The organism is Sphingobium sp. FG125 (genome assembly GCF_057809795.1).
Window position 1 is genome coordinate 111,327 of record NZ_JBMDKQ010000008.1, and the last position, 55,005, is coordinate 166,331.

A 55,005-nucleotide genomic window follows, 5' to 3' on the forward strand; every position below is an offset into this window, starting at 1 on the left:
TGCGCGGTCATCTGGCCGCCAATCTCGATCCGCTTGGCCTGACCCAGCGTGATCTGCCCGCTGACCTTACGCCAGACTATCATGGCCTGACCGACCCGGCGAAAAAGATATTCCTGGGCGGTACGCTGGGACTCCAGTTCGCGACCGTCACTGAGATCGTCGCCATCCTGCGTGCCAATTATTGCGGCAATGTGGGCCTCGAATATATGCACATCGCCGATGTGGAGGAGCGCCGATTCCTCCAGGAGCGGATGGAAGGCAAGGACAAGGAAATCATCTTCACGCCCGAAGGCAAGAAGGCGATCCTGGCCAAGGTCATCCAGGGCGAGCAATATGAGAAATTCCTGGGCCGCAAATATGTCGGCACCAAGCGGTTCGGTCTGGATGGTGGCGAGTCCATGATCCCGGCGCTCGAAGCGGTCATCAAATATGGCGGCCAGTCGGGCATCCGCGAAATCGTCTATGGCATGGCGCATCGCGGTCGCCTGAACGTGCTGGCCAATGTGATGGCCAAGGGCTTTCGCGTCATCTTCCACGAATTTTCCGGCGGCACCGCCAACCCGGAAGATGTCGGTGGATCCGGCGACGTCAAATATCATCTTGGCACATCGACCGACCGCGAATTTGACGGGATCAAGGTCCATATGTCGCTGGTCCCCAACCCGTCGCACCTTGAAACGGTCGATCCGGTGGTGCTGGGCAAGGTCCGCGCGCAGCAGACGTTCCGCGACGATCTGGGCAAGCATGAGCAGGTGCTGCCGGTGCTGATCCACGGCGACGCGGCCTTTGCGGGGCAGGGGATTGTCTGGGAGTGCCTCGGCTTTTCCGGCGTGGCTGGTTACAATACTGGCGGTTGCATCCACTTCATCGTCAACAATCAGGTCGGTTTCACCACCAGCCCGCAATTTTCGCGTGGGTCGCCCTATCCGTCCGACGTGGCGAAGGGCGTGCAGGCGCCGATCCTGCATGTGAATGGCGACGATCCAGAGGCTGTGACCTTTGCCTGCAAGCTGGCGGTCGAATATCGCCAGACATTCCACCGCGACATTGTGATCGATATGTGGTGCTATCGCCGCTTCGGCCATAATGAGGGCGATGAGCCTTCGTTCACCCAGCCGCTGATGTATGCCAAGATCCGCCAGCATCCACCGGTCAGCGACGTCTATGCCACGCGCCTGAAAGCGCAGGGCGTGATCGACGATGATTATGTGACCAAGGCTACGGGCGACTTCGTCAACCATCTGGAAGAAGAGTTTGAGGCGTCCAAAAGCTACAAGGCCAACAAGGCTGACTGGTTTGCGGGGCGCTGGTCGGGGCTGCACAAGCCCGCTGACGCCGAAACAACCCGTCAGAGTGTGGAGTCGGCGATCAGCCCCAAGCTGTTCGACAGCCTGGGCAAGACGCTGACCACGGTGCCGCAGGGGCATGTCGTCCACAAGACGCTCCAGCGGGTACTCGACGCCAAGGCGGAGATGTTCAAGTCTGGCGTGAATTTCGACTGGGCGACGGGTGAGGCTTTGGCCTTCGGATCGCTGCTGTCGGAAGGTTATGGCGTGCGCCTGTCGGGGCAGGATTCCGGGCGTGGCACGTTCAGCCAGCGGCATTCGGTCTGGGTCGACCAGAATAGCGAGAAGAAATATATCCCGCTATCGACCGTGCCGCATGGCCGGTTCGAGGTGCTCGATAGCCCGCTGTCCGAATATGGTGTGCTGGGCTTTGAATATGGCTATGCGTTGGCCGATCCCAAAAGTCTGGTGCTGTGGGAGGCGCAATTTGGCGACTTCGCCAATGGCGCGCAGATCATCTTCGACCAGTATATCGCATCGTCGGAAACCAAGTGGCTGCGCTCCAACGGCCTCGTCTGCCTGTTGCCGCATGGCTATGAAGGACAGGGGCCGGAACATAGTTCGGCGCGTCTGGAACGCTTCCTGCAACTGTGCGCGGAAGGCAATATCCAGGTCGCCAACATCACGACGCCGGCCAATTATTTCCACGTCCTGCGCCGCCAGATGCTGCGTCCCTTCCGCAAGCCATTGATCATCATGACGCCCAAGTCGCTGCTGCGGCACAAGCTGGCGGTGAGCAAGGCCGAGGATTTCCAGGGCGACACCCATTTCATGCGTATCCTGTCGGACAGCAATCCGGCCCCGGACGCGGAAACCAAGCGGCTGGTCCTGTGTTCGGGCAAGGTTGCCTATGACCTCATTGAGGCGCGCGACGCGGCTGGCGACAAGAACACCCAGATCGTTCGTATCGAGCAACTCTATCCCTTCCCGACCGAGGCGCTGACCATCCGTTTGAAGCGGATGCCGAACCTGACGGAAGTGGTCTGGTGCCAGGAGGAGCCGCGCAACAATGGCGCATGGTTCCATGTCGAACCCTATATCGAGGAAGCGTTGGCGGATGCCGACAAGGCGCCGATGCGCGCCCGCTATGCCGGTCGCAAGGCATCGGCGTCGCCCGCTACGGGCCTCGCCAAGCGCCATGTTGCCGAACAGGGCGCGCTCGTCGCCGATGCGCTGGGTCACAGCGTTCGTGAAGAAATCCGTCGCCAGAAGAAAGGCTGACCAAGCTCATGGCCACCGAAGTCAAAGTCCCTACCCTGGGCGAATCCGTTACCGAAGCAACCGTGGGCCAGTGGCTCAAAAAGCCCGGTGAAGCCGTCGCGCTCGACGAGCCGATCGTCAGCCTGGAAACCGACAAGGTCGCGGTTGACGTGCCATCGCCGGTTGCAGGTACGCTGGGCGACATCATCGCCAAGGAAGGCGAGACGGTGAATGTCGGCGCGTTGCTGGCGCTGATCAATGAAGGTGCTGCGGCAAGCGCCGCACCTGCCGCAGCGCCCGCTGCCAAGGCAGAGGCCGCTGCGCCTGCGCCAGCCGCTTCGGCTCCTGCGCCTGTGGCGTCGGACGATGATGATGGTGGTAACCTCACCCTCTCGCCTGCCGTGCGTCGTCTGGTTCTGGAACATGGGCTGGACCCCAGCAAGATCAAGGGCACCGGCAAGGACGGTCGCCTGACCAAGGATGATGTGACGGCTGCCGTGGCGGCTGGCACGGCCAAGGCTGCTGCTGCAACCGCTGTGGCGGCGGCTCCTGCCGCTGCTGCCCCGGCTGCCGGTCCGGGTCGCGCGCAGGAGCGGGTCAAGATGACCCGCCTGCGCCAGACCGTCGCTAAACGCCTCAAGGAAGCGCAGAACAACGCAGCGCTGCTGACCACCTTCAACGATGTCGACATGACCGCGGTCATCGAGGCGCGGGCCAAATATAAGGACCTGTTCGAGAAGAAGCATGGCGTCCGTCTGGGCTTCATGGGCTTCTTCACCAAGGCCGTCTGCATGGCGCTGAAGGACATTCCGGGCGTCAACGGCCAGATCGAGGGCGACGAGATCGTCTATAACGACTTCTGCGATATTTCGGTCGCGGTGTCGGCCCCGACCGGTCTGGTGGTCCCGGTCATCCGCAACGCCGAAAGCATGAGCGTGGCGACGATCGAAAAGACGATTGGCGACTTTGGCCGCAAGGCCAAGGAAGGCAAGCTGACGATGGAAGATATGAAGGGCGGCACCTTCACCATCTCCAACGGCGGCGTGTTCGGCAGCCTGATGTCCACCCCGATCATCAACCCGCCCCAGTCGGCGGTGCTGGGCCTCCACCGCATCGAGGACCGTCCGGTGGTGCGTGACGGGCAGGTCGTGGTGCGTCCGATGATGTATCTGGCGCTGTCCTACGACCATCGCCTGATCGACGGTCGCGAGGCGGTGACCTTCCTGGTCGCGGTGAAGAATGCGATCGAGGATCCGACCCGTCTGCTGATCGACCTGTAACAAATAATATTTATCGTCACCCCGGCGAAAGCCGGGGTCTCGCTTGTTCTTGCAACGAGAAAGAGAGATGCCAGCCTTCGCTGGCATGACGGGAGAAGGGAAGTCCCATGTCCGATTTCGATTATGACGTTCTGGTGATCGGCGCTGGCCCCGGCGGCTATGTCGCCGCGATCCGGGCGGCGCAGCTGGGCCTGAAGGTGGCGTGTGCGGAGAGCCGCGAGACGTTGGGCGGCACTTGCCTCAATGTCGGCTGCATCCCGTCCAAGGCGCTGCTCCATGCGTCCGAACTTTATGACGAGGCGGCCAATGGCACGCTGGCGAAGCTCGGCGTCAAGATCGACAAGATGAGCCTGGACCTGCCCACCATGCAGGGGCAGCGCATCGACGCGGTCAAGGGACTGACCGGCGGCATCGAATTTCTGTTCAAGAAGAATAAGGTGACCTGGCTCAAGGGCTTGGCCAGCTTCACCGGCGCGAACACCGTTGTGGTGGGCGGCGAGACGGTGACGGCGAAGAATATCGTCATCGCCACCGGATCGTCGGTCATGCCGCTGCCGGGTGTTGAGGTCGATAATGCGGGCGGTCAGATCGTCGATTCGACCGGCGCGCTGGAACTGGACAAGGTGCCGGGGCATCTGGTCGTGGTCGGCGGCGGCGTCATCGGTCTGGAACTGGGCAGCGTGTGGCGTCGGCTGGGGGCCAAGGTTACGGTCGTGGAATATCTGGACCAGATCCTGCCCGGCATGGATGGCGAAATCCGCAAGGAAGCCAACAAGATCTTCAAGAAGCAGGGCTTTGAATATAAGCTCGGCACCAAGGTCACCGGCGCGAAGGCGGGCAAGAAGGGCGTGACCCTGACGGTCGAGCCTGCCGCTGGCGGCGCGGCCGAAACCATCGAGGCGGACGTTGTGCTGGTGTCGATTGGCCGCCGTGCCAATACCGAAGGCCTGGGCCTCGATAAGATCGGGCTGGAACTGAACAAGCGCGGCCAGATCGAAACCGATCATGATTTCGCGACCAAGGTACCCGGCGTCTGGGCGATCGGCGATGTCATCCCCGGCCCGATGCTGGCGCACAAGGCCGAGGATGAGGGCATTGCCGTTGCGGAAAATATCGCGGGCCTGACCGGCATCGTGAACCATGACCTGATCCCCGGCGTCGTCTATACCAAGCCCGAAATAGCGGGCGTGGGGCTGACCGAGGAACAGGCCAAGGAAAAGGGACCGATCAAGGTCGGCAAATTCCCGATGATGGCCAACAGCCGCGCCAAGACCAATCATGAACCCGACGGCTTTGTGAAGGTCATCGCCGACGCCGAAACCGACAAGGTGCTGGGCGTGTGGATCATCGCGGTCCCGGCAGGCACGATGATCGCGCAGGTGGTGCAGGCCATGGAATTTGGCGCATCGAGCGAGGACATCGCCTATACCTGCCACGCGCACCCGACGCATAGCGAGGCGATCAAGGAAGCGGCGATGGCCGTGACCGGCAAGCCGATCCATATGTGATCGGGGCTGGCGATCGGTAGATAGGGAAAAGGCCTTCGCATTGCGGAGGCCTTTTTCGTGGCCGGGACGCGATTAGCGTCTGATGAAATCCAAATCTCCGTTCGTTTCGAGCGAAGTCGAGAAACCGGTGCGCTCCGTTTCTCGACTTCGCTCGAAACGAACGGATCAAGGTAAAGTCATGGCGCGCTGAAAGTCAGGCCGCCTCTTTGCCTGAAACGCGGCCACGCCCTCGGCAAAGTCGGGCAGGGTGAAAGCGTCGCGGAACATGGCCAGGGTGGTTTCGTCATCGTCGGCCTGACCGTCCATAATGCGGCGGATCATCGCCTTGGACGCGCAGACGCTATGCTGCGCGTTGGTGGCGATAGTGTGGGCCAGGGCGGTCGCGGCGGCGAGGGGATCGGGGGCGATTTCGTCGATCAGGCCGATGGTGAGGGCATCGTCCGCGCCGTGGAGCGCGCCGGTGAAGAGGATGCGCTTGGCGCGGGCCGGGCCGACCAGATCGACCAGCAATTTGGTGTCGAACAGCGAATAGACGATGCCGAGTTTGGCAGGGGTAATCCCCAGCCGCGCGGCGGGGGCGGCGATGCGCAGGTCACAGGCGATGGCCAGGCCGCAGCCGCCGCCGACGCAATCGCCGTCGATCGCGGCGATGACCGGCTTGGGCGCGTGGGCGAGGGCATATTGGCTGGCGCGGATCGCGGCCTGATTGGCGATGCGCCAACTCTCGTCGCCGCTGTGGCTGGCAAATTCGCCGATGTCGGCCCCAGCGCAGAAGAGGCCGGGTGTGGCGGAGGCGAGGATCAGGACGCGGACCTGATCGTCCGCCATCGCCTGCGCGACCAGAGCTGGCAGGCTTTCCCACATCGCCTGTGTCATCGCGTTGCGGCGCGCCGGGCGGTCGATCAGCAGGCGGGCGATCGCGCCGTCCCGCTCCAGCCGCAGGGTCATTGGGGCCAGCTTTCGAGCAACGGCAGCAGTGCATCGAAATGGTCGATGACTGCGTCGGCGCCGAGATTTTCGACCGGGCCGTCGAGGAAGCCAAAGCTGACCGCGATGCTGGGGATGCCCGCGTTGCGCGCGCCCGCTATGTCGTTGATCGTGTCGCCGATGAAGATCGCCCGGCCACCGCCTGCGCGCGCGATCATGGCGTGGATTGGCGCGGGATCGGGCTTGGCGATGCCGACCGTGTCGCCGCCGACGATGCTGGCGAAACGGGACGTGAGGCCCAGTTGCTCGATCAGCGGGAGGGTGAAACGTTCGGCCTTGTTGGTGCAGATGGCGAGCTTGACGCCTGCCGCCGCTAGCGCGTCCATCGCGGCGATCAGGCCGGGATAGGGGACGGAATGGGCGCTGAGGTTCGCCTGATAATAGTCGAGCAGGATGGGCAGCAATTGCGCCAGTGTCGCATCGTCATAGCCACCCGACGCATCGAGCGCGCGTTCGAGCATGACCTTGGCACCCTTGCCGACGAAAGGCCGGATCGCATCGACCGGGAAGGGCGGACGGTCGATGGTGGCGATGGCGTGATTGACCGCGGCGGCAAGGTCTCCGCTGGTGTCGATCAGCGTGCCATCCAGGTCGAAGCCAACAATATCGAAAGGAATTTTTGCCATGGCCGCGCCATGCCGCGACCGCGGTGGCAAAGGCAAGCCAAACATGGCAGAGCCATGGGCCATAGACCCATTTATGAGGGACATCCTTATCGTGACCGCCAGCCGTCCTCTTGCTGTCATCATCCTTGCCGCCGGGCAGGGTACGCGCATGAAATCGTCGCTGCACAAGGTGCTGCATCCGGTCGCGGGGCGTCCCATGCTGCTGCATCTGCTGGCAAGCGTCGCCGCGCTGGAGCCGGAGCGGCAGGTGGTCGTGGTCGGCGCGGGGCGCGAGCAGGTCGAGGCTGCGGTGGCGGGCACCGGCGTGGGTGTCGCGGTGCAGGACAGGCAGCTTGGCACCGGCCATGCCGTCGCGCAGGCGCATGACGCGCTGGCGGGGTTCGCGGGCGATGTGCTGATCCTCTATGGTGACGTGCCGCTGGTGAGCGGAGCGACGATGCGGGCGATGCTCGACCGGCTGAACCGGGGGGATGATCCCCGCGCGGTCGTGCTGGGCTTCCGGCCCGACGATGCCGCCGCCTATGGCCGGATCATCGCCGACGGGCAGGGCATTATCGAAAAGATGGTGGAATATAAGGACGCCAGCGAGGCAGAGCGGGCGGTGACGCTTTGCAACAGCGGGCTGATGGCGGTGCGATCGACCGATCTGTTCGTGCTGCTCGACCAGATCGGCAACGACAATGCCGCTGGCGAATATTATCTGCCCGACATCATCATGCTGCCGGGTGCGCCGAGTGCGGTCATCGAGACGGAAGCCTGGGAAGTGGCGGGGGTCAACAGCCGGGTCGAACTGGCAGGCGTGGAGGCGATGTGGCAGGCGCGCCGCCGGGTCGAGGCGATGCGCGAGGGGGTGACTTTGGTCGCGCCGGAGACGGTGTTCTTTGCCCATGACACCGTGCTGGGCCGCGACGTGGTGGTGGAGCCGAATGTCGTGTTCGGGCCGGGCGTCCGCGTGGCGGACGATGTGGTCATCCACGCCTTTTCCCATCTGGAAGGGGCCAGTGTGGAAAGCGGTGCGGCGATCGGTCCCTATGCGCGGCTGCGGCCCGGCGCGCAGATCGGGGTGAAGGCCAAGGTCGGCAATTTCGTCGAGATCAAGAAGGCGGTGCTGGGCGAAGGGGCCAAGGTCAATCACCTGTCCTATATCGGCGACGCCAGCGTGGGCGCGGGGGCCAACATCGGCGCGGGGACGATCACCTGCAATTATGACGGCTTCTTGAAATATAAGACCGAGATTGGCGCGGGGGCTTTTGTCGGCTCGAACAGCGCGCTGGTCGCGCCGGTGTCGATCGGCGCGGGCGCAATCGTCGCGGCGGGGAGCGTGGTGACGAAGGCGGTTGAGGCTGATGCGCTGTGTCTGGTGCGACCGGTGCAGGAGAGCAAGCCGGGCTGGGCCAAGCGGTTTCGGGCGCGGATGATGGCGCGGAAGGCTGATGCCAAGGGATGAGACTGGTCCGGCGGCATCCCTGGCTGGCGGGATTGATTGGCGTGATGATCGTGCTGCTTGCCTTTACGGGCTGGCTGGTCATGAACGCCAGCGCCATGCCGGTGGTGCGGCGGGTGGAGATTGCTCTGCCTTTCCCGGCGGATGCGCCGCGTGACCCGATTACCGTCGCGCTGCTGACCGACACGCATTTGTCTGGGCCGGACAATAGCCCGGCGCGGATGGCGCGGATCGTGGCGCAGATCAATGCACTGCGGCCCGACCTGATCCTGCTGGGCGGGGACTATATCGGCGATGCCAAGGGCGGGGCGACCTATGATGCTTTGGCGAGTATCGCGCCGTTCGCCGGGTTGCGCGCGCCGCTGGGCGTGGCGGCGGTGCTGGGCAATCATGACAGCCGCAGCAAGCTGAACCGGGTTGCACTGAGTGGCCGGGACTGGGCAGCGGCTTTTGCGCGACTGGGCATCACTTTGTTGCAGGATGGCGTGGTGCGGCGCGGGCCGCTGGCGATCGGCGGGTTGCAGGATATTTATACGCGCAGGCCCGACCTGCCCGATACGCTGGCGGCGATGGCGCGGGTGGGAGGTGCGCCGCTGATCCTGTCGCATGGGCCGGATGTGTTCCCCGCTCTGCCCGATGTGCCGTCGCTGACGCTGGTAGGGCATACCCATTGCGGGCAGGTGGCGCTGCCCTTTGCGGGGATCGTCTATGTGCCGTCGAAATATGGCACGCGCTATGGCTGTGGGCTGTATCGTGATGGGGACAAGACGATGATCGTGGCAGCAGGCGTCGGCACCAGCGGATTGCCGATTCGGATGCTGGCGCCGCCGGATATCTGGCTGATTACGATAAAGCCGACAGTGAGCCGGACATATGTGAGCGACTCTGCGGCATCTTGACTTGATATCATGATATGATATCATAATATCATCATGCGCTTTCTGGCCGACATACCCGACGATGACGTCAAATGGCTGGACCAGATGGCCCGCGAACAGGGCAAGTCGCGGGCGGCTGTGCTGCGGGAGGCGGTGCGGGATTATCGGGCAGACGCGCAATCGGCGAGTAGCAAGAAGTGGCTCGATATCGGCTTTGGCGCGTGGAAGGGCCAGGTCGATGTTGGCGATTCGGTCGAGTGGCAGAGGCGGGAACGCGCGTCATCGACCCGTCCCTGGGACGATGATTATGAAGCCACCAAGGCCGAGTTCCCCGACCTGTTCGACGCCGAGGATGATCGGCAGCGCCAGATTTATCTCGATATGGTGGCGGGCAAATATCCCGATCCCAAGAAGCCGGCTTCGCGGTGAGCGGCTTCAGCTTCGATTCCAACATCATCATTGATGCGTTGGCGGGTTTTCCTCCGGCGCGCACGGAGATTGACCGCGCGACGGATTTTGGCGCGCGGGCGTGGATCAGCCGGGCAGTCTGGATCGAAGTCATGTCGAAAGGCGCAGGTGACGGGCTGTGGCGCGCGGAGACTTTGCTGTCCGGCTTCGGCGTTGACGAGATTGATGCGGAAATCGGTAGCCGTGCTGCGGCCTTGCGCCGCGAACGCCCCCGGCTCAAAGCCATGGATGCCATCATATTGGCGACAGCCCAGACGCGCGGTCGTGTGCTGGTGACACGTAATACTAAGGATTTTCCGGCACAGATGCCGGGTATCCGCGTTCCCTATCAAATCTGAAAGGTTCCCCCGGCGCATGTGCGGCATCATTGGCATCATCAGCAATAGCGACGTGGCGGAGCGGCTGGTCGATGGGCTAAAGCGGCTGGAATATCGCGGCTATGACAGCGCGGGGGTCGCCACCGTCCATGACGGCGCGATCGAGCGGCGGCGGGCGGAGGGGAAACTCGCCAATCTGGTGACCGAATTGCGCGACGAGCCGCTGCCCGGCACCACCGGCATTGCCCATACACGCTGGGCGACCCATGGCGCGCCGACGACCAGCAATGCGCACCCCCATGCGACGCGCGAAGTGGCGCTGGTCCACAATGGCATTATCGAGAATTTCAAGCCGCTTCGGGCCGAACTGATGGCGCGCGGGCGCATCTTCGACAGCCAGACCGATACCGAAGTGGTCGCCCATCTGGTGAGCGAGTTGGTCGAGCAGGGGGCGTCGCCCAAGGAAGCCGTCGCTAAGGTGTTGCCGCGCCTGCACGGGGCGTTTGCGCTGGCGATAGTGTTCCGCAGCCATCCCGACATGCTGATCGGCGCGCGGCTGGGGTCGCCGCTGGTCGTGGGTTATGGCGATGGCGAGACCTATTTGGGGTCGGATGCTTTGGCTTTGGCGCCGCTGACGCAAAGAATCGCCTATCTGGAAGAGGGCGACTGGGTCGTCATCACCAAGGACGGCGCGGAGATTTTCGACAAGGATAATCAGCCGGTCGAGCGGCCGGTGACGCTGTCGGGCGTGTCGGGGGCGATGATCGACAAGGGCAATCATCGCCACTTCATGCAGAAGGAGATTTACGAGCAGCCGGTCGTCGTCGCCCAGACGCTGCGCGCCTATCTGCGCCGGATGGACAATGAAGTCGCCATGCCGGACATGGATTTCGATCTGGGGGCGGTGAAGCGCATCACCATCGTGGCCTGCGGCACCAGCTTCTATGCCGGGATGGTCGCCAAATATTGGTTCGAGAAATTCGCGCGCGTGCCGGTCGACATCGATGTGGCGAGTGAGTTCCGCTATCGCGACCCGGTGCTGGAGAAGGGCGGCCTCGCCCTGTTCATCAGCCAGTCGGGAGAGACGGCGGACACGCTGGCGGCGCTGCGCCATGCCAAAGCGGCGGATCAGATCATCGCGGTGGTGGTCAATGTGCCGACCAGTTCGATGGCGCGGGAGGCGGACCTGTTGCTGCCGACCCATGCCGGGCCGGAGATCGGCGTGGCGTCGACCAAGGCCTTTACCTGCCAGCTTGCCGTTCTGGCCGCGCTGGCCGCTAATCTGGCGCGGGCCAAGGGGTTGCTGACCCCGGAAGAGGAGGCCGAGATCGTCTGGCACCTGTCCGAAGCCCCCGCCGCGATGAACGAGGCGCTGGGCCATGATGGCGATATCGAAGCGATGGCGCACCTGATCGCGCCGGCGCGCGACGTGCTGTATCTGGGGCGTGGGCCGGATTATCCGATGGCGCTGGAAGGGGCGCTGAAACTCAAGGAAATCAGCTATATCCATGCCGAGGGCTATGCGGCGGGCGAGATGAAGCATGGCCCGATCGCGCTGATCGACGAGGCGGTGCCGGTGATCGTGATCGCGCCGTCCGGCCCGCTGTTCGAGAAAACCGTCAGCAACATGCAGGAAGTGCAGGCGCGCGGCGGCAAGGTGGTGCTAATTTCCGACGCCGAAGGCATTGCACTGGCAGGCGAGGGCTGCATTGCGACGATCGAAATGCCCAAGGTCCACCCGCTGATCGCGCCTCTGGTGTACGCGGTGCCGGTGCAGTTGCTGGCATACCATGTCGCGGTGGCCAAGGGGACGGATGTGGACCAGCCAAGGAATCTGGCGAAGAGTGTTACGGTGGAGTGAGGGGCGTATTGTTCTGCTATATGCCTGCCAACGACCATTTTTTGTCATTCACCTCACTGCATACCACGCCTGAAAGCCGACGTTGTTGCCTTCTGACCATCCGTGTAAGATGGCGATATGAGCGAGGTCATGGTCAACTTTATCGCCTTCAATGAGGCTAGAGATACCTGCGAAATGGTACTGGTCGAAGGACCATGGGATGGCGATGTTGAAGAACATCTATACGCCTTGCAGGATCGAATGTTTGGCTGCCTCAATGCGGCGTTGGATGGCAATTTGGCCGAACAGTTTCCTGAAGCCAAAGGCAAAGCCGTGGTTGTGCGAATCGATTGCTACGACGTACCGCAGAGCGAGGTTGAAGCTTTTGTTGCCCGGTTTGCCGATGGGGTTGCCACCTTACCGGATTATTCGACGGAGGGTTCCCAGTTTGTTACTCTGTTTGGGTTTGAGACTGGTTTCTACACTTTAACGGATGAACAAGGTCCGCAACCGGAGCATGCTCGCCAATAGCAGACAGTCCGCCACCCACCCATCTCCGTCATGCCAGCGTAGGCTGGCATCTCTCTTCTTCTGGCAGCGCGGTTGAGAGAAAAAAGTGAGATCCCAGCATCCGCTGGGATGACCGGACATCAAAATCCGCCACCATCCAAATTGTCCATCACCCACCCCCCGGCGAATTATGCCCGCCTGCTGGCACCGGCCCGCCGCTTTGGGCGTGGGCGTGGTCGGGGTTGTTGTCCCATTCGATATGATAGAGATCGAACCGCCGGTCGCGCAGGTTGCGGACGGTGCCTTCGGCGCGCGCCCAGCTGAGGTCGGCGAGGTTGACGTCGGCCATGGTCAGGGTTTCGACATTTTCGGTTGATTCCGCCGCGATGCCGTCGCGTGCGAAGGGCAGGTCGCAGGGGGTCAGGATGGCGCTCTGGGCATATTGGATGTCCATATTGTCGACATTGGGTAGATTGCCGACATTGCCAGACATCACGACATAGCATTGGTTCTCGATCGCGCGGGCCTGCGCACAATAGCGCACGCGCATATAGCCGGAGCGGGAGTCGGTGCAGAAGGGCACGAAGATGATGCGTGCGCCCTGATCGACCAGGCGGCGGGCGAGTTCGGGAAATTCGCTGTCGTAGCAGATCAATACGCCGATCGGCCCGCAGTCGGTCTGGATCACGTCGAGTGCGTCGCCGCCCTTGATATTCCACCAAAAGGCTTCGTTGGGGGTCGGGTGGATTTTTTCCTGGGTGTGGAGCGATCCGTCGCGGAGCGCCACATAGGCGATATTCTGGATGTCGCCATCGTCGGCGCGGGTGGGGTGGGAGCCGCCGATGATGTTGATATTATATTCCAGCGCCATCCGGGTGAGTTCCTTGGTCAGGCGCGGGGTGTAATTGGTCAGCTTGTCGATCGCCTCCATCGGATTGAGCTTTTTCGTCTCGAACGACAGGAGGGGTAGGGTGAAGAGTTCGGGAAAGACGATGAAGTCCGACCGATAATCTGCCGCCACATCGACGAAATATTCGATGTTGCGGATGAATCCCTCAAAATCCGTCACGGCACGCGCCTGTAACTGGCAGGTGGCGAGGCGGACGCTTTCGACGCCACGCGGCACCCGCATTTCGGGCGCTTCGTCCGGGTCGACATAGGGGTTGCGCCAGACCAGATGGGCGGCATGGCCGTCCGACTGCTTATCCTCCGGCAGGTAGTTTTCGAGGACGCCGAGCGGTTCAAACTGGTTCTTGAGCTGAAAGCTGAGAACCGGGTCGCGCATCTTGCCCTGAACGACCTTGTCCAGATAATCCTTTGGTCCTTCGACCTTGCGTTTCGCGCGCAGATAGCCCGGCATCCGTCCGGCGATGACGATGCCGTGCAGGTCGAGCTGTTCGGCCAGTTCCTTGCGCTCGTCATAGAGGCGCTGGCCGATGCGCAGGCCGCGCAGCTTGGGATCGACCGCCATTTCATAGCCGTAAAGCCATTCGCCCGCGGCGCTATGGCGGGTGCCAAAGCCGTTGGCGGTAATTTCTTCCCAATCGTGCCAGGCAAAGGCCATCGACTTGCTGACCCGCATGGTCGCGCAATAGCCCACCACCTTATTGTCATAGAGCGCGACGAAACAGCCATCGGGGAAATTGTTGATCTGACCCCGGACGGTGGCGGGGGAGTAATTGGGCAGGCCGGGATAGACGCGGGCTATCAGCCGCAGGATGGCGCGCACGTCGGTCGGGACGGCCGTGCGGACTTCCAGGCGTTTGCGGGCTGTCGTTGTCATCTGCGCGTCTCCTGTGAGGGCCGTCCGGAATGGATCATAACCTCCGTTCGTTTCGAGCGAAGTCGAGAAACGCTGCGCATGAGGTTTCTCGACTTCGCTCGAAACGAACGGAGAGAGGTTTCCTTCCGGTCGGTTGGCCAGTCATGAAAAAGGCGGCCCCGTTGCACGGCGCCGCCTCGTTCCGTTTGCGTATTGAAAGCCTCAGGCGGCTATCAGTTCCATTTCGCCATTTCGGCTTCCAGATTGACGCGGATCGTTTCAAAAAACTGTTCCGTGGTCATCCAGGCCTGTTCCGGGCCGATCAGCAGCGCCAGATCCTTGGTCATCGCGCCATCCTCGACGGTCTTGATGCAGATGCGCTCCAGCGTTTCGGCGAATTTGGTGACGTCGGGCGTGCCGTCGAACTTGCCGCGGAAGGCCAAGCCCTGCGTCCAGGCGAAGATCGACGCGATCGGGTTGGTCGAGGTTGCCTTGCCCTGCTGATGCTGGCGATAGTGGCGGGTAACGGTGCCGTGGGCGGCTTCGGCCTCGACCGTCTTGCCATCGGGCGAGAGCAGAACCGAGGTCATGAGGCCGAGCGAGCCGAAGCCCTGCGCGACGGTGTCGGACTGGACGTCGCCGTCATAATTCTTGCAGGCCCAGACGAACTTGCCGCTCCACTTGAGCGCGGAGGCGACCATGTCGTCGATCAGGCGATGTTCGTAGACGATGCCTGCCGCCTTGAACTTGTCGGCAAATTCTTCATCGAACACCTGCTGGAACAGATCCTTGAAGCGGCCGTCATAGGCCTTGAGGATGGTGTTCTTGGTCGACAGGTACAGCGGCCATTTGCGGTCGAGCGCATAGTTCATGCTCGCCTTGGCAAAGTCGATGATCGACTGGTCAAGGTTGTACATGCCCATGGCGACGCCGGCGGCCGGGAAGTTGAACACTTCCTTTTCGATCTTTTCGCCATTATCGCCGTCCCACACCATGGTGAGCTTGCCCGCGCTGGGGACCAGGAAGTCGGTTGCCTTATACTGGTCGCCAAAGGCGTGACGGCCGATGACGATCGGATCGGTCCAGCCGGGGACGAGGCGGGGGACGTTCTTGATGACGATGGGTTCGCGGAACACGACGCCGCCCAGGATGTTGCGGATGGTGCCGTTGGGCGATTTCCACATCGACTTGAGGTTGAATTCCTCGACCCGCTGTTCGTCGGGGGTGATGGTCGCGCATTTCACGCCGACGCCATATTGCTTGATTGCGTTGGCGGAATCGATGGTGATCTGATCGTTGGTCTCGTCGCGCTTTTCGACGCTGAGGTCGTAATATTTGAGGTCGATGTCGAGATAGGGGAGGATCAGGCGCTCACGAATCCACTGCCAGATGATCCGGGTCATTTCATCGCCGTCAATCTCCACGACGGGGTTTTTCACCTTGATCTTCGCCATGCGCCTGTTCGCCTTCTTCATTTTGGGTGGATTTGCGAAACGCCCTAGGCAAAGCGCGGCCAATGTTCAACCGTTCAGGCGGGATTTTGGCGATGCGAGCGGGACGAGGGACACATGGGCGGCATCGGTCGTTGTCAGGGCGAGGGTCTCTCCCTAAAGACGGTGACTATGGAACATGACGAGATCAGCATTGCCACTGGCGGCAATATCAAATGGCGCTTCCCCCCGGTTCACCCGGAAGGCGTGAAATTCGGCCTGATTGCAGCGGCCATTACCGGCATTTTCTTCCTGTTGGGCTGGGAGGTGGTCGGCTGGCTGATGCTGATCGTGACGATGTGGGTTTTGGCATTTTTCCGCGATCCGGTGCGCGCGGTGCCGCAGGATGAGGGCGCAATCATCGCGCCCGCCGATGGTCTGGTCACGCTGATCCAGAAGGTGCCGCCGCCGCGCGAAATGGCGGGAGCAGCGGGACTGGGCGATCAGCCGCTGATCCGCGTGTCGATCTTCATGAGTGTGTTCGACGTCCATATCAATCGCACCCCGATTGGCGGAACGATCAAGTCGGTGGTCTATATTTCGGGCAAATTCCTGAACGCGGACCTGGACAAGGCGAGCGAGGATAATGAGCGCCAGCATATATTGGTCGAGCGGCATGACGGTTTGCGGGTCGGCTTCACCCAGATTGCTGGTCTGGTCGCGCGGCGGATCGTGCCGTTCGTCAAGCCCGGCGATATGGTTGCAGCGGGGCAGCGCATCGGCCTTATCCGCTTTGGCAGCCGGGTGGACGTCTATCTGCCCGCCGGGACTGCGCCGCGCGTGATACTGGGCCAGCGGACGGTGGCGGGCGAGACGATCCTGGGCCAGATTGGCGACCGTCGCGTGATCGCCGGGATTCAGCAGTGAGGCAGCGCCGCGCCGTGCCACGGGGTTTGCGCCGGGGGATCACCCTGCGGATGGTCGCGCCCAATGCGGTGACGGCGATGGCGCTGTGCTTTGGCCTGACCGGCGTGCGTTATGGCATATCGGGCGAATGGGAGCGGGCGGTGCTGTCCATCCTGTTTGCCGGTGTGCTGGATGGCCTGGACGGGCGAATCGCCCGGCTGCTGCGCGGCGAGAGCCGGTTTGGCGCGGAACTGGATTCGCTGTCCGATTCGATTGCGTTCGGGGTAGCCCCGGCGCTGATCCTCTATCTCTGGTCGCTTCATGCGATGCCCAAATTCGGCTGGATCTTCGCTTTGGCCCATGCGCTGTCCTGCGCGCTGCGGCTGGCGCGGTTCAACGCCAATATCGATGTCGATGTGCAGCCGCACAAATCGGCGGGCTTCCTGACCGGCGTGCCTGCGCCTGCGGGCGCTGGCCTTGCCTTCGTGCCGCTCTATTTGTGGCTGGTGACGGGAGAGGAGATTTTCCGCGCCTGGTATGTCGTGGCACCCTGGACCGCGTTCATCGCTTTCCTGATGATCTCCAACATTGCGACCTATACCTGGTCGGCGTTGCGGCTGCGCAAGCGGATCAGGCTGGAGGCGATTGCCCTGGCCGGATTGCTGGCAGCTTTGCTGGTGACCGATCCATGGCTGACGCTGCTGCTGATCTGCGGCATCTATGTTGCGCTGATCCCGTTCGGCATCCTGTCCTACGCCAAAGTCCGGCGTCAGCGCGAGGCTGCACCCGACCCTCTCTAAATCCTGTCAGGCGGCAAGAATGCCGCTGGGCAGTGGCAGGGTAGCGCCACGGGCCGATGGCACAACGCGGGGGCGGCGGATGCGGACATGATAGACCGGCGCGTCCTGCGGGATCGGCTGGAACAGCAAAGCGGCCACCATCTTGTCATGATAGTGGAGAAACATCCACGCGATGGTGCCGATGGCCATCATGAAGGCCACAGAAAACAGGGTCACTGCAACGAATGTGAACATGAGATCACTTTCTATCTTGCCATTTGCACGGCTAGTCCCACTATGACGGTGTAAACAGCGGTTAACCGCATTTGTTCCGTCTGTTCACTATATGTTCCCATCTTTGGCGCAAGTCAACCCCTTGCGCAATGTTTCGCGGGTCGTTAAAGGCGCGCCCTATTCCACATGGGAATCGACATATCCGGTGCCGGCGGGGTCTTTCAGGCTCTTTCCCGGTTCCTGATTCCCAGAGGCACAACCGGAAGGAGATTATCTTATGGCGGCACCTGTCGTCACCATGCACCAATTGATCGACGCTGGCGCGCATTTCGGCCACCAGACGCATCGATGGAATCCGCGCATGAAGCCGTACATTTTCGGCGAGCGCAACGGCATCCACATCCTTGACCTGTCGCAGACCGTGCCTTTGTTCGGTCGTGCGCTCGACTTCGTGTCGTCGACCGTTGCCGCTGGCGGCAAGGTGCTGTTCGTTGGCACCAAGCGCCAGGCGCAGGACCCGATCGCTGACGCGGCGCGCAAGTCCGGCCAGCATTTCGTCAACCATCGCTGGCTGGGCGGGATGCTCACCAACTGGAAAACGATTTCGGGTTCGATCAAGCGTCTCAAGACCCTTGAGGAAAAGCTGTCGGGTGACACCCATGGCTTTACCAAGAAGGAAGTGCTCCAGATGACTCGCGAACGCGAGAAGCTGGAAATGTCGCTGGGCGGCATTCGCGACATGAACGGCATCCCCGATGTCATGTTCGTGATCGACGCCAACAAGGAAGAGCTGGCGATCAAGGAAGCCAACACGCTGGGTATCCCGGTCGTTGCAATCCTCGATTCCAACGTCTCGCCCGACGGCATTGCGTTCCCGGTTCCCGCGAACGATGACGCCAGCCGCGCCATCCGCCTCTATTGCGACGCCATTGCGGCTGCCGCCACCAAGGGCAACCGTGGTGCGCAGCAGGCTTCGGGCGTCGACCTGGGCGCGATGGACGAGCCGCTGGCTGAAGAGGTTGTCGCCGAAGCCTAAAGGCGTCGCACAACTGCAAGAATGACAGGCTAGGGCGCGCTCTTTGTAGAGACGCGCCCTGCCGCTTATTTGAACCACAGACATATTAGGAGCCGAAACATGGCCGATATTACCGCCGCCACCGTCAAGGAACTGCGCGACCGTTCGGGCGCCGGCATGATGGATTGCAAGAAGGCGCTGACCGAAACCAACGGCGACATCGAAGCGGCAACCGACTGGCTGCGCGCCAAGGGTCTGGCCGCCGCACAGAAGAAGTCGAGCCGCACCGCGGCCGAAGGCCTGGTCGGCGTGGCCGTTTCGGGCACCAAGGGCGTTGCCGTCGAAGTGAACAGCGAAACCGACTTCGTTGCCAAGAACGACCAGTTCCAGGATTTCGTCCGCACCGTGTCCACCATCGCGCTGGACAGCGGCGTGGCGGACGCTGAAGCGCTGCTGGCGTCGCCCTATCCGTCGGGCGGCACCGTGTCCGAAAAGCTGGTCGCCAACATCGCGACCATCGGCGAAAACCAGAATGTCCGCCGCGTGGGCCATGTGTCGGTGAACCAGGGCATCGTCGTTCCCTACGTCCACAACGCTGCCGCCCCCGGCCTGGGCAAGATCGGCGTGCTGGTCGCGCTGGAAGGCGATGCGCCTGCCGACGTTCTGGAACCGCTGGGCAAGCAGATTGCGATGCACATCGCCGCTGCCTTCCCGCTGGCGCTGTCGGCTGCCGACATCGATCCGGTCCAGCTGGAGCGTGAACGCGCCATCGCGACCGAAAAGGCTGCCGAATCGGGCAAGCCCGCTGAAATCATCGCCAAGATGGTCGATGGCGCGGTCGCCAAATACGCCAAGGAAAATGCGCTGCTGTCGCAGTTGTTCGTGATGGACAACAAGACGCCTATCGCCGACGTGGTGGCCAAGGCCGCCAAGGAAGCGGGCGCGTCGATCACCCTGACGAGCTATGTCCGCTTCCAGCTGGGCGAAGGCATCGAGAAGGAAGTCAGCGACTTTGCCGCTGAAGTCGCGGCGGCGGCTGGCGTTGCCTGACGCATAGTCGGTTCGCTTTCGCACGCCCGTCGGGAAACTTCTCTCGACAGGCGCGCAGCGAACGGACATGGGGGTGGCGTGAATCGCCAAAACCCCGCTTCACATACTGGCGCGCACTGCTAAGGTGCGCGCCATTTCCTTGCCCAAAACAGATGGGCTTAGAACAGATGGAATTTTGCCCCGCATGACCCGGCCATCCTTCAAGCGCATATTGCTGAAATTGTCGGGCGAGGTGCTGATGGGTTCGGGCCAGTTCGGCATCGACCCCGAAACCGTCGATCGCGTCGCTGGCGAGATTGCCGCGGCCAAGGAAGCCGGGTTCGAGCTGTGCGTCGTGGTGGGCGGCGGCAACATCTTCCGCGGTCTTGCCGGGGCGGCCAAGGGTTTTGACCGCACCAGCGCCGATTATATGGGGATGCTGGCGACGGTCATGAACGCGCTGGCGGTGCAGAATGCGCTGGAGAAGATCGGCTGCGACACGCGCGTCCAGTCGGCGATCCCGATGGCGTCGGTGTGCGAACCCTATATCCGGCGCAAGGCGGTGCGGCATATGGAGAAGGGCCGGATCGTCATATTCGCGGCTGGCACCGGCAATCCCTTCTTCACCACCGACACGACGGCAGCGCTCCGCGCGGCGGAGATGAATTGCGACGCGATCTTCAAGGGCACGAGCGTGGATGGCGTCTATGATGCCGATCCCAAGAAGGTGGCGACCGCGACCCGGTATGACGAAATCAGTTTCGACCGGGTGCTGACCGACAATCTCAAGGTCATGGACGCGAGCGCGATTGCGCTGTGCCGTGACAATCATATTCCCATCGTCGTGTTCAACATCCGCGAAACCGGCAATCTGGCGACTGTGCTGGCCGGGCAGGGCGTGGCGACGATCGTACAAAATCAGGAGAGCTGACATGGCCCAATATGACAAATCGGACCTGGAACGTCGCATGGCGGGGGCCGTCGAATCGCTCAAGGGCGATCTTTCGGGCCTGCGCACCGGGCGCGCCAATGTGATGCTGCTCGATCCCGTGACGGTGACTGTCTATGGCGCGTCGATGCCGCTCAATCAGGTCGCGACCGTCTCTGCCCCCGAACCGCGCATGTTGTCGGTGCAGGTGTGGGACAAGACCAATGTGGGTCCGGTCGACAAGGCGATCCGGTCGGCTGGTCTGGGCCTCAATCCTATCGTCGACGGGCAGACGCTGCGCCTGCCGATCCCCGACCTGACCGAGGATCGCCGTAAGGAGCTGGCCAAGCTGGCGAGCAAATATGCCGAAGCCGCGCGCATTGCGGTGCGCAACGTGCGCCGCGACGGCATGGACAGCCTGAAGGCCGACGAGAAGAAGGGCGAAATCAGCGAGGATGAGCGCAAGCGCAAGGAAACCGAGGTCCAGAAGCTGACCGACGGCGTCATTGCCGAGCTGGATGCGACCTTTGCGGCCAAGGAAAAGGAAATTCTCGGCCAGTAAGCCGGGACTGTTCCGCCCATGATCCGCGCAATCCCCACCAGCTGATGGCCACGCAAGTCCGGCCCGATCTGCCCCAGGCCGCGCCCGCCCATGGCGCGCGCCATGTCGCCATCATCATGGACGGCAATGGCCGCTGGGCGAAGAAGCGGTTGTTGCCGCGTATCGCCGGGCATCGTGCCGGGGTGGAGGCGGTGCGCCGCGTGTCGCGCGCGGCGCGGGAGATGGGGCTGGAGTGTCTGACGCTCTACGCTTTCTCGTCGGAAAACTGGAAGCGCCCGGCCAGCGAAGTCGCCGACCTGATGGGGCTGCTGCGGCACTTCATCCAGGCGGATCTGGACGAATTTCATGCCAATGGCGTGCGGTTGCGGATCATCGGCAATTACAAGGCGCTGGAGCCTTCGCTGGTCGCGCTGATCGAGGATGCGGTCGCGCGGACGGCGGGCAATAGCGGGCCGATCATCGCAATCGCGCTCAACTATGGCGCGCAGGACGAGATGGTACGCGCGGCGCAGGCGCTGGCGCAGCGGGTCGTGGCGGGCGAGATTGCGGCTGACGCGATTGGCGTGGGCGATATTGACGCGGCGCTCGACACCGCTGACCTGCCGCCGCTCGACCTGCTGATCCGCACGTCGGGTGAGCAGCGGCTGAGCAATTTCATGCTGTGGCAGGCGGCCTATGCCGAACTCTATTTCACCGACATGCTGTGGCCCGATTTCGATGCCGATGCGCTGGGCCAGGCGCTGGATGCTTTCCGTTTGCGGGACCGCCGTTTCGGCGGGCTGTGAGCGGCATGGCAAGCGAATTGCGCACCCGCGCTATTGTGGGCGTCGCGCTGATCGCGGTGGCGCTGGGCGCTCTATTGTCGGGCGGGCTGCTCTTCTGGGTGCTGCTGTCGGTCGCAGGCGTGCTGATGCAGGCGGAATGGGCTGATTTGAGCGGCGCATCGGCGGATCATAAGAAATTGTCGATGTATGCGGTGTCGGTGCCGCTGGCGATTCTTTGTCCGTGGGCGGCGGGCCTGTCCTGGTTTGCGGCGGGCCTGCTGGTGGCGGCTTTCCTGTTCGTGATCGTGGCGACGCGGTCGGTCCGGCTGGCGCTGGGGGTGATCTACGTCTGCCTGCCGGTGATGGCTTTGCTGTTCCTGCGCGGACAAGTGCCGAACCTCTTTGGCCTGACGCTGGCGCTGTGGGCGCTGGCTTTGGTGTGGGCGACCGACATCGGCGCTTATTTTGCGGGCCGGTCGATCGGCGGGCCAAAGCTGGCGCCACGGATCAGCCCGTCCAAGACCTGGTCGGGGCTGGGCGGGGGCGTGCTGGCGGCGTTGCTGGTTGGGTTCCTGTTGCATCGTTTTGCCGGGCTGCCGATCGAACTGGCGGCGGCAAGCGGCCTGCTGGCGGTGGCGGCGCAGGCGGGCGATCTGCTGGAAAGCGCGATGAAGCGGCGGGCGGGGGTCAAGGATAGCGGATCGCTGCTGCCCGGCCATGGCGGGGTGATGGACCGGCTGGACGGGGTGGCGACCGCTGCGCCGCTGGCGGCTCTGCTCTATCTGATGCTGGTGCTGCGATGACCCGGAAAGTGTCGATATTCGGCGCGACCGGTTCGGTTGGCCAGTCGACGCTGGACCTGATCCGGCGCGATCGTGATGCTTATGATGTGGTGGCGCTGACCGCGAACAGTGAGCTGGACAGTCTGGCGGCACTGGCGCGGGAGACCGGGGCCAAGATTGCGGTCATCGGTCAGGAGCGGCTGTATGGCGCGCTGAAGGAGGCGCTGGCCGGAACGGGGATCGAGGCGGCGGCGGGCGAGCAGGCGCTGGTCGATGTCGCGGGGGCTGGCGCGGACTGGACCATGGCGGCGATTGTCGGCTGTGCCGGGCTGCGACCGACGATGGCGGCGCTGAAGGCTGGTGGCACGGTAGCGCTGGCGAACAAGGAGTCGCTGGTGTCGGCGGGTGGGCTGATGATGGCGGCGGCGGGGGTTTCCGGCACGACATTATTGCCGGTGGATAGTGAACATAACGCTATTTTCCAATGCCTTGCTGGCAGTCGTTTGGAAGATGTTGCAAGAATTACCCTGACCGCCAGCGGCGGGCCGTTCCGCACGCGCAGCCGCGCGGAGATGGCCAATATCACGCCCGCGCAGGCGGTGGCGCATCCCAACTGGTCGATGGGGGCCAAGATCAGCGTCGATAGCGCGACGATGATGAACAAGGGGCTGGAACTGATCGAGGCGGCGCATCTTTTTCCGGTTGGCCTCGACCGGATTGAGATACTCGTCCACCCGCAATCGGTGATCCATTCGATGGTCGAATATCGCGACCGATCGACGCTGGCGCAGCTGGGGTCGCCGGATATGCGGATTCCGATCGCCCATGCGCTGGCCTGGCCGCAGCGGATCGCCACGCCCTGCCTGCCGCTCGATCTGGCGCGGATTGGCCGACTGGATTTTGAAGCGCCCGATGAGGATCGTTTCCCCGCGCTGCGCCTGACGCGCGAGGCGGCGGCGGCGGGCGGGGCGGTTCCCGCGATCCTGAACGCGGCCAATGAGGTCGCGGTTGCCGCGTTTCTGGGCGGGGCGATCGGCTTCCTTGATATCGCCATGATTGTGGAGGAAGTGTTGACCCGCTATAGCGCGCCAATGCCCTCCACGATTGACGATGTGCTGGCGGCCGACGCCGGGGCGCGTGCCATGGCGGGCGATGTGATGGAAAGATTGACGGTTTGATCCACAATCCCGGTTTTCTGCTGACTGTTCTGGCATTTGTAGCGGTCATCGGGCCGCTCGTTTTCGTGCATGAGCTGGGCCATTATCTGGTCGGGCGCTGGTGCGGGGTGAAGGCGGAGGCGTTTTCGATCGGCTTCGGGCCGGAACTGTTCGCCTGGGTCGACAAGCGCGGCACACGCTGGCGGGTCGCGGCGCTGCCGCTGGGCGGCTATGTCCGCTTCAAGGGCGACATGAATGCGGCGAGCATGACCGATCCGGCCTGGTTGGAACTGCCCGCCGCCGAGCGGGCGCAGAGCTTCCCGTCCAAGCCGCTATGGCAGCGCGCGGCGATCGTTGCGGCGGGGCCGGCGATCAATTTTCTGTTTGCGATCCTGATTTTGGCGACCTTTGCCTTCGTGCATGGCGAAAGCCGGACGCCTGCGGTCGCGGGACAGGTCCAGCCGGGCAGTGCGGCTGCGGCGGCGGGTATCTTGCCGGGCGACCGGATCGTGTCGCTGGGCGGGCGCGAAATGGCGACCTTCGACGATATTCGCCTCTATGCGCAGATACGACCCGGCGAGGCGGTCGCCATGGTGATCGAGCGGAACGGCAAGACCTTCGCCAAGGACGGCAAGATCGGCAGCGTCACCGAGGATGACGGGTTCGGCAATAAGTTCCAGATCGGGCGGCTGGGGCTGGCCCCCGGCGATCCGGTGATCGAGCCGGTCAGCCTGTTGCGCGCACCGGTCGTCGCGGTGGAGCGGACGGGACAGATTGTCCGCACCATGGTGGAGACGATGGGGCAGATCATCAGCGGTGGTCGGTCGGTCAAGGAGCTGGGCGGGCCATTGAAGATCGCGCAGGTTTCCGGGCAGGCGGCGACGCTGGGCATCGAAAGCTTCATCTTCTTTGCCGCGCTTATCTCGATTAACTTGGGGTTCATCAACTTGTTGCCAATTCCGATGCTGGATGGCGGGCATTTGCTGTTTTACGGGATAGAGGCGGTTCAGCGTAAGCCGGTCAGTGATCGGGTGCAGGAATGGGCCTATAAATCGGGTCTGGCGGTGCTGCTGACCATGATGGTGCTGGTGACTTTCAACGATTTGTCGTCTTTCGGACTGTGGAAAAGCCTGTCCGGCTTGATCGGCTGACGCGCATGGGGCAGGGAGGCGCGGTTTGGCGTCGTCTGTGTCGGCGGAAACAATTTTATACTGGTTGAGGTGATGCGGGTGACAGCGATGATGAGCAGCAAGAGGCAGCGCCCGGTCGTCACGGCCCTGTTGGCGACGACCATGATCGCTGGCTTTGCGGCGGTTCCGGCGATGGCGCAGCAGGCTGCCGCGCCTACGCTGGCCCCGCCGGTTGCCCCCGCGCCGGTCGGCACGATCCGCGCGATCACCGTCACCGGCACCCAGCGGCTGGAGCCGGACACGATCCTGTCCTACACCAAGCTGCGCATCGGCCAGCCCTTCACCCAGGAAACGCTCGATCAGGGTCTGCGCGACCTGTACGAAACCGAGTTGTTCGCCGACGTCCAGATCCGCAACGACAATGGCGCGCTGACGGTTGAGGTGAAGGAAAATCCGGTCATCAACCGCATCGTGCTGGAAGGCAATAAGCGGCTGAAAGAGGATAAGATCCGGCCGGAAATCAAGCTGGCCCCGCGGCAGATTTACACCCGGTCCAAGGTCCGCGCCGACGTGGCCCGCATCATCGAACTCTATCGCCGCCAGGGCCGCTTTGCCGCCAGCGTCGAGCCGAAGATGGTGCAACTCGACCAGAATCGCGTCGATATCGTCTTTGAAATTACCGAAGGGCCAAAGTCCAAGGTCCGCCAGATCAACATCATCGGTAACGAGAAGTTCAAGGACGGCGCGCTGCGCAGCCAGATGGTGACGAAGCAGTCGCGCTGGTTCCGCCTGTTTTCGTCGGGCACCAGTTACGATCCCGATCGTCTGGCCTATGACCAGCAGAAGCTGCGCCAATATTATCTGACCGAAGGCTATGCCGATTTTCGCGTCATTTCCGCCGTGGCCGAACTGACGCCGGACAAGCAGGACTTCATCATCACTTATGTGGTGGAAGAAGGCGACCGCTATAAATTTGGCGATGTGAAGGTCGAATCGGACATTCGCGACCTGTCGGGCGACGGCCTGACCAAGCGTCTGCCGATGAAGAAGGGCGACTGGTACAACGCCAAGCAGGTCGAGGATACGGTCGATACGCTAAGCGAGACGGCGGGCCTGTTCGGCTATGCGTTCGCCGATGTGTCGCCCGATTTCCAGCGCGACAAGGATACGCTGACGATGGGGATTAATTTCCGCATCGCCAATGCGCCGCGCGTCTATGTCGAGCGGGTCGACATTAACGGCAATACGCTGACGCAGGACAAGGTGGTGCGCCGCGAATTCCGCCTGGCCGAGGGCGACGCTTTCAACAGCTTCCTGGTCAAGCGGTCGAAGGACCGGATCAATTCGCTCGGCTTCTTCCAGGAGAAGCTGGACGTGGAGCAGAAGCCGGGTTCGGCGCCCGACCGCATCATCCTGGAAACCAATGTGCAGGAAAAATCGACCGGCGAATTGTCGCTGTCGGCCGGTTTCTCCTCATTGGAACGCTTCATCGTGTCGGCGTCGATCACCCAGCGCAACTTCCGGGGCAAGGGCCAGGAACTGCGCACGTCGGTCAATTATTCGGCCTATAGCAAGTCGGTGGAAGTGGGCTTTACCGAACCCTATTTCATGGACAAGAATATCGCGCTGGGCGGCGATATTTATCGCCGCGATCTCAATAGTTTCCGCTATTTGACCAACAATGACCGCGACACGACCTATGAGCAGACGACGACTGGCTTCCAGATTCGCGCGGGCGTGCCGATCACCGAGTTCATGTCGCTGGCGCTGCGGTACAGCCTCAATCTGGACGATGTGACGCTCGACAGGGACACCTATTATTCCGACACCAATGGCGATGGCATCACCGAATGCGATCCGTTGCTGGCGGGTCGTTATCTGTGCGATGCGATCGGCAAGCGGACGACATCGTCGCTCGGCTACTCGCTGATCTATGACACGCGCGACAACCGTATTCGTCCGACGCGCGGCCATAATGTCGTGCTGAGCCAGGATTTTGCCGGGCTTGGCGGTAGCGTCAAATATGTCCGCACCCGCCTCAATGCGTCCAAATTCTTCCCGCTGGGCAGCGGCTTCATCTTCTCGATCACGGGCGAGGGTGGTTATATTCACAGTCTGGAAGGTGAACGTCTGGATTCGACCGGGCAGTCGGTCGACAAGATTCGCCTGACCGACCGTTTCTTCCTGGGCGAACCGCAATTTCGTGGCTTCGACATTCGTGGTGTCGGTCCGCGCGTTAAGCGTTTCTACCTGACGGCGGAGACGGATGCGAACGGCAACACCACCGGCTATGTCAAGAATACCGATAATAATAATGTGGCGGACGACGCGCTGGGCGGCAAAATCTATTATCTGGCCCGTGCCGAAGTCGAAATTCCGCTGGGATCGGGTGCGCGCGAAATGGGCCTGCGCCCCTCAATCTTCATGGATGCAGGCGCCGTGGCCGGGCTGAAAAATCCCGGTACGATCGCCTTTGCTGGCTATTGTTCGCCGACATCGGGAACCGGTGCTGCCGTTCGGGCGGGCGGAACGCCCTTCGCGCCGACCTGCGACGTGAACTACACCTTCTCCGGCGGCAATTTCGTGGAAGAATATCTCGGCGATACGCTCAAACCCCGCCTGTCGGTTGGCTTTGGCGTCAACTGGAACTCGCCGTTCGGCCCGTTCCGTATCGATATCGCCAAGGCGCTGCTGAAAGAACCAGGGGACGACAACAAGCTCATCACCTTCAACGTAGGGACTCAATTCTGATGAAGACCATTATCAAGGCTGCGGCGCTCGTTCTCGCGCCGATGACTGCCATTGCAATGACCGCCGTTCCCGCCGCTGCGCAGTCCAAGATGGGCATCGCCGTCGCCGACCTGCAGCGCGCAGTTGGCACCAGCGCGGCCTACACCGTCGCCCGCACCCAGATGCAGACGACCTACAAGCCGCAGATCGATGCATTCAACGCGCGCAAGACGGCGATCGACGCTGACCTCAAGACCAAGGGCGACGCGATCCAGAAGGCGCTGACCGCCGCTGGCAACAAGCCGACCCCGGCGATCGAGACCCAGTATCAGGCGTTCCAGCAGTCGCAGCAGACCGCGCAGGCGGAACTCCAGCGCATGGGCCAGCCGATCGCGCTGGCCAACGCTTATGTCGAGGAACAGATCACCGCCAAGCTGTCGGACGCGCTCAAGGCGGCGATGGCGAAGGCCAAGGTTGACCTGGTGCTGGCCCCCGACGCGACCGTGTCCTACCAGCCGACCGTGGACATCACCGCCGCTGTCGTGACTGAAATCAATGCGCTGGTCCCCAGCGTGTCGATCACCCCGCCCGCCGGCTGGCAGCCGGGCCGTCAGGGTCAGGCCGCGGGCCAGCCCGCACCGGCCAACCCGGCGCAGGCGCCCAAGTCGCGCTGATCCGGCATGACGGGGGCAGTTGAAAATACAGGCGCGCGTGGCCCGATGGATGTCCGTCGGGTCATGGCCGCGCTGCCGCATCGTTACCCGATGCTGCTGATCGACCGTGTGGTGTCGCTGGTGCCCAACCAGTCGATCCACGCGATCAAGGCGGTGTCGGTGAACGAACCCTTTTTCCAGGGCCATTTCCCGACCAGGCCGATCATGCCGGGCGTGCTGATCGTCGAAGCGATGGCGCAGGCGGCGGGCGTGCTGGCGGTGGAATCGATGAATTTGGCCGATTCGGGCAAGCTCGTCTATTTCATGAGCATCGACGGCGCGAAGTTCCGGTCGCCAGTGGAGCCGGGCTGCCTGCTCGACCTGCATGTCGAAGTGACCCAGAATCGCGGCGCGATCTGCAAATTTGCGGGCAAAGCGATGCTGGGCGACAAGCTGGCCGCCGAAGCGCAGTTCGTCGCGATGATCAGCGATCCGCCCAAGGATTGAAGTGATTATCCTCCCCCAGCGGGGTAGGGGGACCGGCGAAGCCGGTGGAGGGGTGTCGCGCTATCGAGAGGGTGATACCCCTCCGTCAGGGCTTCGCCCTGCCACCTCCCCTTGCAGGGGAGGATTTTGACAGCGCATCGCGCTTGCCTTAGCGCGACAAACCCGCTAACGGCGCGCCTTCGCACTTTTCCCGCATCCACAGCCGGTCGGAACCGGCGCACTACGGAGCATTATGCCATGAAGGCCGAGATTCACCCCGACTACCATATGATCACTGTCCAGATGACGGACGGTACGACGTTCCAGACCCGTTCGACCTGGGGCAAGGAAGGCGACAAGATGGCGCTCGACATCGACCCCAAGTCGCATCCGGCATGGATCGGTGGCCAGCGTCAGCTGGATCAGGGCGGCCAGGTGGCGCGCTTCAACAAGCGCTTTGGCGGCCTGACGCTGAAGAAGTAATCGGCCTTACAAGGTTGAATGAAAAGGGCGCCCGATGTGGCGCCCTTTTTTTGTCTTGGAATAGAGTTTCCGTTCGCTCGAAACGAACGGAGGTGGTTGTTATGCCAAGGTGCAATGATCACGACCCATTAGGCTCCTCCCCCTTGAGGGCAGGGCTATCGCATATGAAAATTCCGTTCGTCCTGAGCCTGTCGAAGGACTGTCCTTTTCTTGGCGCGGACGCTCGGAACAAAGAAAAAACGGCCCTTCGACAGGCTCAGGGCGAACGGAGACTTTGCCAAATCCTTCTTCACACCAAGGGCAAATTCCATATGCAATTCCCCTGCCCTTGAGGGGGAGGTTGGGTGGGGGTGTACTGCCGCCAGTATGGGACGCGCGGCTTCGCCTTGCTCCCCCGCCCCTCCCCGCCGGGGAGGGGAGATGAGTCACAATCACAGCACTGTGGTATTAGGTGTCCAACCGATCCGCGTCCAGAAACGCGGCCACATCGTCCAGCACGACATCCTTTGACAGGAAGGTCTGGCCGATGCCGCGCGCCAGCAGGAAGGGGAGGGTGCCTGCTGCCATCTTCTTGTCATGGAGCATATGGGCGACCAGCGCTGCGCCATCGGCGGTGACATGGGCAGTGGCGAGGTCGTGGGGCAGGCCGACGGCTTTCAGATGCGCCGTGACACGATCGGCGTCGGATTGTGGGCAGAGGCCCAGCCGCGCGGAGTAGCGGAAGGCGAGGGCCATGCCTGCCGCGACGCCTTCGCCATGCAGGAGCGTATCGCAAAAGCCGGTGTCGGCCTCCAGCGCATGGCCGAAAGTGTGGCCAAGGTTGAGCAGCGCGCGGCGGCCCGATGTCTCGCGCTCGTCATCGGCGACGATCGCGGCTTTTGCGCGGACGCTGCGTTCGATGGCGATGGTGCGGGCGTCGGGGTCGCCCGCCAGAAGCGCCTGGGCATTGGCCTCGCACCAGTCGAAGAAATCGGGATCGTCGATCAGGCCATATTTGACGACTTCGGCATAGCCGGCGCGGGTTTCGCGTGGGGGCAGGCTGTCGAGGGTCGAGGGGTCAATGAGGACGAGGGCGGGCTGGTAGAAGCTGCCGATGAGATTCTTGCCTGCCGCCGTGTTGATCGCGGTCTTGCCGCCGACTGACGAATCGACCTGGGCCAACAGGGTGGTCGGCAGCTGGATGAAGTGGCAGCCGCGCTTGAGGATGGAGGCGGCAAAGCCAACGAGGTCGCCGATTACGCCGCCGCCCAGCGCCACGACATGATCGCCGCGCTCAATCTCCAGCGCCAGCAGCGCGTCGAGCAATTGTTCCAGATGTCGCCAGCTTTTGGTCTGTTCGCCCGGCGGCAGGATGATCGGTTCGAGCGTCACATCGGCGGCGCGCAGGCTGGCGTCGAGACGGGGAAGCTGGGCGGCGGCGACATGGGCGTCGGTGACGACGACCAGTCGCTCCTTGCGCGCATAGGGGGCGAGAATGTCGCCAGCGCTATCGAGCGCGCCCTGTTCGACGATGATATCGTAGCTGCGCGCGCCCAGTGCTACCGGAACTATTGCCATGCCGTCAGATGCTCCATGATGCGGTCGACCGTGATGTCATGCGGGGCCGCGATGCTCTTCACATGAATGGGGGCGAGCGCGTAGACCGGATTGCGGACCGCGGCCAGATCGGTCAGCACCGTGCGGGGATCGCGATCCTTGAGCAGGGGGCGGCCTTCGCGGCGGGACACGCGATCGACCAGAACGTCAATGTCGGCGTCCAGCCAGATGGCGGTCGCCTGATCCAGGATCAGCGCGCGGGTGTCATCCTGCATGAAGGCGCCGCCGCCGGTTGCGATCACCTTGGGCGCGCCATCCATCAACCGGGCGATGACGCGGCGTTCGCCGTCGCGAAAATGGGGTTCGCCATAGCGGGCGAAAATTTCGGTGATGGACAGCCCTGCGGCTTTCTCAATCTCCTCGTCGGCATCCACGAAAGTCACGCCCAGCCGGGCGGCGAGCCGCCGTCCAACGGTGGATTTGCCCACGCCCATCATGCCCACCAGGACGATGGGACCGCGCTTGGCGTCGGTTGCCGGGAATTTGCTGTTTCGCTGCATGGCGACCGGGGCTATACAGCGACCCGTCACAGAGGCAAATCGCATCTTTCCCTGTCGTTTCGCGCGATGGCGGGACCAGCCGTAGCAAGGACTCATGAAGAACAACCGCAATTTCAGCAGTTTTGAGGGCGCTGGCCGCCGTCGTGGTACGCGCCTGCCGATCCTGCCCATCGTCCTGGTGGTGCTGGTCGTTGCGCTGCTGGCCTTCCTGTGGTCGCGCGGCGGCGAACAACCGCAGCAGCGTGTCGAAAAGGTCATCCCCGCCGAGAAGCTGGGCCAGTAAAGCCCATGCGCAGGTCCGGGGGTAAGGCGAAATGGGCGCTGGGCAGCTTTGCGCTGGCACTGGCGCTGCCGGTCGTGGCTCAACAGGCGCCTGAATCGCTGTTGCCACCCGGCTTTGGCGATGCGCCCGAAGCGCCTGCGCCAACGCCCGCGCGCCCTGCGCTGGGATCAACGCCGGGTGTCGTGCCTGCCCCGTCGCTCAATCCCGCGACCCCGCCCGATCTGGCGCTGTTGCCACCGACGGCGGCCAATGCGGCCGAAGAAGAATTGACGCCCGAAGAGCTGGCGGCGCAGAAGGCGAAATATGACCTGCCCGATACGGCGCGCCGGTCGCTGGATCGCATCGGCCCGCTGACGCCCGCCACGCGCGGGATGGAGCCGAACGCTTTTGGCAGGGAGTCGGGCAAATATCTGGCCACTTTGATGCAGCAGACCCATGCGCCGATCATGTCGCGCTGGGCCGCGATCCTGTTGCGGCGGACGTTGCTGTCGGCGGTCGACACGCCACGCGACATTGACGGGGCGGACTGGGCAGCGGAGCGCGCCTGGCTGTTGCTGCGCATGGGTGAGGCGGACAGCGCGCGGATGATGGTGCAGAGCGTCGATCCCGACCGCTATTCCCCGCGCCTCTATGCCATTGCGATGCAGACCTATCTGGCAAGCGCCGACCCCGCCGGGCTATGTCCGCTGTCTGAGGGTGCGCTGCGCTTCAGCAAGGAGCCGGGCTGGGACATGATGCGGGCGATCTGCCCGGCATTGTCGGGCGATCAGGGATCGGCCAGCGGCGCGCTCAACCAGGCGCAGCGGCGCGGCGTGGTGCGCGGGATCGACTATCGGCTGGCGGAAAAGGTGGTCGGCACCGGCTTCAATGCGCGCCGGTCGGTGAAGATCGAGTGGGACGGGGTCGACAAGCTGACCGCCTGGCGCTTTGGTCTGGCGACGGCGCTGAATGTCGAGATTCCCGATACGCTCTATGGCACGGTCGGGTCGCATGTGCGGGCGTGGGAAGCGCGTGCGCCCGCGCTGGCAGCGGTGCGGCGGCGGCCTGCGGCGGAGATTGCGGCGCGGCTGGGGGTGTTTTCCAACGCCGCGCTGGTCGGTTTCTACAGCCAGTTGGCGGCCGATGGCGATGCCCCGGCGGAGGTCGTCGACCGGATCGACGCGCTGCGCACCGCTTATGCCGGGGCGACGGTGGGCGAACGGATCGGCGCGATGCAGACATGGTGGCAGGATGGCGCGCGGCCCGACTATGTCGGGCTGATCGCGACCGCGCGGGCGGCGGCGGCCCTGCCCGTGGCGCAGGCCGATGCGCGCGACGCGGCCAATCTGGTCGCGGCGATGATGACCGCTGGTTATGATCGCAACGCGGCGCGCTGGGCGCGGGCGCTGGGGCAGTTGAACGGCGATGGCGCGGCGCAATTTTGGGGCCTGCTGGCGGTCGGGGCGCCAAGCCCGGTGGTGGACATCAACGAAGGCCGGGTATCGACCTATGTTGGCGAGGCCGGGCCGGAGAAGGGCCGGATGCTGATCGCGGCGCTGGCGGGTCTGGCGCGGCTGTCGGCTGATGATGCGGCCAGTCTGGCGCAGGATAATGGCGTGAACCTTGCCGCCAACAGCCGCTGGGCGCGCGCGATCGGCGCGGCGGCGCAGCAGGGCGAAAAGGGTACGGTCGCTTTGCTGGCGGCGGTCGGGATGCAGGGCAGCGACTGGAACCGCCTGCCGCCGGGACATCTCTATCATGTCGTCGCCGCGCTGCATCGCGTCGGGCTGGACCCCGAAGCGCGGATGATCGCGGCGGAGGCGATCACGCGGCTCTGATGGGCGACGATGATGCCCTGATCGACCGCTTTCTGGAAATGATGGCGGCGGAGCGGGGCGCGTCGCGCAACACGTTGCTGGCCTATCGCGCCGACCTGAACGGTGCCGCCACGCTGATCGGCGGGCTGGCCGGGGCGAGCAAGGAGGCGCTGGGCAGGCTGGTGGGCGAATGGGCAACGCTGGCGGCATCGTCCGTGGCGCGCAAGGCGTCGGCGCTGCGGGCCTTTTACGGATTTCTGGAAGAAGAAGGGCTGCGGGCGGACAATCCCGCCAGCGCGCTGCCGCGCCCGGTGATGCGGCGGCCCTTGCCCAAGATATTGTCGGGGGCCGAAGTCGATATGCTGTTCGCGCTGATCGCCGAGCGGCTGGCGGTGGCGCATCCTGCCCCCGGCGACCTGCGGCTGTCGGCGCTGATCGAGCTGCTTTATGGCTCCGGGCTGCGCGCGACCGAACTGGTGTCGCTGCCGCGCCGGGCGCTGGCGGCGGATCGGCCCTTCCTGATCCTGAAAGGCAAGGGCGGGCGTGAGCGGCTGGTGCCGATTTCCGACCGGGCGCGGGCGGCGGTGGCGACCTGGCTGACGCATGTGCCGCCGGATAGCGCATGGCTGTTTCCGTCGGGGAAAAGTTACCTCAGCCGCATCCGGCTTTATCAGATCGTCAAGGCGCTGGCGGGGGCGGCGGGGATCGCGCCCGAACGGGTCAGCCCGCATGTGCTGCGCCACGCCTTTGCCACCCATTTGCTGGAGGGCGGCGCGGATCTGCGCGCGCTCCAGTCGATGCTGGGCCATGCCGACATTGGCACGACGCAAATCTATACCCATGTCGACAGCCGACGACTGGTCGAACTGGTCAATAGCCGCCATCCATTGGGGCAGATGGTGCCGAAAATGCCGCAGCCGCGCGTTGACGACGACGCATCATCGCCCTAACGCCATGCGCCATGGTCAGCTTTCTGGAATTTGAAAAGCCCGTTGCCGAACTGGAAGCGCGCATTGTCGAACTGCGCGCCACTGCCAGCGGTGGTGACATCAATATTGACGGCGAGATTGCGACGCTGGAAGCGCGCGCGGCGAAGATGCTGGGCGACACCTATGCCAAGCTGACGCCCTGGCAAAAGACGCAGGTGGCGCGCCACCCCGAACGCCCGCACTTCAAGGATTATGTCGCGGGCATGTTTGATAATTTTCTTCCCTTGGCGGGCGACCGCGCCTTTGCCGACGATCAGGCGATATTGGGCGGCTTTGCGACGCTGGGCGATCGGCGGGTGATGGTGATCGGCCATGAGAAGGGCGACGATACCGCCAGCCGGGTGCGCCATAATTTCGGCATGGCCAAGCCGGAGGGGTATCGCAAGGCGATCCGCCTGATGGAACTGGCCGACCGGTTCGGGCTGCCAGTGGTGACTCTGGTGGATACGTCGGGCGCTTTCCCCGGCGTGCAGGCCGAAGAGCGCGGGCAGGCCGAAGCGATTGCGCGGTCGACCGAGGCGTGCCTGAAGCTGGGTGTGCCGATGGTGGCTGCAGTGGTCGGCGAAGGCGGGTCGGGCGGCGCGATCGCGCTGGCGGCGGCCAATCGGGTGCTGATGTTCGAACATGCGGTCTATTCGGTGATTTCGCCCGAAGGCTGCGCGTCGATCCTGTGGCGCACCGCCGACAAGGCCAGCGACGCGGCGACGGCGATGCAGGTGACGGCGCAGCATCTGAAAAATCTGGGCGTCATCGACACGATCGTGCGGGAACCGGTGGGCGGGGCGCATCGCGATCCCGTCGAAGCGATTGCCAGCCTGGGTGCGGCGATAGAGGCGGAACTGGCGGCGTTGGACGGCATGGACGCCCAGGCGCTGCGCACCGACCGGGCGGACAAATTTCTCGCGATCGGGGCCTGACGGACGCTTGACGGGGAACGCTCCGGCCCCTCTTCTCGTTACGATGAGGTAACAGAGGTGGAGGTTAGGGGATGAACTGGAAATTGTCGCTGGCGTGCGCCGGTGTGGGTATGGCCGCGCTGGTGGCTGCGCCTGCCGTCATCGGCCAGCAGCGCGCGATACGGACCGTGTCGTCGATCAGCGCGCAGGATAAGGCTACAGGCGCGAAGCAGCATCCTGAACTGCTCAAGGAATTTGGTGGTCCCTATGCCGGACCGCAGGCGCGCTATGTTGAGAGTGTCGGACGCCGCATTGCGGTGCAATCGGGTCTCTCCAACGCGCAGAGCGATTTTACCGTCAGCCTGCTCAATTCGCCGGTCAACAACGCTTTCGCCATTCCGGGCGGCTATGTCTATGTCACCCGTCAGTTGATGGCTCTGATGAATGACGAAGCGGAACTGGCCGGCGTGCTGGGGCATGAAGTGGGCCATGTCGCGGCGCGCCATGGCCAGCGGCGGCAACAGGCGGCGCAGCGCAACGCGATTGGCGGGGCTTTGCTGGGCGTGCTGACGGGGGCGTTGCTGGGCGATTCGGGTTTTGCGGGGCTGATCCAGAAGGGGATTGGCACGGGCAGCCAACTGCTGACGCTGCGCTTTTCTCGCACGCAGGAATATGAGGCGGACGATCTGGGTATCCGTTATCTGGCGTCGGGCGGTTATGATCCGCGCGCGCTGTCGGGGATGCTGGCGTCGCTGGCGGCGCAGAGCAGTCTGGATGCGCGCGTCGCGGGCAGTGCGCGCACGATGCCGGAATGGGCCAGCACCCATCCCGACCCCGCTTCCCGCGTCGCGCGCGCGGCCAAAGGCGCAGGGGTCAGCGGATCGAAGAGCGTCGTGCGCAACCGGGACGCCTTCCTCAACGCGCTCGATGGGCTGCTCTATGGCGACGATCCACGACAGGGCGTGATCGAGGGTAATCGCTTTCGCCATCCCGACCTGCGCCTGACCTTCACCGCGCCGACCGGCTTTGGCATGGAAAATGGCGTGGACGCGGTGTCGGTGACCGGATCGGGCGGGCAGGCGCAATTTGGCGCGGCACCCTATTCCGGCAATCTGGCGGCCTATATCGACAGCGTCTTTGCCAAGCTGGGTGGCGCGAATGGCGGCGTGCCGGAGGGCGAGGTGCGGCGGGCTACCGTGAACGGCCTGCCTGCCGCGTGGCGCACGGTCCGCGCAAACAGCCAGTCGGGCGCGGTCGATGCGACTGTTTTCGCTTATGATTTTGGCGGCGGCAAAGCCTATCACTTCCTGCTGCTGACGGCGGCGGGGCAGGGCATCGGCCCGTTCAATGCGATGGTGCAGTCGGTCCAGCGTCTCTCACCGCAGGAAGCTACCGCGATCAAGCCGCGCCGGGTCGATGTTGTGACGGTGAAGGCGGGCGATACGGTCCAGTCGCTCAGCCGCCGCATGGCCTATAGCGATTATCAGCTTGAGCGATTTCTGACGATCAATGCGCTGGCGGCCAATGCGTCACTGCGGCCGGGGCAGCGGGTGAAGATCGTGACCTGGTGAGACTCCTTTGAAAAATGCGCGAAAGGGCGCATTTTTAGAGCCGCACCGGCCCGCTCCCCCACCCGGCCACCCATATGATACTGACGTTGGCTGGCCGGATGGGGGAGCGAGCCGGTGCGGAATGGATGTGCGATGGCACATTCTCCGACGTCATCACACGAAAAGGGGCGGCGAAGTTGCCTTCGCCGCCCCCTGATTCGACAGTGTGTCGGGCTTACTTGAGGTTGCCCGAAACATTGTTGAAGGTGCTGCCGAGCTTCGTGCCCAGGCTGGTCATCGCGCCAATGGCGGCGACAGCGATCAGAGCCGCGATCAGGCCATATTCAATGGCGGTCGCGCCCTTTTCGTTCTTCAGCATCTTACGGATGAACTGCATGTTAGGTCTCCTTGTCTTGAAACTGCGTTTAACTACCCGGCCGCCCCGCTTGAATGAATGTGGTCAGCAAGGATTGGATTAGAGCAGGTCAGTTGAAAAACTGTTAATAGGGGTCAGGCCGCTGTCAGATATTGATGGTTAATGAGCTGTTACTTCATTGGACACGTTGTTCCACATGCCGGTCGTCTTGTTGGCTACGTTGGTCAGCGCCGTGATCATGGCCAGAACGACCATGGCGATGATGAGTCCATATTCGACCGCGGTCGCACCACGTTCGCATCGCGTAAGGCCCAGGCGGGCGATGATTTCGATGATCCCGCGCATACGGTCCCCAGTTCACTACAGACAGTCCCAGACAGACCTGTAAAAGACCCACGGTTAACAAAGCCCTTTCATTGGACCTTTATGGACAGTTTTTCGCCTTTGCTGGTGGTGGCCGCCGCCCTGATCGATGCGGATGGCCGCGTTCTGGTGCAGCAACGGCCACCAGGCAGATCAATGGCTGGGCTGTGGGAGTTTCCGGGCGGCAAGCTGGAGCCGGGCGAAACGCCCGAAGCGGCGCTGATCCGCGAACTGGAGGAGGAACTGGGCATCCGTACCCATGCCAGTTGCCTGGCACCCGCGACCTTTGCCAGCGAAGCGCTGGGCGACAGGCATCTGCTGCTGCTGCTTTATGTCTGCCGGAAATGGGAAGGGGTGGCGCAGGCGCGCCATGCCACGGCGCTGCAATGGGTGCGCCCGGCGCAGATGTATGGGCTGGACATGCCGCCCGCCGACCTGCCGCTGATCGGGATATTGGAAGCATTGCTATAGGCGGCGCATGCTGTGATTATGCCGCGTCGGCATCTGCATACGACATTCCATCATCCGCCACCGTCATGCTGAATTTATTTCAGCATCCATTTCCCGTCGCAAACAACTGCTTGATCGGGCGAAATGGACCCTGAAACAAGTTCAGGGTGACGATGAAGGAAGGGATGGTTTTTATACACGACAGCCCCGCCCACAAAGCGGAGGAGTCGTAATAATTCTATTTCAGCCCTCGGCTGGCTTGCTCTGGAGCTGGATATAATTTTGGATGCCCATGCGCTCGATCATCTCGAACTGGGTTTCCAGCGTGTCGATATGCTCTTCCTCGCTTTCGAGGATGTACTGGAACAGGTCGCGGGTCACATAGTCGCGGATCGATTCGCAATAGGCGATGCCGTCCTTGAGCGGGGGCAGCGCTTCATATTCGAGCGCGAGGTCGGCTTTCAATATTTCCTCGACCGTTTCGCCGATCTTGAGGCGGCCGAGCAACTGGAAATTGGGCAGGCCGTCGAGGAAGAGGATGCGCTCCGCCAACTTGTCGGCGTGCTTCATCTCGTCGATCGATTCCTCATATTCGAACTTGGCGAGCTTTTCGACGCCCCAGTGATTGAGGATACGATAGTGGAGGAAATATTGGTTGATCGCGGTCAGCTCATTTTTGAGCACCTCGTTCAGATAGTCGATGACCTTCGGGTCGCCTTTCATGGCGGATACTCCGGCTGGGGGAAACACCGCCGGACCATAGGCTTTTGGAATGCTGCTGTTAAGCTGAAAAGCCTTGATATTCCGCCATTTTTATCGCGCGCTATTGCGTCGGCTTCGCGAGTCTTTCGTGCGGATGATTTGCAGTCTTGTCAGGCCGATGCGCGCTCTGCGGCGATGATCGTGCGGGCGAAGGGGACGCACTGGCCGCATTTGGGACGGTGGCCAAAGCGGGCATAGGCGCTGCACGGCGTATCCGCGCCGTCGCGCACGGCTTCCTTCAGATCCTTCTCACGAATGGCATTGCAGATACAGACGACCATCGAGACACTCTCCTGTTGGGAGAGAGATAGCGCAGATGATAATAGGTCGCAATAGTAATCAGCTGCTCTTGCGAATCTTTTGCGGTTGGCCTCGGATCAGGCTGCGCCAGAGCCATTCCGCCGGGCCAAGCGCGAATCGCGACAGCCAGAGCGGCGACCAGAGCAGCATCAACCCCCACGCCCCCAGGACGAAGGGTAGCAGAAGGGCGGGGCGGACATGGCCGAACAGACCCAGCCCCCAGCCGTAGAAGAGCGCCGTCATCAGCAGGCTGGACCCCAGATAATTGCTGAGCGCCATGCGTCCGGTGGCGCAGAGGCGCGCGACCAGCGGATGATCGCGATGGCGCGCGAGCAGCCACAGGATCAGCGCTGCCCAGCCGACCGCCAGCGGGATGCGGAAGGGGAAGGACCAGAGCAGCACGGTGCCGAAAGCAGGCAGCGGGGCAAAGCCGCTGGCGATGATCCAGATGGCAAGGCCTATCATCGCCGGCAGGCCGATGAGGAAGCAATGGCGCGCGGTGCGCCAATATTGATCGGCAGGCCAGCGTCCGGTGAGGAAGCCGCCTTTCAGCATCGCCATGCCGAGCAGCATGAAGCCCAGCACGTCGAGGCCGGTGAACAGGAAACCCCAGAGCCATTCGCCGGGGAAGGATGCGAGCTTGTGCGCCAGGATCGCGCCGAAGCCGCCCCGATAGGTGGCGAGTTCCGCCTGGACGCCGGGGCTGGCTGGGTCGGCCATCGTGCCCATGAAGGTGGCAAAACCATCGCGCGTGGCGGCGCTGGCGTCGGGGAGCGCGGCGGCATGACCCCAGGCGTAGAGGCTGGCGATGAAGGCGGCGCAGAGCAGGAAGTGAGACAAGAAGATCAGGAAGGCGCTCTTGACCAGCGCCATCGGTTCCTGCCGCACGAATTGCAGCGCGACAAGGCTGACGATCGCATAGATCGCCAAAATGTCGCCCCACCAAAGCAGCAGATAATGGGTCATGCCGATGACCAGCAGCCAGCCAGCGCGGATCATCTGGCTGCGGCGACCGTCGCGCCCGGCCATCTCCTCCCGGTCGATCAGCAGCAGCATCGACGCGCCGAACAGCATGGCGAACAGGCCGCGCATCTTGCCGTCGAACAGGATCAGGCTGCTCAGCCAGAAGGCGATGTCGCCGGTGCCGAGCGACCCCGATGCCGCCGGGTTGAAATAGGCCGACTGCGGCAGGGCAAAGGCGGTGATGTTCATCCACAGGATGCCCATCACCGCGCAGCCGCGCAGCACGTCCATGGCGGGGATGCGGGGGGATGTCATGGGAGCCATCCATGAAGGGGACTGGTCAGCGGCGCAAGCCTCTGCCAAGGCGCTAGCCATGATTGATGGCTCCAGGCAATGGCGCAAGCAACGGATCAGCGACGCCTTCGGCGCGGCGGCGGCGCATTATGACGACCATGCCGGGCCGCAGCGGCAGGCCGCCGCGCTGGTGGCGGAGTTGGCCCAGCGGCAAAAGCCCGACGGGGTGACACGGATATTGGAGATTGGCTGCGGCACCGGATTCCTGACGCGCGACGTGCAGGCGCGCTGGCCGGGGGCGGAGATGGTGGTGACCGACCTGTCGCCGGGGATGCTGGAACAGGCGGCGTCGCACGGCCATGTCGCCGGCCGTTTCCTGACGATGGACGGGGAAGCGCCGATATTCGACGGGCCGTGGTTCGACCTGATTGTGTCCAGCCTGGCGTTTCAATGGTTCGATGATCTGGGCAGCGGAATATCGCGGCTGGCGGGGCTGTTGCGGCCGGGCGGGAGCCTGATCTTCTCGACCATGGGGCAGGGGAGTTTCGCGCGCTGGCGGGCGGCGCACGCGCGATGCGGGCTGGTGGCGGGGGTGCCGGATTATCCGACGCTGGACGGGCTGCGCGCGATGCTGGCGGGCTTTGGCGATGCGTTCGCCTTTGACGAGGATTATGCGCTCGATTGCGGCGGCGCACGCGGACTGATCGCGCATTTGCGCGGGATTGGCGCGGTGGTGCCGGGCGAAGGGCGCGTGCCGCTATCGCCGGGCGATTTGCGGCGGGTGATGGCGGCGTTCGAGGCCGAGGGCGGCGGGGACGGCTATCAGGTGCTGTTCGCGCGGGTGACGCGCGGGGCGGCATAGAGCGACGGGATTTTCGGGTAAATTCCCCAACATCCGTTCGTTTCGAGCGAAGTCGAGAAACAGTGATGCGCGGTTTCTCGACTTCGCTCGAAACGAACGGGCAACGGGATAGTCAGCGGGCTGATTTGCGGATCATCAGTTTGAGGCCCGACCAGATGGCGTCGATGGCGCAGACCTTGACGTCGACCAGATCGGTTGCGGGCAGGATGACGGCGCGGATCACATCTTCGGTGATGTCGGTCGGCACCTTCGATGCCTTTTTGGGCCAGCTGATCCACAGGAAGCCGGTGGGGGCGAGCAGCGGGCGGAGCGCGGCGATCTTCGCGGTCATCTCGGCGCGGTCGGTGACGAAGATATGGGCGGCGTCGATCGGCGCTTGCGGGTGGGGCAGGCGGATGACGCCGGAGTCGGCCAGTTCGGTTTCCACGGATGCGGGCATGGCGTCCCACCAGGCGCGCAGGCCGGGTTTGAGGCTGAGTTTTTTGGGCAGAGGGGTGGTGGAGTAGCCGGTGGTCATGAGGCTTTGCTCCTTTAAGGATTTGTCCCCGTCTATATAACCATCTTTGTCATTCCCGCGAAGGCGGGAATCCAGCTTTCGTTACGCGATTGGATTGGCGCGTGGTGCGACCAAGCAGCACCAATGACACCAACCTACGGGTCGATAGTTGGGTCCCCGCCGGCGCGGGGACGACGGGGGTTTGTGGGCTTGGGGTTAGAGTTCGCTGTCCATCAGCTTGGGGAAGAAGCCTTCATGCGCGGCGCGCAGGTCGGTGAGGGGGATGCCCGCGACTTCCAGTCCGCCGGTGGTGCCGATGCGGACAGCGCCCGGAATGTCGACGCCTTGTGGCGCAGCCACGACGTACCGACCCTGATCTTCACCAAAGGCGGAAGCCGTGGTGAGGGCGGTGTCGAGTTTTGCGCCGATCTTGCCCGCCAGCGCCATTTCCGCGATCGTGACGATCAGGCCGCCGTCGGCAACATCATGCACGGCGTTGACGGTGCCTGCCGCGACCAGCGCGCGGATCGTATCGGCATTGGTGCGCTCGGCGGTCAGATCGACCTTGGGCGCTTCGCCCGCTTCACGTCCGGCGATTTCGCGCAGCCAGATCGACTGGCCCAGATGCGTGCCCAAAGCCCCTTCTGGCCCGCCGATCAGCCAAATGGCGTCGCCTTCATTCTTAAACGCCACCGTCGCCATCCCATCGACATCCGCCAGCAGCCCGATCCCGCCAATCGCGGGCGTCGGCAAAATCGCGCTGCCGCCGCCGGTGGCCTTGCTCTCATTATAGAGCGATACGTTGCCGCTCACGATCGGGAAGTCCAAGGCGCGGCAGGCGTCGCCCATGCCGTCGAGGCAGCCGGTGAGCTGGGCCATGATTTCGGGGCGCTGGGGGTTGGCGAAGTTGAGGCAGTTGGTGACGGCCAAGGGGGTCGCGCCGACCGCGCTCAGGTTGCGATAGCATTCGGCGATCGCCTGCTTGCCGCCTTCATAGGGGTCGGCATAGCAATAGCGCGGGGTGCAATCGGTGCTGATCGCGATGCCCTTGTTCGATCCATGGACGCGGACGACAGCCGCGTCGCCGCCAGGGCGCTGGACGGTGTCGGCCCCGACCATATGATCATATTGTTCCCAGATCCAGCGGCGGCTGGCGATGTCGGGGCTGCCCATGAGTTTGAGCAGGTCCGCGCCGATGTCGGTGCTTTCGGGAATGTCGCCCAGCGGCTTCACCCCGGCCCAGACTTTATAGTCCTCCACCGGCATCGATGGGCGGTCATAGAGCGGGGCGTCGTCGGCCAGCGGGGCCAGCGGAATGTCGCACACGGTTTCGCCATGATGGACCAGGACCATGCGGCCCGTGTCGGTGACGGTGCCGATCACTGCGAAATCCAGTTCCCATTTGTGGAAAATGGCTTCGGCAAAGGCTTCGCGGCCGGGTTTCAGCACCATCAACATGCGCTCCTGCGATTCGGAGAGCATCATTTCATAGGCGGTCATGCCAGTTTCGCGCTGCGGCACCGCGTCCATGTTAAGCAACAGGCCGACGCCGCCCTTGGACGCCATTTCGACGCTGGAGGAGGTCAGGCCCGCCGCGCCCATATCCTGAATGGCGACGATGGCGTCGGACGCCATGAGTTCAAGGCACGCCTCGATCAGCAGCTTTTCGGTGAAGGGGTCACCGACCTGCACGGTGGGGCGCTTGGCGTCGGCATCGTCGCCGAAATCGGCGCTGGCCATGGTCGCGCCATGGATGCCGTCGCGGCCTGTCTTGGAGCCGACATAGACGATGCTATTGCCCACGCCGGACGCTGCCGAATAGAAAATCTTGTCGGTGTCGGCGATGCCCACGGTCATGGCGTTGACCAGGATATTGCCGTCATAGGCGGGGTGAAAGTTGACTTCGCCGCCGACCGTGGGCACGCCGACGCAATTGCCATAGCCGCCAATGCCGCGCACCACGCCGCTGATCAGGTGGCGCATCTTGGGGTGATCGGGCCGACCGAAGCGCAGCGCGTTCATGTTGGCGATGGGACGCGCGCCCATGGTGAACACGTCGCGCAGGATGCCGCCAACCCCGGTGGCTGCACCCTGATAGGGTTCGATATAGCTGGGGTGGTTGTGGCTCTCCATCTTGAAGATGGCGGCCTGCCCATCGCCTATATCCACGACGCCGGCATTTTCGCCGGGGCCGCAAATGACCTGCGGGCCGGAGGTCGGCAGCTTCATTAGGTGGATTTTGGAGCTTTTATAGCTGCAATGCTCCGACCACATGACCGAGAATATGCCCAGTTCCGTGAGGTTTGGCTCGCGACCGATGGCCTTTAGGACGCGGTCATATTCTTCCGGGCTGAGGCCATGTTCGGCGACGATTTCCGGGGTGATGTGGGGAGCGGTGCTGGACATGAGCGCGCCTTTAGCGGGGCCAAGCGGGATTCACAATGGTGGGTGTTGGATGCTGTCGATGGCGTCGAACCCCCTCTTCCAACTTCGCCTAGCCAGCAAGCTGGCAAGGCTGCGTATCCTTCTCCCCATCGGGGAGAAGGTGGGGTAAGAAAAAGGCCGGACCTTTTGGGAAGGTCCGGCCTGGAGCAAGAATAGGCTGCGCGCGTCTTAGACGTGGCAGGCCTGTGCGCCCTTGCCGGGCACGGTGATGGTGACGTCGTCGCCCGAACCGCTGACTTCAAAGCCTTCGGCGGTGAAGGGCTGGCCGACTTCGGCGGCCTTGAGCGTGGTCGCCGTGCCGCCCTTTTCGGTGCGCAACTGGGCCGTCTTGTCGTCGCTCATATAGTCGACGAAGATCAGGCTGTTATCCTTGCAACGATACTGCTTGTTGGCCTTGACCGACGGCGGCAGCTCGACCGGCGCGGCATTGGCCAGCTCGGCAGCCATCGGATCGGCAGGGCCGCCCACGACTTCGGGTTCGTCATTCTTGTTGCAGGCGCTCAGCAGGCTGAGCGAGGCAACGGCGATAAGGGGGAGATAAAATTTCATAGCGGTCCTTCTATGTGCACCTGCAACATGCTGCGTCAACGCAAAACTGCCCATAATCCACCATCGCTATCTTATGACGTCATGACGGCACGATGACAGTCATGAAAGCCGGCACGAAAGCCGGTGTGATGGCTTGACCGGGGCGGCGGCGGCGGTCAATGCAGGGACATGGCAGACGATAGCAGCACGGCCCCCTCCAATTCGGCCCCCGATCCAGCAACGCTCTCGTTCGAGGACGCCCTGCGCGCGCTCGAAACGATCGTGCGGCGGCTTGAAAGCGGCGACGTGCCGCTCGACGAGTCGATCTCGCTCTATGCGCAGGGTGAGGAATTGCGCAAGCGCTGCACCGAGCGGCTGGCGGCGGCTGAAGCGCGGATCGCCAAGCTGACGATCGACGCCAATGGCGCTGTGACCGGCGCGCAGCCGTTCGGCACGGAGTGAGCGGCATGACCGGGGGAGAGGCGGCCTCCGCAGGGGCATTGGTGACGGCGCGCGCGGCGGAAGTCGCGGCGGCGATCGACACTGCGTTCGACCATCTGCTGAGCGTGCCGGACGATCCACGGGCGCGGCTTTATGAAGCGATGCGCCATGCCGCGATCGGCGGGGGCAAAAGGTTGCGGCCATTGCTGGTGCAGGCGACCAGCGACCTGTTCCATTTGTCGCGCGAATCGGCCTTGCGGGTCGGCCTGGCGATCGAGTGCATCCATGTCTATTCGCTGGTGCATGACGATCTGCCCGCGATGGACGATGACGACATGCGCCGGGGCAAGCCGACCGTTCACAAGGCGTTTGACGAGGCGACGGCGATATTGGCGGGCGATTGCCTGCACGATCTGGCGTTCCAGATATTGTCCGACGAGGATACCCATCCCGACCCGTTCGTGCGGATCGAACTGGTGCGCGCGCTGGCGCTGGCCAGTGGCCCGGCTGGCATGGCGGGCGGGCAGATGATGGACCTGGAGGCGGAACATGCAAGGTTTGACCTGGCCACCGTCACCCGGCTGCAAAATCTCAAGACCGGGGCGCTGATCGCCTTTTGCGTTGATGCCGCCGCGATCATGGCGCGGATCCCGGCGGACGCACGCAAGGGGCTGCATGGCTATGCGCGCGACATTGGCCTCTCGTTCCAGATTGCCGACGATCTGCTGGACGTAGAGGGCGACGCGGCGCTGGCGGGCAAGGCGCTGGGCAAGGATGCGGCGGCGGGCAAGGAGACGTTCGTGTCGCTGCTGGGCGTTGATCGGGCGCGGGCGCAGGCGCATATGCTGGTCGATCAGGCCAAGGCGCATCTGCATGGCTATGGCGTCGAGGCGGACCTGCTGCGCGCCATTGCCGACTATATCGTGGAGAGGGATCGCTAAAAAGCATGAGCAAGCAGCGCATCGGTGTCTATCCCGGCACATTCGATCCCATCACATTGGGGCATATGGACATCATCCGGCGCGGCGCGAAGCTGGTCGACCGGCTGGTCATCGGGGTGACCACCAATATCAGTAAGTCGCCCATGTTCAGCGATGAAGAGCGGCTGGAAATGGTGCGGCGCGAATGTGCCGGGATCGACGCGGACATCGTGGTCGTCGGTTTCAATTCGCTGCTGATGGACTTTGCCGAATCGCAGGGGGCCACCGTCATCATTCGCGGGCTGCGCGCGGTGGCGGACTTTGAATATGAATATCAGATGGCGGGGATGAACCAGCAGATTAATGCCCGTGTCGAGACCGTGTTTCTGATGGCTGACGTGTGCCTGCAACCGATCGCGTCGCGGCTGGTCAAGGAAATCGCGCTTTATGGCGGGCCAATCCATAAATTTGTGGGGCCAGTGGTGCGCGACGAGGTGGTGGCGCGGGTGGAGAAGATCGGGCGCAAGGGTAGCGTGTAGAGTCTTTGTTGGAGAACCGCACCAGCCCACACCCCCACCCGACCGCCCAACATTATGATGCCGTGGGCGGTCGGGTGGGGGTGTGGGCTGGTGCGGCGTAAAATGCGCTCTTTTGCGCATTTTCAAACAGACTCTTCCCCGCTCAGCCTGCGTTCAGTTGCCAATCGCGATCAGCGCGCTATCAGGACGGCCAAGATATTGAGGAAAGTAAGTCCCATGCGTTTCACCTGCGCGCTCAAGACCGTGGCGATCGGCATCGCCCTTACCGCGTCCGGCCTGGCCTATGCCCAGGGCGGCGGCAGCAAGGGCGACGATATGAAGAAGGCGGAGGCCGCGGCGCGGGCGGCGGAAAATGCCAAGTCGCTGGGCGGCGACCTGACCCCCAAGCTGCCGCCGGCGGTGGTGCCGGCCGATCCGCAGAATATCTGGGACCTGGACCTGTCGAGCGGCGGGCGGGTGCGCATCCAGCTGCGCCCCGACATCGCGCCCGGCCATGTCGAGCGGATCAAGGAGCTGACGCGGCAGGGTTTCTATAACGGCCTGAAATTCCATCGCGTCATCCCCGGCTTCATGGCGCAGGGCGGCGATCCCAAGGGCGATGGCACCGGCGGTTCGACTTTGCCGGACCTGAAGGCGGAGTTTAACCCGATGCCGCATCTGCGCGGCACCGTGTCGATGGCGCGCGCGCAGGGGGAGGATAGCGCCAACAGCCAGTTCTTCATCGTGCTGCTGCCGCGGATGCAGCTCGACAAGAAATATACCGTGTTCGGCCGGGTGATCGAGGGCATGAACTATGTCGACGCGATCGCGCAGGGTGAGCCGCCCGCCAACCCGACCGTGATTTTGCAGGCCTCGATCGAGAGCGACGGCAAGCCGCCCGTGACGGCGCCGGTCGTGCCGTCGATCATTGGCGGGGCGACGAAGTAGTCCATCATCGGCATCCTCCCCTTGTAGAGGAGGTGTCTGGCGCAGCCAGACGGAGGGGTGTCGCCCTTTCGATAGCGGGACACCCCTCCGTCATCGCTTCGCGATGCCACCTCCCCTTGCAGGGGAGGATCACATCAGGCGGGACGCATAAGATCCATGCGCGTAGACCTTTTCGATTTTGACCTGCCGCCGGAGAATATCGCGCTGCGGCCCGCGTCGCCGCGCGATAGTGCGCGGCTGTTGCTGGTGCCGGGCGAGGGCGAATTTGCCGATTTGAGCGTCCGTGACCTGCCGTCGCTGCTGCGGGCGGGCGATGTGCTGGTGTTCAACGACACGCGCGTCATTCCCGCCCAGCTGGAGGGGATGCGCGGCAATGCGCGGATCGGCGCGACGCTGCACAAAAGGCTGGGGCTGCGCCAGTGGCAGGCATTCTTGCGCAATGCCAAGCGGGTACGGGACGGTGAGCGGATCGATTTTGGCGCGGGCGTGACCGCCATTGCCGGGCCGCGCGACGATGATGGCGGGGTGACGCTGCGTTTTGAGGGCGAAGAGCCGGTGGAGGTGCTGCTGGAGCGGGCGGGGCGGATGCCGTTGCCGCCCTATATCGCCAGCAAGCGCCCGACCGACGAACGCGACCGGGCCGATTATCAGACGATGTTCGCGCGGGAGGATGGCGCGGTGGCAGCGCCGACGGCTGCGCTGCATTTTACCCCGGAACTGATGGCGGCGCTGGCGGAAAGGGGCATCGCGACCGAGACGCTGACGCTGCATGTGGGCGCTGGGACGTTTCTGCCGGTCAAGGCGGACGATACCGATGACCACCGGATGCACGCCGAATGGGGGCGGATCGAGGCGGCGACGGCGGATCGGCTGAACGCCGCGCGGGCGGCGGGCGGGCGGCTGATCGCGGTCGGCACCACCAGCCTGCGCCTGCTGGAAAGCGCGGCTGGAGAGGACGGGATCATTCGCGCCTTTGCCGACGAGACCCGCATTTTCATCACGCCGGGCTACCGGTTCCGGGCGATTGACGGGCTGATGACCAATTTCCATCTGCCCAAATCGACCTTGTTCATGCTGGTGTCGGCGTTGATGGGGACGGATCGGATGCGGGCGGCCTATGATCATGCGATCGGGTCGGGCTATCGATTTTACAGCTATGGCGACAGTTCGCTGCTGTTGCCCGGATGATCCGGCGCGCATTTCTGTGCTAGGCGGGGCGTCATGAGCAAGCAGGCAGCAAGCGACGACACTGTGCGATCGCGGCGCGACGAGATACTCGTGGTCGCGGCACAATTGTTCGCGCGCAAGGGCTATCGCGGCACGTCGATGCGCGACATTGGCGAGGCGTCCGGGGTTCTGGGCGGGTCGCTCTATCACCATATCAAGTCCAAGGACGCGCTGTTCGTCGAACTGCATAATGGTGCGCTGGACGCGGCGGAGGCGCGGATCGCAGCGGCGGTGGCGGACGTGGTTGATCCCTGGGAGAGGCTGGAGGCGGCGTGCGTGGCGCTGCTGGAGGTGCAACTGGCGCCCGATTCGCTGACGATGCCGATGATGAATGATTTTCGCGAGGTGCCTGATGTTGTGCGTGTCGAGCTGGTGGCGCGGCGCGACCGGTTTGAGGGGCTGTTCCGGGCGATCGTGGCGGATCTGCCTTTGCCCGCCGCGATTGACCGGTCCGTCTATCGCAACCTGCTCCTGTCGCAGCTCAATGCGGCGGCGGACTGGTTCCGCCCCGGTCGCCTCAGCCCGCATGAGATTGCCATACAGATAGCGCGGCTGTTCCGGCACGAGGGTTAATCCCGCCGCGCCAGCGCCACGGGCAATTCGCTGCGCAACAGGTCGAGCAGGCCCGTAATCTTGGGCAGCAGATGGCGGCGCTGGGGATAGACGGCCCAGATGGGTTCATCCTCCATCGCGAAATCGGCCAGCAGCGGCACGAGCGCACCCGACGCGATATGGGGCAGGACGTAAAATTCGGGCAGCTGGCATATGCCCATGCCCGCCACCGCCGCCTGCGCCACCGCCGCGCCGCTGTTGCAGCGCCAGCGGCCGCGCGGGCGGATGGTCTCGATCCGGCCCCAGGAGCGGAACTGCCAGCTGGTCGCTGTGCCGATCAGGCAGTCGTGATGGGCCAGATCGGCAATGGCGTTGGGCGTGCCGTGCGCGGCGAGATAGGCAGGCGCGGCGCAGGTGTAGAGGGTGCGGGACGCGATGCGGGTGCCGATCAGGCGGCTGTCGGCCAGCGTGCCGGTGCGGATCGCCATGTCATAGCCTTCGCCGATCAGGTCCACGATGCGGTTGGTCAGATCGATCGTGACAGTGAGTTTGACATAGCGCGCGGCAAATTCGCGGACGATGGGGGCGATGAAGCGTTCGCCCATCGCGGTCGAGCAGGTGATGCGCAGGTCGCCCTGCGGCTCCGCGCCTTCGCTGATCAGCGCGATGGCCTCGTCTCGTTCGGTGACGATGCGGCTGCAATGATCGTAGAAGAGGCGGCCCGTGTCGGTCAGCCGCACGGTGCGGGTGGTGCGGTGGAATAGCGGGCGCTGCACCCGGTTTTCCAGCGCGGCGATGGCGCGGCTCATATGGGTGGTGGAGAGGCCCAGCGCATCGGCCCCGCCCTTGAAGCTGCCGGTGGTCGCCACGGCGACAAATTCGTCGATCCCATCCCAGCCGCGCATGGATTATCCCTCATGTGAAATAATGAATTGCAAAAATCCTTCCTTATCGCGCGGGTGGGATATTGCTAGGGCAGGGCAGCATCATATCAGGAGCCTTTCCCATGAAAACCCGCGCCGCCGTCGCCTTTGAAGCCAAGAAGCCGCTGGAGATTGTCGAAGTCGATCTGGAAGGGCCGAAGGCGGGCGAAGTGCTGGTCGAAATCATGGCGACCGGCATCTGCCATACCGACGCCTATACGCTCGACGGGTTCGACAGTGAGGGCATTTTCCCGTCGATCCTGGGGCATGAAGGCGCGGGGATCGTGCGCGAAGTCGGGCCGGGTGTCACCAGCGTGGCGGTGGGCGACCATGTCATCCCGCTCTACACGCCCGAATGTCGCCAATGCAAAAGCTGCCTGAGTGGCAAGACCAACCTGTGCACCGCGATCCGCGCGACCCAGGGCAAGGGGCTGATGCCCGACGGCACGACCCGGTTCAGCTATAAGGGGCAGCCGATCTTTCACTATATGGGCTGTTCGACCTTCTCCAACTTCACCGTGCTGCCCGAAATCGCGGTCGCGAAGATCCGCGAGGACGCGCCGTTCGACAAGAGCTGCTATATCGGTTGCGGCGTGACCACCGGCGTGGGCGCGGTGGTGAACAGCGCCAAGGTGACGCCGGGGTCCAACGTCATCATCTTCGGGCTGGGCGGCATTGGCCTGAATGTCATTCAGGGCGCAAAGCTGGTCGGCGCGGACATGATCATCGGCGTCGATATCAACGACAGCAAGGAAGAATGGGGCCGCCGGTTCGGCATGACCCACTTCGTCAATCCCAACAAGGTGGAGGGCGACATCGTCCAGCATCTGGTCGCGCTGACCGATGGCGGGGCGGACTATACGTTCGATTGCACCGGCAATACCGGGGTGATGCGCACCGCGCTGGAGGCGTGCCATCGCGGCTGGGGTGAGAGCATCATCATCGGCGTCGCCGAAGCGGGCAAGGAAATCAGCACCCGCCCGTTCCAGCTGGTCACTGGCCGGGTGTGGAAGGGCAGCGCGTTCGGCGGGGCGAAGGGGCGGACCGACGTACCCAAGATCGTCGACTGGTATATGAACGGCAAGATCGAGATCGACCCGATGATCACCCATGTGCTGAGCCTGGAGGAGATCAACAAGGGGTTCGATCTGATGCACGCGGGCGAGAGCATCCGTTCGGTCGTTGTGTTCTGATGGAAGGGCGTTCCATGTTTACCCATGTCTATTTCGGGGCGAACGACATCGACAAGGCGCGCGCCTTTTGGGACGCAGCGCTGGGTGCGCTGGGCTATGCCGCTGCGCCCTATCCCAACGGGTTCGTCTATCCGTCCGACAGTGGGGCGGTGGTGGTGGCCAAGCCCGCCGATGGCGGGCTGGCTACCTGCGCCAATGGCCATACGCTTGGCTTTGCGGCGAAAAGCTATGCCGAGGTTGATGCCTTCCATGACGGCGGCGTTGCGGCGGGCGGCACAAGCGAAGGCGTGCCGGGATTCCGGCCCAATTCACCCGGCAATATGTATGGCGCCTATCTGCGCGACCCTGACGGCAACAAGATTTGCGCCTATGCGCCCAATGTCGGTCCAAAGGATTGAGCGCCATGGAGACGGTTTCGGAAAATCGCGCCTTTGGCGGGGTGCAGGGCGTGTATCGCCATGCGTCGGCCAGCACCGGCACGGACATGGTCTTTTCCGTGTTCGTGCCGCCGCATGAGGCGGGGGCGAAGCTGCCGGTGGTCTGGTATCTGTCCGGGCTGACCTGCACCCATGCCAATGTGACCGAAAAGGGCGAGTTCCGGGCGATCTGCGCGGAACTGGGGCTGATCTTCGTTGCGCCCGATACGTCGCCGCGAGGCGAGGGCGTGGCGGATGATCCGCAAGGCGCCTATGATTTCGGGCTGGGCGCGGGCTTTTACGTCGATGCGACGGAAGCGCCCTTCGCGACCCATTACAGGATGTGGTCCTATGTGACCGAGGAACTGCCTGCGCTGATCGCGGCGGCATTTCCGGCGGACATGGCGCGGCAGTCGATCATGGGCCATTCGATGGGCGGGCATGGGGCGCTGACCATCGGGCTGACTTATCCTGAGCGTTTCAGCGCGGTGTCGGCCTTCGCGCCGATCGTTGCGCCATCACAGGTGCCGTGGGGGCAGAAGGCGCTGGGCGGCTATCTGGGCGACGACACAGCGGCATGGCGCAAGCATGATGCGGTCGCGCTGATCGAGGATGGCGCGCGGGTCAGTGCGCTGCTGGTCGATCAGGGCGGGGCGGATGCGTTTCTGGAGAAGGAATTGCAGCCGGACTTATTGCGCGCGGCGTGCACGGCAGCGGGGATCGACCTGACGCTGAATGTGCGTGAGGGCTATGACCATAGCTATTATTTCATCTCGACCTTCATGGAGGCGCATTTGCGCTGGCATAGGGAAAGGTTGACGAAGAATCCTCCCCTGCAAGGGGAGGTGGATGGCCGCAGGCCAGACGGAGGGGTGTCGCTCTCTCGATAGGGTGACACCCCTCCACCATTCGCTTCGCGAACGGTCCCCTTCAACAGAGTCACGTGCCTCTGTTGAACCTTGCAGGGGAGGAATTTTGCGTCATTCGATCTGGCTGACGTCCTGCACCGCGCCTTTGGCGGCGTTGGTGGTCATGGCGGCGTAAGCGCGCAGGGCGGGGGAGACTTCGCGTTTGCGGCCAAAGGGCTTCCACGCCTTGACGCCCATCTTTTCCATTTCGGCGCGGCGTTCGGCCAGCACGGCGTCGTCCAGGTCCAGCTTGATGACGCGATTGGGAATGTCGATGACGATCGGGTCGCCCGTCTGGACGAGGGCGATGAGGCCGCCTTCGGCGGCTTCGGGGGAGACATGGCCGATCGAGAGGCCCGACGTGCCGCCGGAGAAGCGTCCGTCGGTGATGAGGGCGCATGCCTTGCCCAGCCCTTTCGATTTCAGATAGCTGGTCGGGTAGAGCATTTCCTGCATGCCCGGCCCGCCCTTTGGCCCTTCATAGCGGATGACGACGACGTCGCCGGCCTTGACTTCATTGCCCAAAATGCCCGCGACAGAAGCGTCCTGGCTTTCATAGACGCGCGCGGTGCCGTGGAAGGTCAGGATCGAATCATCGACGCCCGCTGTCTTGACGATGCAGCCTTCGGGCGCGAGGTTGCCGTAGAGGACGGCGAGGCCGCCATCCTTGGAGAAGGGATGTTCGGCGGAGCGGATCACGCCCTTTTCACGGTCGATGTCGAGGTCCTCCCAGCGGGCGGACTGGCTGAACGCGGTCTGGGTAGGTACGCCGCCGGGGGCGGCGCGGAAGAAGTTGCGGACCTCTTCGCTATTGGTGCGGCCAATGTCCCAGCGGGCCAGCGCAGCCGCCATGGTGGGGGCGTGGACGGTGGGGAGCGAGGTATCGACCAGCCCCGCGCGCTCCAGTTCGCCCAATATCGCCATGATGCCACCGGCGCGGTGGACATCCTCCATATGCACGTCCTGCTTGGCGGGTGCGACCTTGCATAGGCAGGGGACGCGGCGGGACAGGCGATCAATGTCGGCCATGGTGAAATCGACCCCGCCTTCATGCGCGGCGGCGAGGAGGTGGAGGACGGTGTTGGTGGAGCCGCCCATGGCGATGTCCAGGCTCATGGCGTTTTCAAACGCGGCGAAGCTGGCGATGGTGCGCGGCAGGGCAGTTGCGTCATCCTGTTCATACCAGCGCTTGGCGAGATCGACGATGACATGGCCCGCTTCGCGGAACAGGCGTTCGCGGTCCGAATGGGTGGCCAATGTCGATCCGTTGCCGGGCAGCGAGAGGCCGAGCGCTTCGGTGAGGCAGTTCATCGAATTGGCGGTGAACATGCCAGAGCAGCTGCCGCAAGTGGGGCAGGCAGAGCGTTCGATGGTCTGGACTTCTTCGTCGGTATAGCTTTCGTCGGCGGCGACGACCATGGCATCGACCAGGTCGAGCGCCACTTCCTTGCCGCGCATCACGACCTTGCCCGCCTCCATCGGCCCGCCGGAGACGAACACGGCGGGGATGTTGAGGCGCATCGCGGCCATCAACATGCCCGGCGTGATCTTGTCGCAGTTGGAGATGCAGACCATCGCGTCGGCGCAATGGGCGTTGACCATATATTCGACGCTGTCGGCAATAAGGTCCCGGCTGGGCAGCGAATAGAGCATCCCGCCATGGCCCATGGCGATGCCGTCATCGACCGCGATGGTGTTGAATTCCTTGGCGACGCCGCCCGCCGCCTCGATTTCGCGCGCGACCAGCTGGCCCAGGTCTTTGAGGTGAACATGGCCCGGCACGAACTGGGTGAAGCTGTTGACGACGGCGATGATCGGCTTGCCGAAATCCTCATCCTTCATGCCCGTCGCGCGCCACAGGCCGCGCGCCCCCGCCATGTTGCGGCCATGGGTGGTGGTTCTGGAGCGATAGGCCGGCATGGTCAGTGTCCCTTTGATTATGTCTTTGCGATCATGTGTTTTACAAACCCTGCGCCAAGATTCTTCCCCTGCAAGGGGAGGGGGACCGCGCCCGCAGGGCGTGGTGGAGGGGTGTCGCCCTATCGTGAGGGTGACACCCCTCCGTCTGGCCTTTGGCCAGCCACCTCCCCTGCAAGGGGAGGATGGGCTTGGTCCAATAGGCCAATGGCGGCTTTGTAAATGACATAATCGCCTATGTCTCTATGCGCGGTTTACACCGCTTGGGATTGGGTGTGAAATATATTATTGATGGCCTATTAGGTCGCAGGAAATATGAAATATGGACATTCGCCAGTTGCGGCATTTTGTCACGGTCG

General features: G+C 63.4%; 57 protein-coding genes (2 of these 57 running past the window's edge). 40 read left to right on the forward strand and 17 right to left on the reverse strand.

Features of this window, described 5'->3' with window-relative positions; translation table 11 throughout:
- From ACODSR_RS09965 to lpdA, 3 genes are all read left to right on the forward strand, one after another.
- Positions 1-2,567: the 3' portion of a 2-oxoglutarate dehydrogenase E1 component gene (locus ACODSR_RS09965; protein ID WP_489076029.1), read on the forward strand. Its footprint begins 229 nt before the window's first position; 2,567 of the gene's 2,796 nt are visible here — the last part of the coding sequence; the start codon falls outside the window, past its left edge; it ends in the stop codon at positions 2,565-2,567.
- 8 nt (positions 2,568-2,575) lie between these two features.
- Positions 2,576-3,826 carry a 2-oxoglutarate dehydrogenase complex dihydrolipoyllysine-residue succinyltransferase gene (odhB, locus tag ACODSR_RS09970; protein ID WP_489076030.1) on the forward strand — a complete coding sequence of 417 codons (1,251 nt, stop codon included), beginning with the start codon at positions 2,576-2,578 and terminating at the stop codon, positions 3,824-3,826.
- A 107-nt stretch (positions 3,827-3,933) separates the two neighbouring features.
- Positions 3,934-5,334, forward strand: a complete 1,401-nt coding sequence (gene lpdA, locus ACODSR_RS09975; protein ID WP_489076032.1) for a dihydrolipoyl dehydrogenase — start codon at positions 3,934-3,936, stop codon at positions 5,332-5,334.
- 165 nt (positions 5,335-5,499) lie between these two features.
- On the opposite strand, the gene ACODSR_RS09980 is transcribed toward lpdA, so the two are convergent.
- On the reverse strand, positions 5,500-6,282 hold the full coding sequence (locus ACODSR_RS09980) for an enoyl-CoA hydratase/isomerase family protein (protein WP_489076034.1): 783 nt from the start codon (positions 6,280-6,282) through the stop codon (positions 5,500-5,502).
- Positions 6,279-6,947: a phosphoglycolate phosphatase gene (gene gph / locus ACODSR_RS09985; protein ID WP_489076036.1), complete on the reverse strand. Its 669-nt coding sequence runs from the start codon at positions 6,945-6,947 to the stop codon at positions 6,279-6,281. The genes ACODSR_RS09980 and gph overlap by 4 nt, the downstream gene beginning before the upstream one ends.
- A gap of 148 nt (positions 6,948-7,095) precedes the next feature.
- On the opposite strand from gph, the gene glmU reads away from it, so the two are divergent.
- From glmU to ACODSR_RS10015, 6 genes are all read left to right on the forward strand, one after another.
- Entirely contained in the window at positions 7,096-8,394 is a 1,299-nt protein-coding gene (gene glmU, locus ACODSR_RS09990; protein ID WP_489076195.1) for a bifunctional UDP-N-acetylglucosamine diphosphorylase/glucosamine-1-phosphate N-acetyltransferase GlmU, read from the forward strand.
- Complete coding sequence (locus ACODSR_RS09995; protein WP_489076038.1) at positions 8,391-9,290, forward strand: metallophosphoesterase; 900 nt, start codon at positions 8,391-8,393, stop codon at positions 9,288-9,290. Before glmU ends, ACODSR_RS09995 begins: the two co-directional genes overlap by 4 nt.
- 33 nt (positions 9,291-9,323) lie before the next feature.
- Positions 9,324-9,698, forward strand: coding sequence for a ribbon-helix-helix domain-containing protein (locus tag ACODSR_RS10000; protein ID WP_489076039.1), 375 nt, complete (start codon positions 9,324-9,326; stop codon positions 9,696-9,698).
- Positions 9,695-10,075 (forward strand): type II toxin-antitoxin system VapC family toxin, encoded by a 381-nt coding sequence (locus tag ACODSR_RS10005; protein WP_489076041.1) that lies wholly within the window; start codon positions 9,695-9,697, stop codon positions 10,073-10,075. Before ACODSR_RS10000 ends, ACODSR_RS10005 begins: the two co-directional genes overlap by 4 nt.
- A 16-nt stretch (positions 10,076-10,091) precedes the next feature.
- Positions 10,092-11,915, forward strand: coding sequence for a glutamine--fructose-6-phosphate transaminase (isomerizing) (glmS, locus tag ACODSR_RS10010; protein WP_489076043.1), 1,824 nt, complete (start codon positions 10,092-10,094; stop codon positions 11,913-11,915).
- A 117-nt stretch (positions 11,916-12,032) separates the two neighbouring features.
- The gene (locus tag ACODSR_RS10015; RefSeq protein WP_489076045.1) at positions 12,033-12,425 is read left to right on the forward strand and encodes a hypothetical protein; all 393 of its coding nucleotides are present in this window, start codon (positions 12,033-12,035) and stop codon (positions 12,423-12,425) included.
- A gap of 148 nt (positions 12,426-12,573) precedes the next feature.
- Here the strand turns inward: ACODSR_RS10015 and ACODSR_RS10020 are convergent, their stop codons facing one another.
- Together ACODSR_RS10020 and ACODSR_RS10025 are read right to left on the reverse strand one after the other, a co-directional pair.
- Positions 12,574-14,187, reverse strand: a complete 1,614-nt coding sequence (locus tag ACODSR_RS10020; protein ID WP_489076047.1) for a GNAT family N-acetyltransferase — start codon at positions 14,185-14,187, stop codon at positions 12,574-12,576.
- 212 nt (positions 14,188-14,399) lie between these two features.
- On the reverse strand, positions 14,400-15,620 hold the full coding sequence (locus ACODSR_RS10025) for an NADP-dependent isocitrate dehydrogenase (RefSeq protein ID WP_489076049.1): 1,221 nt from the start codon (positions 15,618-15,620) through the stop codon (positions 14,400-14,402).
- A 168-nt stretch (positions 15,621-15,788) separates the two neighbouring features.
- Here ACODSR_RS10025 and ACODSR_RS10030 point away from each other — a divergent pair, with 168 nt between their 5' ends.
- Positions 15,789-16,523, forward strand: coding sequence for a phosphatidylserine decarboxylase (locus ACODSR_RS10030; RefSeq protein WP_489076051.1), 735 nt, complete (start codon positions 15,789-15,791; stop codon positions 16,521-16,523).
- Between the two features lie 50 nt (positions 16,524-16,573).
- On the forward strand, positions 16,574-17,302 hold the full coding sequence (locus ACODSR_RS10035) for a CDP-alcohol phosphatidyltransferase family protein (protein WP_294133193.1): 729 nt from the start codon (positions 16,574-16,576) through the stop codon (positions 17,300-17,302).
- 6 nt (positions 17,303-17,308) lie between these two features.
- Here ACODSR_RS10035 and ACODSR_RS10040 read toward each other — a convergent pair whose 3' ends face one another.
- A complete protein-coding gene (locus ACODSR_RS10040; RefSeq protein WP_489076053.1) occupies positions 17,309-17,536 on the reverse strand; it encodes a hypothetical protein in 228 nt (75 codons plus the stop codon).
- Positions 17,537-17,792: 256 nt separating this feature from the next.
- Here ACODSR_RS10040 and rpsB point away from each other — a divergent pair, with 256 nt between their 5' ends.
- From rpsB to rpmE, 12 genes are all read left to right on the forward strand, one after another.
- A complete protein-coding gene (rpsB, locus tag ACODSR_RS10045; protein WP_006954689.1) occupies positions 17,793-18,551 on the forward strand; it encodes a 30S ribosomal protein S2 in 759 nt (252 codons plus the stop codon).
- Positions 18,552-18,650: 99 nt separating this feature from the next.
- Complete coding sequence (gene tsf, locus ACODSR_RS10050) at positions 18,651-19,580, forward strand: translation elongation factor Ts (protein WP_294132539.1); 930 nt, start codon at positions 18,651-18,653, stop codon at positions 19,578-19,580.
- 184 nt (positions 19,581-19,764) lie between these two features.
- The gene (pyrH, locus tag ACODSR_RS10055) at positions 19,765-20,490 is read left to right on the forward strand and encodes a UMP kinase (RefSeq protein WP_489076055.1); all 726 of its coding nucleotides are present in this window, start codon (positions 19,765-19,767) and stop codon (positions 20,488-20,490) included.
- A 1-nt stretch (position 20,491) separates the two neighbouring features.
- Positions 20,492-21,049, forward strand: a complete 558-nt coding sequence (gene frr / locus ACODSR_RS10060; RefSeq protein WP_119745559.1) for a ribosome recycling factor — start codon at positions 20,492-20,494, stop codon at positions 21,047-21,049.
- A gap of 44 nt (positions 21,050-21,093) precedes the next feature.
- Entirely contained in the window at positions 21,094-21,834 is a 741-nt protein-coding gene (locus ACODSR_RS10065; RefSeq protein WP_489076057.1) for an isoprenyl transferase, read from the forward strand.
- 5 nt (positions 21,835-21,839) lie between these two features.
- Positions 21,840-22,616 carry a phosphatidate cytidylyltransferase gene (locus ACODSR_RS10070; RefSeq protein ID WP_489076059.1) on the forward strand — a complete coding sequence of 259 codons (777 nt, stop codon included), beginning with the start codon at positions 21,840-21,842 and terminating at the stop codon, positions 22,614-22,616.
- Positions 22,613-23,773 carry a 1-deoxy-D-xylulose-5-phosphate reductoisomerase gene (locus tag ACODSR_RS10075; RefSeq protein WP_489076061.1) on the forward strand — a complete coding sequence of 387 codons (1,161 nt, stop codon included), beginning with the start codon at positions 22,613-22,615 and terminating at the stop codon, positions 23,771-23,773. The genes ACODSR_RS10070 and ACODSR_RS10075 overlap by 4 nt, the downstream gene beginning before the upstream one ends.
- A complete protein-coding gene (gene rseP / locus ACODSR_RS10080) occupies positions 23,770-24,903 on the forward strand; it encodes an RIP metalloprotease RseP (RefSeq protein ID WP_489076063.1) in 1,134 nt (377 codons plus the stop codon). Before ACODSR_RS10075 ends, rseP begins: the two co-directional genes overlap by 4 nt.
- An 87-nt stretch (positions 24,904-24,990) precedes the next feature.
- Positions 24,991-27,633: an outer membrane protein assembly factor BamA gene (gene bamA, locus ACODSR_RS10085; protein ID WP_489076065.1), complete on the forward strand. Its 2,643-nt coding sequence runs from the start codon at positions 24,991-24,993 to the stop codon at positions 27,631-27,633.
- A complete protein-coding gene (locus ACODSR_RS10090; RefSeq protein WP_489076067.1) occupies positions 27,633-28,286 on the forward strand; it encodes an OmpH family outer membrane protein in 654 nt (217 codons plus the stop codon). The genes bamA and ACODSR_RS10090 overlap by 1 nt, the downstream gene beginning before the upstream one ends.
- Positions 28,287-28,292: 6 nt before the next feature.
- Positions 28,293-28,772 (forward strand): 3-hydroxyacyl-ACP dehydratase FabZ, encoded by a 480-nt coding sequence (gene fabZ, locus ACODSR_RS10095; RefSeq protein WP_489076069.1) that lies wholly within the window; start codon positions 28,293-28,295, stop codon positions 28,770-28,772.
- A 237-nt stretch (positions 28,773-29,009) separates the two neighbouring features.
- The gene (gene rpmE / locus ACODSR_RS10100; RefSeq protein WP_119745543.1) at positions 29,010-29,234 is read left to right on the forward strand and encodes a 50S ribosomal protein L31; all 225 of its coding nucleotides are present in this window, start codon (positions 29,010-29,012) and stop codon (positions 29,232-29,234) included.
- Between the two features lie 447 nt (positions 29,235-29,681).
- On the opposite strand, the gene aroB is transcribed toward rpmE, so the two are convergent.
- Both aroB and ACODSR_RS10110 read right to left on the reverse strand, forming a co-directional pair.
- Positions 29,682-30,791 (reverse strand): 3-dehydroquinate synthase, encoded by a 1,110-nt coding sequence (aroB, locus tag ACODSR_RS10105; protein ID WP_489076071.1) that lies wholly within the window; start codon positions 30,789-30,791, stop codon positions 29,682-29,684.
- On the reverse strand, positions 30,782-31,330 hold the full coding sequence (locus ACODSR_RS10110; RefSeq protein ID WP_489076197.1) for a shikimate kinase: 549 nt from the start codon (positions 31,328-31,330) through the stop codon (positions 30,782-30,784). Before ACODSR_RS10110 ends, aroB begins: the two co-directional genes overlap by 10 nt.
- A 94-nt stretch (positions 31,331-31,424) precedes the next feature.
- On the opposite strand from ACODSR_RS10110, the gene ACODSR_RS10115 reads away from it, so the two are divergent.
- From ACODSR_RS10115 to ACODSR_RS10135, 5 genes are all read left to right on the forward strand, one after another.
- On the forward strand, positions 31,425-31,613 hold the full coding sequence (locus ACODSR_RS10115) for a hypothetical protein (protein ID WP_489076073.1): 189 nt from the start codon (positions 31,425-31,427) through the stop codon (positions 31,611-31,613).
- A 5-nt stretch (positions 31,614-31,618) separates the two neighbouring features.
- Positions 31,619-33,430, forward strand: coding sequence for a hypothetical protein (locus ACODSR_RS10120; RefSeq protein WP_489076075.1), 1,812 nt, complete (start codon positions 31,619-31,621; stop codon positions 33,428-33,430).
- Positions 33,430-34,359 (forward strand): tyrosine recombinase, encoded by a 930-nt coding sequence (locus ACODSR_RS10125; protein ID WP_489076077.1) that lies wholly within the window; start codon positions 33,430-33,432, stop codon positions 34,357-34,359. The genes ACODSR_RS10120 and ACODSR_RS10125 overlap by 1 nt, the downstream gene beginning before the upstream one ends.
- Positions 34,360-34,370: 11 nt before the next feature.
- Entirely contained in the window at positions 34,371-35,315 is a 945-nt protein-coding gene (locus ACODSR_RS10130) for an acetyl-CoA carboxylase carboxyltransferase subunit alpha (protein WP_489076079.1), read from the forward strand.
- 71 nt (positions 35,316-35,386) lie between these two features.
- Positions 35,387-36,865, forward strand: a complete 1,479-nt coding sequence (locus ACODSR_RS10135; protein ID WP_489076081.1) for a M48 family metalloprotease — start codon at positions 35,387-35,389, stop codon at positions 36,863-36,865.
- A 214-nt stretch (positions 36,866-37,079) separates the two neighbouring features.
- Here ACODSR_RS10135 and ACODSR_RS10140 read toward each other — a convergent pair whose 3' ends face one another.
- Both ACODSR_RS10140 and ACODSR_RS10145 read right to left on the reverse strand, forming a co-directional pair.
- Positions 37,080-37,241 carry a Flp family type IVb pilin gene (locus ACODSR_RS10140; protein ID WP_056687935.1) on the reverse strand — a complete coding sequence of 54 codons (162 nt, stop codon included), beginning with the start codon at positions 37,239-37,241 and terminating at the stop codon, positions 37,080-37,082.
- 138 nt (positions 37,242-37,379) lie between these two features.
- Complete coding sequence (locus tag ACODSR_RS10145) at positions 37,380-37,565, reverse strand: Flp family type IVb pilin (RefSeq protein WP_489076083.1); 186 nt, start codon at positions 37,563-37,565, stop codon at positions 37,380-37,382.
- 81 nt (positions 37,566-37,646) lie between these two features.
- Here ACODSR_RS10145 and ACODSR_RS10150 point away from each other — a divergent pair, with 81 nt between their 5' ends.
- Positions 37,647-38,054, forward strand: a complete 408-nt coding sequence (locus ACODSR_RS10150; protein ID WP_489076085.1) for a (deoxy)nucleoside triphosphate pyrophosphohydrolase — start codon at positions 37,647-37,649, stop codon at positions 38,052-38,054.
- 222 nt (positions 38,055-38,276) lie between these two features.
- Here the strand turns inward: ACODSR_RS10150 and bfr are convergent, their stop codons facing one another.
- The 3 genes from bfr to ACODSR_RS10165 form a co-directional block, all read right to left on the reverse strand.
- On the reverse strand, positions 38,277-38,756 hold the full coding sequence (bfr, locus tag ACODSR_RS10155) for a bacterioferritin (protein WP_119745522.1): 480 nt from the start codon (positions 38,754-38,756) through the stop codon (positions 38,277-38,279).
- Between the two features lie 149 nt (positions 38,757-38,905).
- Positions 38,906-39,076, reverse strand: coding sequence for a (2Fe-2S)-binding protein (locus ACODSR_RS10160; RefSeq protein ID WP_006954746.1), 171 nt, complete (start codon positions 39,074-39,076; stop codon positions 38,906-38,908).
- 58 nt (positions 39,077-39,134) lie between these two features.
- Positions 39,135-40,373 carry a DUF418 domain-containing protein gene (locus ACODSR_RS10165; protein WP_489076088.1) on the reverse strand — a complete coding sequence of 413 codons (1,239 nt, stop codon included), beginning with the start codon at positions 40,371-40,373 and terminating at the stop codon, positions 39,135-39,137.
- Positions 40,374-40,431: 58 nt separating this feature from the next.
- Between ACODSR_RS10165 and ACODSR_RS10170 the strand changes: the two genes are divergently transcribed.
- Positions 40,432-41,214: a methyltransferase domain-containing protein gene (locus ACODSR_RS10170; protein ID WP_489076199.1), complete on the forward strand. Its 783-nt coding sequence runs from the start codon at positions 40,432-40,434 to the stop codon at positions 41,212-41,214.
- A gap of 112 nt (positions 41,215-41,326) precedes the next feature.
- Here the strand turns inward: ACODSR_RS10170 and ACODSR_RS10175 are convergent, their stop codons facing one another.
- The 3 genes from ACODSR_RS10175 to ACODSR_RS10185 all read right to left on the reverse strand — a co-directional run bounded on the left by ACODSR_RS10175 (position 41,327) and on the right by ACODSR_RS10185 (position 44,704).
- Complete coding sequence (locus tag ACODSR_RS10175; RefSeq protein WP_489076090.1) at positions 41,327-41,731, reverse strand: hypothetical protein; 405 nt, start codon at positions 41,729-41,731, stop codon at positions 41,327-41,329.
- A 195-nt stretch (positions 41,732-41,926) separates the two neighbouring features.
- Positions 41,927-44,116: a phosphoribosylformylglycinamidine synthase subunit PurL gene (gene purL / locus ACODSR_RS10180; RefSeq protein WP_489076092.1), complete on the reverse strand. Its 2,190-nt coding sequence runs from the start codon at positions 44,114-44,116 to the stop codon at positions 41,927-41,929.
- 207 nt (positions 44,117-44,323) lie between these two features.
- The gene (locus tag ACODSR_RS10185) at positions 44,324-44,704 is read right to left on the reverse strand and encodes a hypothetical protein (protein WP_489076094.1); all 381 of its coding nucleotides are present in this window, start codon (positions 44,702-44,704) and stop codon (positions 44,324-44,326) included.
- Positions 44,705-44,872: 168 nt separating this feature from the next.
- Between ACODSR_RS10185 and ACODSR_RS10190 the strand changes: the two genes are divergently transcribed.
- From ACODSR_RS10190 to ACODSR_RS10215, 6 genes are all read left to right on the forward strand, one after another.
- Positions 44,873-45,145 (forward strand): exodeoxyribonuclease VII small subunit, encoded by a 273-nt coding sequence (locus tag ACODSR_RS10190; protein WP_489076096.1) that lies wholly within the window; start codon positions 44,873-44,875, stop codon positions 45,143-45,145.
- A gap of 5 nt (positions 45,146-45,150) precedes the next feature.
- A complete protein-coding gene (locus ACODSR_RS10195) occupies positions 45,151-46,065 on the forward strand; it encodes a polyprenyl synthetase family protein (RefSeq protein ID WP_489076098.1) in 915 nt (304 codons plus the stop codon).
- A 5-nt stretch (positions 46,066-46,070) separates the two neighbouring features.
- On the forward strand, positions 46,071-46,583 hold the full coding sequence (coaD, locus tag ACODSR_RS10200; RefSeq protein ID WP_489076100.1) for a pantetheine-phosphate adenylyltransferase: 513 nt from the start codon (positions 46,071-46,073) through the stop codon (positions 46,581-46,583).
- 216 nt (positions 46,584-46,799) lie between these two features.
- Entirely contained in the window at positions 46,800-47,510 is a 711-nt protein-coding gene (locus ACODSR_RS10205; RefSeq protein ID WP_489076102.1) for a peptidylprolyl isomerase, read from the forward strand.
- Positions 47,511-47,666: 156 nt separating this feature from the next.
- Positions 47,667-48,698 (forward strand): tRNA preQ1(34) S-adenosylmethionine ribosyltransferase-isomerase QueA, encoded by a 1,032-nt coding sequence (gene queA, locus ACODSR_RS10210; RefSeq protein ID WP_489076104.1) that lies wholly within the window; start codon positions 47,667-47,669, stop codon positions 48,696-48,698.
- Positions 48,699-48,731: 33 nt separating this feature from the next.
- Positions 48,732-49,310 carry a TetR/AcrR family transcriptional regulator gene (locus ACODSR_RS10215; protein WP_489076106.1) on the forward strand — a complete coding sequence of 193 codons (579 nt, stop codon included), beginning with the start codon at positions 48,732-48,734 and terminating at the stop codon, positions 49,308-49,310.
- Here ACODSR_RS10215 and ACODSR_RS10220 read toward each other — a convergent pair.
- Entirely contained in the window at positions 49,307-50,194 is an 888-nt protein-coding gene (locus tag ACODSR_RS10220; RefSeq protein ID WP_489076108.1) for a LysR family transcriptional regulator, read from the reverse strand. The genes ACODSR_RS10215 and ACODSR_RS10220 overlap by 4 nt on opposite strands.
- Positions 50,195-50,295: 101 nt before the next feature.
- Between ACODSR_RS10220 and ACODSR_RS10225 the strand changes: the two genes are divergently transcribed.
- From ACODSR_RS10225 to fghA, 3 genes are read left to right on the forward strand one after another with little or no spacing between them, the layout of a single operon-like run.
- The gene (locus ACODSR_RS10225) at positions 50,296-51,405 is read left to right on the forward strand and encodes an S-(hydroxymethyl)glutathione dehydrogenase/class III alcohol dehydrogenase (RefSeq protein ID WP_489076110.1); all 1,110 of its coding nucleotides are present in this window, start codon (positions 50,296-50,298) and stop codon (positions 51,403-51,405) included.
- A 14-nt stretch (positions 51,406-51,419) separates the two neighbouring features.
- Positions 51,420-51,803 (forward strand): VOC family protein, encoded by a 384-nt coding sequence (locus ACODSR_RS10230; RefSeq protein WP_489076112.1) that lies wholly within the window; start codon positions 51,420-51,422, stop codon positions 51,801-51,803.
- Between the two features lie 5 nt (positions 51,804-51,808).
- Positions 51,809-52,711 (forward strand): S-formylglutathione hydrolase, encoded by a 903-nt coding sequence (fghA, locus tag ACODSR_RS10235; protein ID WP_489076114.1) that lies wholly within the window; start codon positions 51,809-51,811, stop codon positions 52,709-52,711.
- Between the two features lie 90 nt (positions 52,712-52,801).
- On the opposite strand, the gene ilvD is transcribed toward fghA, so the two are convergent.
- Positions 52,802-54,649, reverse strand: a complete 1,848-nt coding sequence (gene ilvD / locus ACODSR_RS10240) for a dihydroxy-acid dehydratase (RefSeq protein WP_489076116.1) — start codon at positions 54,647-54,649, stop codon at positions 52,802-52,804.
- Positions 54,650-54,968: 319 nt separating this feature from the next.
- On the opposite strand from ilvD, the gene ACODSR_RS10245 reads away from it, so the two are divergent.
- Positions 54,969-55,005: the beginning of a LysR family transcriptional regulator gene (locus tag ACODSR_RS10245; protein ID WP_489076118.1), read on the forward strand. The gene runs 839 nt beyond the window's last position; only the first 37 of its 876 coding nucleotides appear in the window; its start codon is at positions 54,969-54,971; its stop codon lies beyond the right edge, outside the window.

Excerpts from the sequence above, each read along its gene's own strand:
- ACODSR_RS10160 (WP_006954746.1), bottom strand. The coding sequence starts at position 39,076 with ATGGTCGTCTGTATCTGCAATGCCATTCGTGAGAAGGATCTGAAGGAA.
- lpdA (WP_489076032.1), top strand. The coding sequence starts at position 3,934 with ATGTCCGATTTCGATTATGACGTTCTGGTGATCGGCGCTGGCCCCGGC.
- queA (WP_489076104.1), top strand. The coding sequence starts at position 47,667 with ATGCGCGTAGACCTTTTCGATTTTGACCTGCCGCCGGAGAATATCGCG.
- ACODSR_RS10015 (WP_489076045.1), top strand. The coding sequence starts at position 12,033 with ATGAGCGAGGTCATGGTCAACTTTATCGCCTTCAATGAGGCTAGAGAT.
- ACODSR_RS10130 (WP_489076079.1), top strand. The coding sequence starts at position 34,371 with ATGGTCAGCTTTCTGGAATTTGAAAAGCCCGTTGCCGAACTGGAAGCG.
- ACODSR_RS10075 (WP_489076061.1), top strand. The coding sequence starts at position 22,613 with ATGACCCGGAAAGTGTCGATATTCGGCGCGACCGGTTCGGTTGGCCAG.
- ACODSR_RS10090 (WP_489076067.1), top strand. The coding sequence starts at position 27,633 with ATGAAGACCATTATCAAGGCTGCGGCGCTCGTTCTCGCGCCGATGACT.
- ACODSR_RS10195 (WP_489076098.1), top strand. The coding sequence starts at position 45,151 with ATGACCGGGGGAGAGGCGGCCTCCGCAGGGGCATTGGTGACGGCGCGC.
- ACODSR_RS10120 (WP_489076075.1), top strand. The coding sequence starts at position 31,619 with ATGCGCAGGTCCGGGGGTAAGGCGAAATGGGCGCTGGGCAGCTTTGCG.
- ACODSR_RS10185 (WP_489076094.1), bottom strand. The coding sequence starts at position 44,704 with ATGAAATTTTATCTCCCCCTTATCGCCGTTGCCTCGCTCAGCCTGCTG.
- ACODSR_RS10025 (WP_489076049.1), bottom strand. The coding sequence starts at position 15,620 with ATGGCGAAGATCAAGGTGAAAAACCCCGTCGTGGAGATTGACGGCGAT.
- ACODSR_RS10145 (WP_489076083.1), bottom strand. The coding sequence starts at position 37,565 with ATGCGCGGGATCATCGAAATCATCGCCCGCCTGGGCCTTACGCGATGC.
- ACODSR_RS09980 (WP_489076034.1), bottom strand. The coding sequence starts at position 6,282 with ATGACCCTGCGGCTGGAGCGGGACGGCGCGATCGCCCGCCTGCTGATC.
- ACODSR_RS10020 (WP_489076047.1), bottom strand. The coding sequence starts at position 14,187 with ATGACAACGACAGCCCGCAAACGCCTGGAAGTCCGCACGGCCGTCCCG.
- pyrH (WP_489076055.1), top strand. The coding sequence starts at position 19,765 with ATGACCCGGCCATCCTTCAAGCGCATATTGCTGAAATTGTCGGGCGAG.
- frr (WP_119745559.1), top strand. The coding sequence starts at position 20,492 with ATGGCCCAATATGACAAATCGGACCTGGAACGTCGCATGGCGGGGGCC.
- ACODSR_RS10125 (WP_489076077.1), top strand. The coding sequence starts at position 33,430 with ATGGGCGACGATGATGCCCTGATCGACCGCTTTCTGGAAATGATGGCG.
- ACODSR_RS10225 (WP_489076110.1), top strand. The coding sequence starts at position 50,296 with ATGAAAACCCGCGCCGCCGTCGCCTTTGAAGCCAAGAAGCCGCTGGAG.
- ACODSR_RS10230 (WP_489076112.1), top strand. The coding sequence starts at position 51,420 with ATGTTTACCCATGTCTATTTCGGGGCGAACGACATCGACAAGGCGCGC.
- ACODSR_RS10190 (WP_489076096.1), top strand. The coding sequence starts at position 44,873 with ATGGCAGACGATAGCAGCACGGCCCCCTCCAATTCGGCCCCCGATCCA.
- ACODSR_RS10150 (WP_489076085.1), top strand. The coding sequence starts at position 37,647 with ATGGACAGTTTTTCGCCTTTGCTGGTGGTGGCCGCCGCCCTGATCGAT.
- glmU (WP_489076195.1), top strand. The coding sequence starts at position 7,096 with ATGAAATCGTCGCTGCACAAGGTGCTGCATCCGGTCGCGGGGCGTCCC.
- odhB (WP_489076030.1), top strand. The coding sequence starts at position 2,576 with ATGGCCACCGAAGTCAAAGTCCCTACCCTGGGCGAATCCGTTACCGAA.
- ACODSR_RS10070 (WP_489076059.1), top strand. The coding sequence starts at position 21,840 with ATGGCAAGCGAATTGCGCACCCGCGCTATTGTGGGCGTCGCGCTGATC.
- ACODSR_RS10170 (WP_489076199.1), top strand. The coding sequence starts at position 40,432 with ATGATTGATGGCTCCAGGCAATGGCGCAAGCAACGGATCAGCGACGCC.
- aroB (WP_489076071.1), bottom strand. The coding sequence starts at position 30,791 with ATGGCAATAGTTCCGGTAGCACTGGGCGCGCGCAGCTACGATATCATC.
- rpmE (WP_119745543.1), top strand. The coding sequence starts at position 29,010 with ATGAAGGCCGAGATTCACCCCGACTACCATATGATCACTGTCCAGATG.
- ACODSR_RS10135 (WP_489076081.1), top strand. The coding sequence starts at position 35,387 with ATGAACTGGAAATTGTCGCTGGCGTGCGCCGGTGTGGGTATGGCCGCG.
- rpsB (WP_006954689.1), top strand. The coding sequence starts at position 17,793 with ATGGCGGCACCTGTCGTCACCATGCACCAATTGATCGACGCTGGCGCG.
- ACODSR_RS10110 (WP_489076197.1), bottom strand. The coding sequence starts at position 31,330 with ATGCAGCGAAACAGCAAATTCCCGGCAACCGACGCCAAGCGCGGTCCC.
- ACODSR_RS10165 (WP_489076088.1), bottom strand. The coding sequence starts at position 40,373 with ATGACATCCCCCCGCATCCCCGCCATGGACGTGCTGCGCGGCTGCGCG.
- glmS (WP_489076043.1), top strand. The coding sequence starts at position 10,092 with ATGTGCGGCATCATTGGCATCATCAGCAATAGCGACGTGGCGGAGCGG.
- ilvD (WP_489076116.1), bottom strand. The coding sequence starts at position 54,649 with ATGCCGGCCTATCGCTCCAGAACCACCACCCATGGCCGCAACATGGCG.
- coaD (WP_489076100.1), top strand. The coding sequence starts at position 46,071 with ATGAGCAAGCAGCGCATCGGTGTCTATCCCGGCACATTCGATCCCATC.
- ACODSR_RS10030 (WP_489076051.1), top strand. The coding sequence starts at position 15,789 with ATGGAACATGACGAGATCAGCATTGCCACTGGCGGCAATATCAAATGG.
- ACODSR_RS10175 (WP_489076090.1), bottom strand. The coding sequence starts at position 41,731 with ATGACCACCGGCTACTCCACCACCCCTCTGCCCAAAAAACTCAGCCTC.
- fabZ (WP_489076069.1), top strand. The coding sequence starts at position 28,293 with ATGACGGGGGCAGTTGAAAATACAGGCGCGCGTGGCCCGATGGATGTC.
- purL (WP_489076092.1), bottom strand. The coding sequence starts at position 44,116 with ATGTCCAGCACCGCTCCCCACATCACCCCGGAAATCGTCGCCGAACAT.
- ACODSR_RS10205 (WP_489076102.1), top strand. The coding sequence starts at position 46,800 with ATGCGTTTCACCTGCGCGCTCAAGACCGTGGCGATCGGCATCGCCCTT.
- tsf (WP_294132539.1), top strand. The coding sequence starts at position 18,651 with ATGGCCGATATTACCGCCGCCACCGTCAAGGAACTGCGCGACCGTTCG.
- fghA (WP_489076114.1), top strand. The coding sequence starts at position 51,809 with ATGGAGACGGTTTCGGAAAATCGCGCCTTTGGCGGGGTGCAGGGCGTG.
- gph (WP_489076036.1), bottom strand. The coding sequence starts at position 6,947 with ATGGCAAAAATTCCTTTCGATATTGTTGGCTTCGACCTGGATGGCACG.
- ACODSR_RS09995 (WP_489076038.1), top strand. The coding sequence starts at position 8,391 with ATGAGACTGGTCCGGCGGCATCCCTGGCTGGCGGGATTGATTGGCGTG.
- bfr (WP_119745522.1), bottom strand. The coding sequence starts at position 38,756 with ATGAAAGGCGACCCGAAGGTCATCGACTATCTGAACGAGGTGCTCAAA.
- bamA (WP_489076065.1), top strand. The coding sequence starts at position 24,991 with ATGATGAGCAGCAAGAGGCAGCGCCCGGTCGTCACGGCCCTGTTGGCG.
- ACODSR_RS10040 (WP_489076053.1), bottom strand. The coding sequence starts at position 17,536 with ATGTTCACATTCGTTGCAGTGACCCTGTTTTCTGTGGCCTTCATGATG.
- ACODSR_RS10215 (WP_489076106.1), top strand. The coding sequence starts at position 48,732 with ATGAGCAAGCAGGCAGCAAGCGACGACACTGTGCGATCGCGGCGCGAC.
- ACODSR_RS10035 (WP_294133193.1), top strand. The coding sequence starts at position 16,574 with ATGGTCGCGCCCAATGCGGTGACGGCGATGGCGCTGTGCTTTGGCCTG.
- ACODSR_RS10140 (WP_056687935.1), bottom strand. The coding sequence starts at position 37,241 with ATGCAGTTCATCCGTAAGATGCTGAAGAACGAAAAGGGCGCGACCGCC.
- ACODSR_RS10000 (WP_489076039.1), top strand. The coding sequence starts at position 9,324 with ATGCGCTTTCTGGCCGACATACCCGACGATGACGTCAAATGGCTGGAC.
- ACODSR_RS10065 (WP_489076057.1), top strand. The coding sequence starts at position 21,094 with ATGGCCACGCAAGTCCGGCCCGATCTGCCCCAGGCCGCGCCCGCCCAT.
- ACODSR_RS10220 (WP_489076108.1), bottom strand. The coding sequence starts at position 50,194 with ATGCGCGGCTGGGATGGGATCGACGAATTTGTCGCCGTGGCGACCACC.
- ACODSR_RS10115 (WP_489076073.1), top strand. The coding sequence starts at position 31,425 with ATGAAGAACAACCGCAATTTCAGCAGTTTTGAGGGCGCTGGCCGCCGT.